Source organism: Thermosynechococcus sp. M98_K2018_005 (assembly GCF_015295825.1).
Classification (GTDB): Bacteria; Cyanobacteriota; Cyanobacteriia; order Thermosynechococcales; family Thermosynechococcaceae; genus Thermosynechococcus.
The window spans coordinates 1-44,424 of record NZ_DVEH01000059.1; the positions used below are offsets into that span (position 1 = coordinate 1).

At 53.7% G+C, this 44,424-nt stretch carries 43 protein-coding genes; 31 read left to right on the forward strand and 12 right to left on the reverse strand.

Going from position 1 to position 44,424, the window contains the following annotated elements; genetic code table 11:
* Positions 1 to 37: 37 nt before the first annotated feature.
* Positions 38 to 607, forward strand: coding sequence for a signal peptidase I (gene lepB, locus IGQ15_RS08090; RefSeq protein WP_297050605.1), 570 nt, complete (start codon positions 38 to 40; stop codon positions 605 to 607).
* Here lepB and IGQ15_RS08095 read toward each other — a convergent pair.
* Positions 604 to 909 (reverse strand): hypothetical protein, encoded by a 306-nt coding sequence (locus tag IGQ15_RS08095; protein WP_297050607.1) that lies wholly within the window; start codon positions 907 to 909, stop codon positions 604 to 606. The two genes, lepB and IGQ15_RS08095, sit on opposite strands and share 4 nt — an antisense overlap.
* Before the next feature lie 447 nt (positions 910 to 1,356).
* Between IGQ15_RS08095 and IGQ15_RS08100 the strand changes: the two genes are divergently transcribed.
* The 8 genes from IGQ15_RS08100 (at position 1,357) to cruF (ending at position 7,251) form a co-directional block, all read left to right on the forward strand.
* Entirely contained in the window at positions 1,357 to 2,190 is an 834-nt protein-coding gene (locus IGQ15_RS08100) for a DUF975 family protein (RefSeq protein ID WP_297050608.1), read from the forward strand.
* Between the two features lie 4 nt (positions 2,191 to 2,194).
* Complete coding sequence (locus tag IGQ15_RS08105; RefSeq protein ID WP_297050611.1) at positions 2,195 to 3,520, forward strand: aspartate aminotransferase family protein; 1,326 nt, start codon at positions 2,195 to 2,197, stop codon at positions 3,518 to 3,520.
* 48 nt (positions 3,521 to 3,568) lie between these two features.
* Positions 3,569 to 3,868 carry a hypothetical protein gene (locus IGQ15_RS08110; protein ID WP_297050613.1) on the forward strand — a complete coding sequence of 100 codons (300 nt, stop codon included), beginning with the start codon at positions 3,569 to 3,571 and terminating at the stop codon, positions 3,866 to 3,868.
* An 88-nt stretch (positions 3,869 to 3,956) separates the two neighbouring features.
* A complete protein-coding gene (locus IGQ15_RS08115) occupies positions 3,957 to 4,424 on the forward strand; it encodes a VOC family protein (RefSeq protein WP_297050616.1) in 468 nt (155 codons plus the stop codon).
* The gene (locus tag IGQ15_RS08120; protein WP_297050618.1) at positions 4,421 to 4,699 is read left to right on the forward strand and encodes a glutaredoxin family protein; all 279 of its coding nucleotides are present in this window, start codon (positions 4,421 to 4,423) and stop codon (positions 4,697 to 4,699) included. Before IGQ15_RS08115 ends, IGQ15_RS08120 begins: the two co-directional genes overlap by 4 nt.
* Before the next feature lie 147 nt (positions 4,700 to 4,846).
* Positions 4,847 to 5,560 (forward strand): TrkA family potassium uptake protein, encoded by a 714-nt coding sequence (locus tag IGQ15_RS08125; RefSeq protein WP_297050620.1) that lies wholly within the window; start codon positions 4,847 to 4,849, stop codon positions 5,558 to 5,560.
* Between the two features lie 10 nt (positions 5,561 to 5,570).
* On the forward strand, positions 5,571 to 6,257 hold the full coding sequence (locus IGQ15_RS08130) for an energy-coupling factor transporter transmembrane component T (protein WP_297050623.1): 687 nt from the start codon (positions 5,571 to 5,573) through the stop codon (positions 6,255 to 6,257).
* 79 nt (positions 6,258 to 6,336) lie between these two features.
* Positions 6,337 to 7,251, forward strand: a complete 915-nt coding sequence (cruF, locus tag IGQ15_RS08135; RefSeq protein WP_297050625.1) for a gamma-carotene 1'-hydroxylase CruF — start codon at positions 6,337 to 6,339, stop codon at positions 7,249 to 7,251.
* Here the strand turns inward: cruF and priA are convergent.
* Positions 7,207 to 9,633 (reverse strand): primosomal protein N', encoded by a 2,427-nt coding sequence (priA, locus tag IGQ15_RS08140; RefSeq protein ID WP_297050627.1) that lies wholly within the window; start codon positions 9,631 to 9,633, stop codon positions 7,207 to 7,209. The two genes, cruF and priA, sit on opposite strands and share 45 nt — an antisense overlap.
* A 242-nt stretch (positions 9,634 to 9,875) precedes the next feature.
* Here priA and IGQ15_RS08145 point away from each other — a divergent pair, with 242 nt between their 5' ends.
* The 3 genes from IGQ15_RS08145 (at position 9,876) to IGQ15_RS08155 (ending at position 14,497) form a co-directional block, all read left to right on the forward strand.
* Entirely contained in the window at positions 9,876 to 10,343 is a 468-nt protein-coding gene (locus IGQ15_RS08145; RefSeq protein WP_297050630.1) for a hypothetical protein, read from the forward strand.
* 63 nt (positions 10,344 to 10,406) lie between these two features.
* Complete coding sequence (gene pruA, locus IGQ15_RS08150; protein WP_297050632.1) at positions 10,407 to 13,349, forward strand: L-glutamate gamma-semialdehyde dehydrogenase; 2,943 nt, start codon at positions 10,407 to 10,409, stop codon at positions 13,347 to 13,349.
* Positions 13,349 to 14,497, forward strand: a complete 1,149-nt coding sequence (locus IGQ15_RS08155; RefSeq protein WP_297050636.1) for an SAM-dependent methyltransferase — start codon at positions 13,349 to 13,351, stop codon at positions 14,495 to 14,497. Before pruA ends, IGQ15_RS08155 begins: the two co-directional genes overlap by 1 nt.
* On the opposite strand, the gene IGQ15_RS08160 is transcribed toward IGQ15_RS08155, so the two are convergent.
* On the reverse strand, positions 14,494 to 15,633 hold the full coding sequence (locus tag IGQ15_RS08160; protein ID WP_297050638.1) for a glycosyltransferase family 1 protein: 1,140 nt from the start codon (positions 15,631 to 15,633) through the stop codon (positions 14,494 to 14,496). The genes IGQ15_RS08155 and IGQ15_RS08160 overlap by 4 nt on opposite strands.
* Positions 15,634 to 15,738: 105 nt before the next feature.
* On the opposite strand from IGQ15_RS08160, the gene IGQ15_RS08165 reads away from it, so the two are divergent.
* From IGQ15_RS08165 to IGQ15_RS08175, 3 genes are all read left to right on the forward strand, one after another.
* Entirely contained in the window at positions 15,739 to 16,320 is a 582-nt protein-coding gene (locus IGQ15_RS08165) for a PAP/fibrillin family protein (RefSeq protein ID WP_297050641.1), read from the forward strand.
* A gap of 104 nt (positions 16,321 to 16,424) precedes the next feature.
* Positions 16,425 to 17,420 (forward strand): hypothetical protein, encoded by a 996-nt coding sequence (locus IGQ15_RS08170; RefSeq protein ID WP_297050642.1) that lies wholly within the window; start codon positions 16,425 to 16,427, stop codon positions 17,418 to 17,420.
* A 61-nt stretch (positions 17,421 to 17,481) separates the two neighbouring features.
* On the forward strand, positions 17,482 to 18,030 hold the full coding sequence (locus IGQ15_RS08175; protein ID WP_297050644.1) for an NAD(P)H-dependent oxidoreductase: 549 nt from the start codon (positions 17,482 to 17,484) through the stop codon (positions 18,028 to 18,030).
* Here IGQ15_RS08175 and hemB read toward each other — a convergent pair.
* From hemB to IGQ15_RS08200, 5 genes are all read right to left on the reverse strand, one after another.
* Positions 18,027 to 19,013 (reverse strand): porphobilinogen synthase, encoded by a 987-nt coding sequence (hemB, locus tag IGQ15_RS08180; RefSeq protein ID WP_297050647.1) that lies wholly within the window; start codon positions 19,011 to 19,013, stop codon positions 18,027 to 18,029. The two genes, IGQ15_RS08175 and hemB, sit on opposite strands and share 4 nt — an antisense overlap.
* A 154-nt stretch (positions 19,014 to 19,167) precedes the next feature.
* Complete coding sequence (locus IGQ15_RS08185; RefSeq protein WP_297050649.1) at positions 19,168 to 19,716, reverse strand: NUDIX hydrolase; 549 nt, start codon at positions 19,714 to 19,716, stop codon at positions 19,168 to 19,170.
* Between the two features lie 5 nt (positions 19,717 to 19,721).
* Entirely contained in the window at positions 19,722 to 20,546 is an 825-nt protein-coding gene (map, locus tag IGQ15_RS08190) for a type I methionyl aminopeptidase (RefSeq protein WP_297050651.1), read from the reverse strand.
* A 72-nt stretch (positions 20,547 to 20,618) separates the two neighbouring features.
* On the reverse strand, positions 20,619 to 22,061 hold the full coding sequence (locus IGQ15_RS08195) for a deoxyribodipyrimidine photo-lyase, 8-HDF type (RefSeq protein WP_297050653.1): 1,443 nt from the start codon (positions 22,059 to 22,061) through the stop codon (positions 20,619 to 20,621).
* Positions 22,058 to 22,372 (reverse strand): hypothetical protein, encoded by a 315-nt coding sequence (locus tag IGQ15_RS08200; protein ID WP_297050656.1) that lies wholly within the window; start codon positions 22,370 to 22,372, stop codon positions 22,058 to 22,060. Before IGQ15_RS08200 ends, IGQ15_RS08195 begins: the two co-directional genes overlap by 4 nt.
* Positions 22,373 to 22,513: 141 nt before the next feature.
* Here IGQ15_RS08200 and IGQ15_RS08205 point away from each other — a divergent pair, with 141 nt between their 5' ends.
* From IGQ15_RS08205 to IGQ15_RS08260, 12 genes are all read left to right on the forward strand, one after another.
* On the forward strand, positions 22,514 to 22,924 hold the full coding sequence (locus IGQ15_RS08205; protein WP_363315823.1) for an STAS domain-containing protein: 411 nt from the start codon (positions 22,514 to 22,516) through the stop codon (positions 22,922 to 22,924).
* Positions 22,925 to 22,978: 54 nt separating this feature from the next.
* Complete coding sequence (locus tag IGQ15_RS08210; RefSeq protein WP_297050661.1) at positions 22,979 to 23,434, forward strand: ribonuclease III domain-containing protein; 456 nt, start codon at positions 22,979 to 22,981, stop codon at positions 23,432 to 23,434.
* A 138-nt stretch (positions 23,435 to 23,572) separates the two neighbouring features.
* A complete protein-coding gene (locus IGQ15_RS08215) occupies positions 23,573 to 23,920 on the forward strand; it encodes an ATP synthase subunit I (RefSeq protein ID WP_297050663.1) in 348 nt (115 codons plus the stop codon).
* A 41-nt stretch (positions 23,921 to 23,961) separates the two neighbouring features.
* Complete coding sequence (gene atpB, locus IGQ15_RS08220) at positions 23,962 to 24,720, forward strand: F0F1 ATP synthase subunit A (RefSeq protein ID WP_297050666.1); 759 nt, start codon at positions 23,962 to 23,964, stop codon at positions 24,718 to 24,720.
* A 73-nt stretch (positions 24,721 to 24,793) separates the two neighbouring features.
* Positions 24,794 to 25,042 (forward strand): ATP synthase F0 subunit C, encoded by a 249-nt coding sequence (gene atpE, locus IGQ15_RS08225; RefSeq protein ID WP_297050668.1) that lies wholly within the window; start codon positions 24,794 to 24,796, stop codon positions 25,040 to 25,042.
* A gap of 61 nt (positions 25,043 to 25,103) precedes the next feature.
* Positions 25,104 to 25,520 carry a F0F1 ATP synthase subunit B' gene (locus IGQ15_RS08230; RefSeq protein ID WP_297050669.1) on the forward strand — a complete coding sequence of 139 codons (417 nt, stop codon included), beginning with the start codon at positions 25,104 to 25,106 and terminating at the stop codon, positions 25,518 to 25,520.
* Positions 25,521 to 25,531: 11 nt separating this feature from the next.
* Positions 25,532 to 26,062 (forward strand): F0F1 ATP synthase subunit B, encoded by a 531-nt coding sequence (locus IGQ15_RS08235; RefSeq protein WP_297050672.1) that lies wholly within the window; start codon positions 25,532 to 25,534, stop codon positions 26,060 to 26,062.
* On the forward strand, positions 26,059 to 26,616 hold the full coding sequence (gene atpH / locus IGQ15_RS08240; protein ID WP_297050674.1) for an ATP synthase F1 subunit delta: 558 nt from the start codon (positions 26,059 to 26,061) through the stop codon (positions 26,614 to 26,616). The genes IGQ15_RS08235 and atpH overlap by 4 nt, the downstream gene beginning before the upstream one ends.
* 41 nt (positions 26,617 to 26,657) lie before the next feature.
* Positions 26,658 to 28,169: a F0F1 ATP synthase subunit alpha gene (atpA, locus tag IGQ15_RS08245; protein ID WP_297050677.1), complete on the forward strand. Its 1,512-nt coding sequence runs from the start codon at positions 26,658 to 26,660 to the stop codon at positions 28,167 to 28,169.
* A gap of 176 nt (positions 28,170 to 28,345) precedes the next feature.
* Positions 28,346 to 30,877, forward strand: a complete 2,532-nt coding sequence (locus IGQ15_RS08250) for a mannose-1-phosphate guanyltransferase (RefSeq protein ID WP_297050678.1) — start codon at positions 28,346 to 28,348, stop codon at positions 30,875 to 30,877.
* Between the two features lie 46 nt (positions 30,878 to 30,923).
* Positions 30,924 to 32,882: a two-component system sensor histidine kinase NblS gene (nblS, locus tag IGQ15_RS08255; protein ID WP_297050680.1), complete on the forward strand. Its 1,959-nt coding sequence runs from the start codon at positions 30,924 to 30,926 to the stop codon at positions 32,880 to 32,882.
* Positions 32,883 to 33,105: 223 nt separating this feature from the next.
* The gene (locus IGQ15_RS08260) at positions 33,106 to 34,830 is read left to right on the forward strand and encodes a ShlB/FhaC/HecB family hemolysin secretion/activation protein (RefSeq protein WP_297050682.1); all 1,725 of its coding nucleotides are present in this window, start codon (positions 33,106 to 33,108) and stop codon (positions 34,828 to 34,830) included.
* On the opposite strand, the gene trpA is transcribed toward IGQ15_RS08260, so the two are convergent.
* On the reverse strand, positions 34,827 to 35,621 hold the full coding sequence (gene trpA, locus IGQ15_RS08265; protein WP_363315824.1) for a tryptophan synthase subunit alpha: 795 nt from the start codon (positions 35,619 to 35,621) through the stop codon (positions 34,827 to 34,829). The two genes, IGQ15_RS08260 and trpA, sit on opposite strands and share 4 nt — an antisense overlap.
* A 176-nt stretch (positions 35,622 to 35,797) precedes the next feature.
* On the opposite strand from trpA, the gene IGQ15_RS08270 reads away from it, so the two are divergent.
* The gene (locus IGQ15_RS08270; RefSeq protein ID WP_363315825.1) at positions 35,798 to 37,009 is read left to right on the forward strand and encodes a putative peptidoglycan glycosyltransferase FtsW; all 1,212 of its coding nucleotides are present in this window, start codon (positions 35,798 to 35,800) and stop codon (positions 37,007 to 37,009) included.
* Here the strand turns inward: IGQ15_RS08270 and IGQ15_RS08275 are convergent.
* The 3 genes from IGQ15_RS08275 to IGQ15_RS08285 form a co-directional block, all read right to left on the reverse strand.
* Positions 37,006 to 38,892 carry a PhoX family phosphatase gene (locus IGQ15_RS08275; protein WP_297050689.1) on the reverse strand — a complete coding sequence of 629 codons (1,887 nt, stop codon included), beginning with the start codon at positions 38,890 to 38,892 and terminating at the stop codon, positions 37,006 to 37,008. The two genes, IGQ15_RS08270 and IGQ15_RS08275, sit on opposite strands and share 4 nt — an antisense overlap.
* Before the next feature lie 118 nt (positions 38,893 to 39,010).
* Positions 39,011 to 40,603, reverse strand: a complete 1,593-nt coding sequence (locus IGQ15_RS08280) for an ABC transporter ATP-binding protein (RefSeq protein WP_297050691.1) — start codon at positions 40,601 to 40,603, stop codon at positions 39,011 to 39,013.
* Positions 40,604 to 40,616: 13 nt separating this feature from the next.
* The gene (locus IGQ15_RS08285) at positions 40,617 to 41,435 is read right to left on the reverse strand and encodes a photosystem II manganese-stabilizing polypeptide (RefSeq protein ID WP_297050693.1); all 819 of its coding nucleotides are present in this window, start codon (positions 41,433 to 41,435) and stop codon (positions 40,617 to 40,619) included.
* Positions 41,436 to 41,681: 246 nt separating this feature from the next.
* Here IGQ15_RS08285 and IGQ15_RS08290 point away from each other — a divergent pair, with 246 nt between their 5' ends.
* From IGQ15_RS08290 to IGQ15_RS08300, 3 genes are all read left to right on the forward strand, one after another.
* Positions 41,682 to 42,200: a hypothetical protein gene (locus tag IGQ15_RS08290; RefSeq protein WP_297050695.1), complete on the forward strand. Its 519-nt coding sequence runs from the start codon at positions 41,682 to 41,684 to the stop codon at positions 42,198 to 42,200.
* Between the two features lie 134 nt (positions 42,201 to 42,334).
* Complete coding sequence (locus tag IGQ15_RS08295) at positions 42,335 to 43,861, forward strand: serine/threonine-protein kinase (protein ID WP_297050698.1); 1,527 nt, start codon at positions 42,335 to 42,337, stop codon at positions 43,859 to 43,861.
* 115 nt (positions 43,862 to 43,976) lie between these two features.
* Positions 43,977 to 44,147, forward strand: coding sequence for a chlorophyll a/b-binding protein (locus IGQ15_RS08300; RefSeq protein WP_297050700.1), 171 nt, complete (start codon positions 43,977 to 43,979; stop codon positions 44,145 to 44,147).
* Positions 44,148 to 44,424: the final 277 nt, after the last annotated feature.

Sequence of the window (44,424 nt, forward strand, 5' to 3'; positions counted from 1 at the left end):
ATAAAATAGGGAGGTTTCTCTAAATCTGCCCTTAATTATGTCTGCTTCGGCAACGAATTCCCCTTCCCACTGGCGATCGCTACGCAATAATGCCCTGTTGATTGGGGTAGCGGTGCTGATCACGCTACTGATTCGCGTTTTTGTCGCGGAGTCGCGCTTTATTCCCTCAGAGTCTATGGAGCCAACGCTTTGGCCGGGCGATCGCATTGTGGTCGAAAAGATGACCTATCGCCAGCGATCGCCCCAACCGGGGGATATTGTTGTTTTCTATACCCCGCCCCTCTTGCAAACCCTTGGTTATCGCGCCGATCAAGCCCTAATTAAACGAGTGATTGCCACCGCCGGGGATACAGTTGCCGTCCATGATGGCCGAGTTTGGGTCAACGATCGCCCCCTCGAAGAACCGTACATTGCTGAGCCACCCGTTTATACACTCTCCCCAGTCACAGTACCAGACAATATGCTCTTTGTCATGGGCGATAACCGCAACCACAGCAATGACTCCCATATCTGGGGATTTTTGCCCCTTGAGAATGTCATCGGTCGGGCGATCGCCTGCTATTGGCCCCTCAACCATGCAGGTAAAATTTCCTCCCCGTCTGCCTAATAGGTAACCAGCCGCATCATTGTGGGGTTGGCATTATCCACCAGTCCCCATTCAGCGGGTAACGGTAGCACTTGTCCCACAGGGGTTGTTTGCGTTGCTTGGACGCAATCGGTCTGCAAGCTGTAGTTCCCATTTCGCAGACTTGAAGCTTGGGCAGGGCGGCTGACTTGACAGGTTTTAATGACCGTTGCTCCCACCTGTAGCGTGCTATGGGTTTGGCTGTGAGCCAAGGGTGTCCAAGAAAACACCGCTACCAAACTCAAGGCGATCGTCGCGACAAGAGACTGCCGCCAAAACTGCATGCTGAACATAATTCCCCCGCCTTCCCTTTATCGGGAAGTCATTGACGAAATCACTTGTAACAATCCCTTAGATTCCTTCCCCCGCTTTTGGAAACGTGAGGCTTTGAGTCTTGAACGGTGAATACTAAGGTATTGACTGCAAAGAAAAAATGTGAGGAACTGTTTAGAGTTGTAGGTAACTCACTTACTTTCCCTACACTTTTATTGTAGTCTTTGTAACCAAATCTAGTACAATCCTGTATAAGCTAGTTACAATCCTTTACAAAAGTTCATGATTGAGTCTTAAATAGAAGCCTTGTCCCATGGATTGAACACACTTAACATTTTGAAAATGACTACAGAAAAGACGTATATCCGATGTTTTAGAACGTGAAGAAGTGACACATTGACAATTGGTGCAGCCCCAAGCAATCGCTAGGCTAAAGGCAAACCCTTGGAACCGCCAGTATGTACAGTGAGTCAGAACATACTCCCCAAGCGATCGCTAACCGACCCTATCAAGTACGGATTGGTCAATACCTCAATGAGGGCTGGCAAATTTTCAGCACTCAACCCGCTGCCTACATTGGTTTTCTCATTCTGACAACCATTATCAATGGTGTGCTCAACAATATTCCGGGGGCTGGCCCAGTTGTTAGTGCGATTTTGGCAGGCTTCTTTGCCGCAGGCTACTACTTTTTCAGCTTTCGCATTGCCCGCAACCAAAGACCCGAATTTAGCAACTTCTTTAATGCCTTCAAAAACAACTACTTTCTGCCCATTTTTTTGACGAACACACTCATTGGTTTGATTACGAATGTGTTTGTGATCAGTGCCAGCATTCTATTCCTGATTGCGGGCTTGCCCTTCTTTCAAAGCATACTCGAGCAGGCAGCGGCTGAAGCAACAGAACCCGATGCCGACTTAGAACAACTGCTAGCGTTACTGGAGCAGCTCCCCTCTGTGCCAGATGCCCTTACCCCCGTTTTAATCTTGGCGGGTGCCATCCTGCTGCTGCCGGGGGTTTACTTTGGGGTAGCCTATATGTTCGCTGTGCCTTTGGTGGTGGAACACCGGTTTGATGTGTGGCCAGCCCTAGAAACGAGTCGCCGCTTGGTCTCCCGTGATTGGTGGAGCTTCTTTTTCCTCAACGTATCAATTATTTTCTTCAATACTTTGGGCTTTTGCCTCTGCTGTGTAGGGCTGCTGGTGACTATTCCTTGGAGTAGTTGTGTCATTGTGGCGGCCTACCGCGATATTATTGGCCTCATGCCCACCACTGACAATACCAACCAGTTTTAGTGCAATGACACTGCCCACCCTTGTGGATCTCAACCTCGACCCCTTCTGGATGCCCTTTACGGCCAACCGCCAGTTCAAGCAAAGTCCCCGGCTCCTCGTCTCGGCGGCGGGCATGTACTACAGGAGTATTGATGGTCGTGAGATTCTCGATGGCACCGCCGGGTTGTGGTGTGTCAATGCTGGGCATTGCCGTGCGGAAATTGCCAGCGCGATCGCCCAACAGGCGGCAACCCTAGATTTTGCCCCCACCTTTCAGATGGGACATCCGGGACCGTTTCAGGTGGCCGATTGCCTGCGTGCCCTTACCCCTGACCCCCTTAACCATGTCTTTTTTGCCAACTCTGGCTCTGAGGCCGTGGATACAGCCTTAAAAATTGCCCTTGCCTACCATCGGCTGCGGGGAGAGGGGACACGGCAACGGCTCATTGGGCGTGAGCGGGGCTATCACGGAGTTGGGTTTGGTGGGATTTCAGTGGGGGGAATTGCTCCCAATCGCAAGTTCTTTGGTTCTCTCTTGGCAGGGGTAGATCATCTGCCCCACACCCACAACCTTGAGCACAATGCCTTCAGCAAGGGGCAACCCGCTTGGGGAGCACATTTAGCCGATGAGCTAGAACGCTTGGTGGCGCTGCATGATGCCTCAACGATCGCGGCGGTAATTGTCGAACCCCTCGCTGGCTCTACGGGGGTATTGATTCCGCCCCAAGGGTACTTGGAACGCCTGCGTGCCATTTGCGATCGCCACGGCATTTTGCTGATCTTTGATGAAGTCATCACAGGTTTTGGCCGTCTCGGTGCCCCCTTTGCCAGTCAGTACTTTGGTGTGACTCCAGATCTCATCACTGTTGCGAAGGGTCTAACCAATGCCGCTGTACCCATGGGAGCGGTGATTGTCCGCGATCAGATTTACGACACCTTCATGCAAGGACCAGCGGGGCAAATTGAGTTTTTCCATGGCTACACCTATTCGGGACATCCCCTTGCCTGTGCTGCCGCCTTGGCAACCCTAGAGATTTACGAGAAAGAAGCCCTATTTGAGCGGGCGGCTTCCCTTGCACCCTATTGGCAGGAGGCCATCCATAGCTTACGGGGTCTTCCCCATGTCATTGATATTCGCAACTTGGGTTTGGTGGCAGGGATTGAATTGGCTCCACGGGAGGGGCAAGGAGGGGCACGGGGCTATGATGCCCTCTGTCGTGCCTTTGAAGCGGGACTGCTGATTCGTGTCACGGGCGATATTATTGCCCTCTCGCCGCCACTGATTGTGGAGCGATCACACATTGATCAAATGGTGGACATTTTGAGTCGTGTTCTCCGGGAACTTCCCTAAGCACCGCAGCGTCAAAATCTGAGCATCACTCTCTCCTTGGAGGCTTTTATGTTACGCTTCCTGCCGTTGGCCATCAGTAGCTTAGTCACGCTGCTGGCGATCGCTCCCCCCAGTCGTGCCGCCTATCCCCTCTTTCCTAATCAGCCGGGTGTCGATGTCTTTTTCCCAGGGCTAGAGTCCTTTGGGCGGCGACGGACACCACAGTATGATCCCTACAATCCGATCATTTACCGTCCGCCAGGGCAATCTCAGACCTACATTATTGTGCCAGTGCCCTATCCACCTCGCCCAGTAATTTACCCACCCCCCTATTACCCCTACCCGTGCTACCCATTCCGTTGTAGATAGAAGAATCTATGCACTGGGGAGATGCCTGAGGTGGGATTTCCCTGTTACAATGGCAGCTAATTTAGCCATTTTTACTCAAGAGAGATCTATGGCGCAGTTGACGATCGCTCCTGTTTTATGTCACCTTGCCTTTCCCGTCAGTAATTTGGCGGACACCAAAGCTTACTACATTGATGGGTTGGGCTGTGAACCGGGGCGCGAAAATCCCCATTGCCTGATCATGAAGTTCTATGGCCATCAACTGGTGGCTCACGTCACCGATGAACCCTTAACCCCACCCAAGAGCATTTATCCACGCCACTTTGGCTTGATTTTCTTGGCACAGGCTGACTGGCAAAACCTCTGCGATCGCGTGATGACCAAGGGACTTGACTTTTACCAGCCACCGCGTACCCGCTTTGCCAATACCCCCCTAGAGCACCAAACGTTCTTTCTTGCAGACCCCTTCCACAACCTGATTGAAATTAAGCACTACCGCCATGTAGAAGCGATTTTTGGCCTGCGGGACCACCGTCATATTGGCGATACCCCCCTTGTTTCTGCGCCTCAACCGTGACCCATCTGATTCTCTATAGCAAGCCCGGCTGTCACCTCTGTGAAGGACTGCAAGAGAAGCTAGCCACCCTGAGGGAATTTACCCTTGAGGTACGTGACATCACCAGCCGCGATGATTGGTGGCAGGCCTATCAATACGAGATTCCTGTTCTCTACCTAGTGATTGGGGCGCAAGTGCTTCCCGTACCGCGCTTTTCTCCCCGTGCCAGTGCTGCACACATTCGTCAGCGACTGCAACAACTGGCTAATGCAGGCGGATCAGCGTCCCCTGATTAACGGCATCATCAATTGACGGGGTACCGCCTTTTTCACAGCAATCGAATACGGCCAAAAATTTAATAGCTAGATTGCATCCCCCCTATGTATCCCATATGTTAGAAAAGGGTCGTCATCGGCATCGCAAAGCCAATAGGAAACTTACGAATGGTGGATTTTGGAGCAATGCTCTTTCGCGGGCGGGGGGTCAAAATCTCGCAGCAGTATGCGGTGATTGGCCTAGGGCGGTTTGGCCGGGGGGTGTGCGAGACCCTGCACGGCATGGGCTATGAGGTGCTCGGCAGTGATAACCAAGAGCGATTGGTGAATCAAGTGCTGCAGGATCATATTGTGGATCATGCGATTCAACTGGATTCTACGGACCCCCAAGCCCTGAAGGAGGCGGGTCTTTTTGAGTTTGAAACGGTCATTGTGGCCATTGGCAATCATCTCGATGCCAGTATTATCACGACATTGAACCTGAAGGAGGCAGGCGTGCCCAATGTCGTTGCCAAGGCTTCCTCAGAGATTCATAAAAAACTCCTAGAGCGAGTCGGGGCAGATCGGGTGGTCTTTCCAGAGTATGAAGCAGGTTGTGAACTGGCGCGATCGCTCACTCGGCCAGCGATTCTCGATTGGTTTGACCTCGACCCCGAAAAAAGTATTGTGGAAGTCAAAGTGCCTGAGGCATTTCACAACCGTACGGTTGCCGAGGTGGAACTCCGTAGTCGCTATGGTCTCAACTTAATTGCCCTGCGCTTTGATGATAAGTTTGAGATCAATCCCAGTCCCAACCAGAAGCTCAATAAAGGGGACATCATGGTGGTGATTGGTGCCAATAACGATATTGATCGCTTTTTGCGTAGTCAACATATTAATTAGGGTATAACCCTTGAGCTTTCGCTGCTGGTCGCCGCCGGCACGGGTGATGGCGATTCTCCTGTGGATTTTTTGCATTAGTAGTTTGCGGCGGTTGGAAAGTCTGGCGATCGCGACCTTACTGGTGGCGCTCCTCTATCTCCTGAGCCATGTCCCTTGGCAGCGCTTTGGCAAACGTCTCCAGCAGATGTGGCTCTTCTTTCTGGGACTGTGGTTACTGTTGGCGGTTACCGCGTGGCCGATCGCGCTGCTCCTCACGTGGCGTTTGGTCTTGTGTCTTGCCCTTGGCGTGGTGTTGCTAGAAAGCTTGACGTTTAGTGAATGGGTGCAGGTCTGTCGCTGGTGGGGGCTACCCCCCTTGTTGGTGGATACACTGGCCTTGACCTATCGCTATCTTTTTGAGCTAGAGGGTCAGTTGGCACAAATGCAGCAGGCACTCTTTCTGCGCGGATTTCGTTTGAGTTGGCACCGCCTTCGCCCGTGGGCACAGGTGATTGGTATCTTTCTCCTTCGCGCCGAGGAACGGGCAGAGCAGATCTATCTAGCAATGCGGCTGCGGGGCTATGGCCAAGCGCTTCAGCGTCGTCCTCAATTTTCTGAGGGGGCGCCGTGGAGTTGGGGGCTAACACTGAGTGCTGGCTTGGGGGCGGGATTGTTGGCAATTTATGACGCTTTTGGGGAAATTCAACTACTTTTTTGAGGTTAGCGGAATACACCAAGAACGGTGATGCATTACTATATTAACATTTGTAAATGATTGCCCCTTTGAGATTGCCCCTATGAAACCCAAAAACGCCCTTTTCGTTGCGGAGCAGGTGTGCCTGGTTGGCCACATTGTGGCCATGGCCTTTGGCTTAGCGGGGTTGCTCCTCGTCGTGCCCCATCCCGAGTTTATTCTGGCGTTGCCCGCGTGGGGTCAGCAGCTTTTTCAATGGAGTATGGGAAGCGGGGGTGTCGTTTATATTGTCCTCGGTGCGCTGGCGATCGCCCTTCACACCTATCGCAACTTTGGCCTTGGCAAACTCTTTGGCTTTTTGCTGCCAGCGGTAGGCATTTCCCTTGCGAGTGAACTGTTGGGGACAAGTACCGGCTTTCCCTTTGGCCATTACGGTTACCTTAGTGGTTTGGGGTACAAAATTGCTGGACTGGTGCCCTTCACGATTCCCCTCTCTTGGTTTTATATGGGGCTAGTTACGTTTCTTTTGGCCTACAGTGGCTTCATCAGTCGTCCGCTGCGGGAAAGCAAAGGCGTGGGCTTGGGGGCAGCCTTGATCACGGTGGGCTTGGGAGCAATCTTTTTAACGGCTTGGGATTTTGTCCTTGATCCGGCCATGAGTCAAACCACTATTCCCTTCTGGCAATTTCAGGATGTCGGTGAATTCTTTGGTATGCCCTACCGCAACATTCTGGGATGGACGGGCACAGGGGCCGTGTTTATGGGGCTGGCGATGATCACGTGGTGGCCAAAACGAATGGTGGTGAACCGTGGGCAACTGATTACTCCTTGGGTGGTGTATCTGGTGAATTTTGCCTTTGGGGCGATGATTACGCTCACGTCCTTGGATCAACGTTTTTGGATTCCGACAACGCTGGGATTTGTTTTGGGGGTCGTGCCGGTCACAGCGCTGTGGTGGTTTGCCGAAGCACCCCTAGAGAAAGTTCAGGGGGTCAACATCAATACTGAGCCGGGTTGAGCGGGGACACTGCTCCTTGAGGTGCATCAGGGCTGGGCTGAGGTCAGAAACTCGTTCTAGTTTGCCCTTGAGTAAAATTTGCCAGCGGTAGCGGCCAGCAATTTTGGCGATCGCGGCCGGGGCGGGGCCAAGAACTTCCCATTCTCCCTGAGACACTGGGGCTAACGTCTGGAGCTGTTGGGCGATCGCCTGAGCCGTTGCGGCAACGTCTTCAGGATCGGGACTACTCAAGCGCAGAAGGATTAGTTGGGCATAGGGGGGATAGCCCAAGGGGGCACGGCTACTTAGCTCCTGTGTGGCAAAGGTGTCCCAGTCATAGGCCTTGACTGCTCTAATCACCGGATGCTCCGGCACATAGGTTTGGAGAATCACTTTACCCGGGTGCGCACCCCGGCCTGATCGCCCCGCCACTTGGGTGAGGATTTGAAACGTGCGTTCTGCCGCCTGATAATCCGGCAAGTGCAGGAGACTATCGGCAGCCAAAATTCCCACGAGGGCGACCTGCGGCAGATCAATCCCCTTCGTCAACATTTGGGTCCCCACCATGACATCGGCTGCGCCGGCGGCAAATTGAGTCAATAACTGGCGATGGGCACCCTTGCGTTGGGTCGTATCACTGTCAAAGCGCAGTACCCGCAACTGCGGTAAGAGGCGATTCAGTTCGCTCACCACCCGCTGCGTGCCGCCACCAAAGGGCTTGAGATAAGGGGAGGCACAACTGGGACAGCGCTGCGGTACGGCTTGGCTATAGTTGCAATAGTGACAGCGCAGCACTTCCATCTCCTCGCCAAAGAGATGTCCAGTGAGAGACACGCTGCAATGGGGACAGTAGATCGCCGTGCCACAACTGCGACAGGAGACAAAGGTACTGTGGCCCCGCCGAGGTACAAAGAGAATCGCCTGCTGTCCCTGAAGATTCCCCAGAGCGTCTTGCAGCGAAGGACTGAGCATGGAACGGTTGCCACGGTGTAATTCTTGGCGCATATCCACCAGGGTGATGGGGGGCAGGGGCGTGGCGTGGATACGCTGGGGGAGGGAAAGAATCTGAAGCTGTCCGGCTTGAGCAGCCTGCCAAGTGCTGAGGGCAGGGGTGGCGGTTCCTAGAATCAGGGGACACTGTTGTTGGCGCGATCGCCATTGGGCAACGGTACGGGCATGGTAGCAGGGCTGAGGTTGATCCTGTTTGTAACTGCTGTCGTGCTCTTCATCAAGAATGATCAAACCCAAGCCCACCAAGGGCAGCAGTACCGCCGATCGCGTGCCGATGATGACCCGTGGCTGCGGCATCAGCGTCAATCGCCAAGTATCGTACCGCTCTCCCTCACTGAGACCACTGTGGTACACCAGCAAGCGTTCACCAAAGCGTGCTCGCACTCGATCCGTTAGTTGGGGGGTCAAGCCAATCTCCGGTACCAGCAGCAAGGCTGATCGCCCTCGCCCTAGGCACTCAGCTATTGCTTGCAGATAGACTTCCGTTTTGCCCGACCCCGTGACCCCATGCAGTAGAAAGGTTTGGGCACAGTCTAGATGTTCGGAAATGGCTTGCAGGGCAGTGGCTTGGGCAGGGGTGAGGGTTTTGGGCCTATCCGGTGTCACTGCTACCCCCTGTTCAATGCGGCAGTGCTGCTGCTCGACAATGGCAACGTATCCCTTGGCAGCAAGGCGATGGAGGGTTTGGGCGGTTGTGCCCGTGGCCTCGAGCACCTCTTGTAGCCAGCAATCACGACCCTGTTGCTGCAAATAGCGGAGGATTTGGCGCTGCCGCTGTGTTAAGGTCTCCCCTTCACTATTGAGGAGGACTACGGCCTGTTGCTGTTTTGGCTGTTGACTGGCGGGTGCCGCTAAGTAGGTTTCCACCAAGCCAAGGCGTTCAAGTTCTGCGAGGGCACGCTGCACCTTGGGAAGCTGTTGCTGGAGGTAGCGTACACTGTAGTCCCCCCTGCCCTTCGTTTGGAGAAAGCGCAGCAGATGTTGCCCTTGTTCGGAAAGGGGGGGAGTCCCCTGTTGTGGCCGTAGCCGCACCCGCCGTTGCGATCGCCCCAAGACGCCCGGCGGCAGAGCAGTGCGTACCACTTGGATCAAGGGCGTGCAGTAGTACGTGGCAATCTCTTCTAACAGTGCCCAATAGTCTTTGGGGAAAAGGTGCTGATCGACAATCGCCAGGAGCGCTTTCACCCGCTGCGAATCCAGCGTCGGCGGTAATGCCGCCAGCACTTCTAGGACAATCCCCCGCACCACCTGAGAGCCAAAGGGCACTTCCACCACATCGCCCCCCCGCACACACCAACCCACAGGAACTTGGTAAGTGTAGGCCTCGCTTGCCCCCGGACAGTCGACAAGCACACTGGTGTAGATAGAGGGTTGTTGAGGTGCTAAGGTCATCGAATCGTTTAATTGCTTTTTAAGTTCCCCAACCACTCTACATATTTCTTTATTTCTTGAGAATTTCGCTATTCCACAGCGCGGATTTGATCGCTAGGCTATGAGGTGGCCGTCAAGCTGACGGGGACGTTGCGATGGCTTGATATTTTTCCTTGAGCTTTCCTATGCTTCTGGCAGTCACTCCCCTGATCCTACTGGCACAGGGATCCTTTCTACCACAGCCAGATAAGAATGGAAATTATATGCAGACAACCCATCCCTATTGGAAGGTTGTTGCTCCTAAACCAGTGAATTGTCGTTTGGCGCGATCGCTCAATGATGAGGTGCATTGCTGGATGAATCACAGTATTTGGGCTGCTTTACTACTGTGCCCAGTTCTTGCTCAAACGCCAAACCTACCCCCACCCAATCGCAATGGCGACTATATCAGCCGCACCAGTCATCGTACTTGGGTAGGGGTTGATCCCGATATCAATGGTCTCACCTGTCGCTGGTCAGACAAGGTGCCGCAGGAGTGGTACGCCCCCAAGGCCCGTTGGCCAGATCTGGAGATTATGCACTGGCCGCTAGTGCGCCGCTTTCCTAGAGGAACTGTTCTAACGGCCACACCCGCAGGCTTTGCCACGATTACCGATAGTCGCGGTTTGCCTTGGCTGAAGGTATCCATTGGTGAAGAGGAGCGCATTTGCTTGGTGCGAGCGAACCGCTGATTTATTCGTCCGCGCTAAGGACATGGGAAAATAGGAAAGACTGCTCCTCACCCAAGATTCTCCATGACTGGTCTTTACGAAGCACAAACGATCGCGATCGCCCGTCAACTTTGGACGGCTAGCCAAGAGTCCCGCAACTTTTTCAGCCAACTGCGGGAGCAAATGCGCATTGAAGATAAACTCCTCGGCTGGGCGATGGAACATCCGGGGCTACGGGTGCAACTCTTTCGCCTCATTGACTGCCTGCCGAGTCTGCGCAGTAAAGCCGAGGTGGCTCGCCACTTGCAGGAGTACCTCAGTGACCCCAGTGTGGAATTGCCGGAAGGCCTAAAAAAACTCTTGAACTTTGCCCAGCCGGATTCCCTGCCCGCCCAAGCAGCGGCAACCACCTTCACAACAGCAGTTCAAGCTCTTGCCCACAAGTACATTGCCGGTGAAACCACCGAGCAGGTGCTGAAAACCATTGGCCGTTTGCGCAAGCAGGGCATGCTGGTGACGATGGATATTCTTGGGGAGGCGGTGATTACGGAGGCAGAGGCGCAGCAGTATTGCGATCGCTACCTTGACTTGATGCAGCAACTCAGTCCCCTCGGGCAACGGGAGGGCGTGAATCCAGTCCAAGTCTCGGTTAAACTGACGGCCTTTTACTCCCAGTTTGATCCCCTAGATGTGTCTGGCTGCCGTGCCAAGGTGGGGGAACCGATTCGGCGGCTGTTGCATCGTGCCCAAGAATTGGGGGTGGCGGTGCACTTTGATATGGAGCAGTATGCCTACAAAGACATTACCCTAGCCATCCTCAAGGATATTTTGCTAGAGCCAGAGTTTCGCGATCGCGCCGATGTCGGGCTGACACTGCAAGCCTATTTGCGGGACAGCTACCAAGATGCCCAAGACCTGATTACTTGGGTGCAACAGCGGGGTACACCCATCACCGTGCGAGTGGTCAAGGGGGCCTACTGGGATCAAGAACTGATTAAGGCGGTGCAGCAGGATTGGCCATTACCCGTCTATCAATACAAGCAGGACACCGATGCCAACTTTGAGCGGCTGATTGAACTGCTCCTGAGTCACCATACGGTTTTGCGCACAGCGATCGCTAGCCATAATGTTCGTTCCCAAGCGCGGGCGATTGCGATCGCTCAACATCGGCACATTCCGCCCACAGCCATGGAATGCCAAGTTCTCTATGGTATGGCCGATAAACTTGCCAAAGCTCTCGTGGACGCAGGACAAACGGTGCGGGTCTATTGTCCCTATGGTGATCTCATTCCGGGGATGGCCTACCTGATTCGGCGACTCTTGGAAAATACCGCCAATAGCTCCTTTTTGCGCCAACAGTTGGGGGCTGTCGCGGTGGAGGAATTACTGGCACCACCGCAGCCAACGGCGGACTTTGAAGCTGTGAACGTTCATCTGACCACCGGCAAGACTTCAACCTTTGTCAATGCTGCCAATAGCGACTACGCCCGCGCCAGCCAGCGGGAAGCCATTCAAGCAGCCTTAATTCATGTCCATCGCCAACTGGGGCAAACCTATACCCCCATCATCAATGGCGATCGCGTCAATACCCTCGAATACAGCGAGTCCCTCAACCCCTCACAGCCCGAAGAAGTTGTCGGTCGCGTTGGCTTAGCCACCATTGAGGATGCCGAGCATGCGATCCGGGCTGCCAAAGCCGCTCAAGCGCAGTGGCAACAGACCCCCGTGGCCGAACGGGCAACCCTGCTGCGGCGGGCAGCGGATCTCCTAGAGGCACAACGCCATGAACTGGTGGCTTGGATGTGCTACGAAGTGGGCAAGGTGGTGGCGGAAGGGGATGCTGAAGTCTCCGAAGCTGTTGATTTTTGTCGCTACTACGCCGATGAAATGGAGCGCCTCAGCGGTGGCTATGACCGCAACTTTCCCGGCGAAACAAACCATTACCACTACCAAGGGCGCGGCATTGCGGTCGTCATTTCTCCTTGGAACTTTCCCCTGGCGATTCCCACCGGTATGACCGTGGCTGCCCTGGTCGCAGGCAACTGTACAATTCTCAAGCCTGCGGATCCGGCTGCTGTGATTGCTGCCAAACTAGCGGAGATTCTGATTGCCGCCGGTTTTCCGCCGGGGGTATTTCAGTTTCTCCCTGGACGTGGCTCCGTGATTGGCCCCTACCTAACCAAACATCCTGATGTGCATCTGATTGCCTTTACGGGCTCCCAAGAGGTGGGTTGCCGCATTATTGCTGAGGCAGCAGTGTTGCAGCGGGGACAAACCCACATCAAGCGGGTGATTGCCGAGATGGGGGGCAAAAACGCCATCATCATTGACGAAAGTGCCGACTTAGATCAGGCAGTGGCGGGGGTGGTGCAATCGGCCTTTGGCTACAGCGGCCAAAAATGCTCCGCCTGTTCGCGGGTGATTGTCTTGGAGTCCATCTATCAACCCTTTGTGCAGCGCTTAGTGGCGGCCACCCAGTCCCTGAATATTGGACCCGCCCATTTGCCCAGTACCCGTGTTGGACCGGTGGTGACGGCAGCCGCCCGCGATCGCATTCAGGAATACATTGCCAAGGGACAGCGGGAAGCGGAACTGGCCTTGAGTGTACCGGTGCCAGAAGTGGGGTATTTTGTCTCGCCTACAATCTTTACCAATGTGTCCCCCACCGCCACGATCGCCCAAGAGGAAATTTTTGGCCCGGTGCTAGCGGTATTACGGGCAGAAACCTTCAGCCAAGCCCTTGAAATTGCCAATGCCACTGCCTATGCCCTGACGGGGGGGCTGTATTCGCGGACGCCATCCCATATTCAGCAGGCCAAAGCCCAATTTGCCGTAGGGAACCTGTACATCAATCGTGGGATTACGGGGGCGATCGTGGATCGGCAGCCCTTTGGTGGCTTTAAGCTTTCGGGGATTGGTTCCAAAGCGGGTGGCCGCGACTACCTGCTGCAATTTCTGGAGCCGCGTGTTATTACCGAGAATGTGCAGCGCCAAGGGTTTGCCCCCATTGCTGGAGTGGATGAATAATGCCAAAAGGCACTCAGGCCGACCTTCAGGAGCGCATCAGGGCAGCGGGGGCCATTTCCTTCTGTGAGTTTATGGCCTTGGCTCTCTATGCACCGCAGTGGGGCTACTACAACCGTCCCCAAATACAGATTGGTCGGCACGGCGACTTTATCACGTCCAGTAGTCTGACGAGAGACTTTGCGGAACTGCTCACTGAGGCTTTTGTGCAGATGTGGCAGGCCTTGGAGCAACCGCAGCGGTTTACCCTCTTGGAGATGGGGGCGGGTGAAGGCCAATTTGCGGCTGGGGTCTTGGGCTATAGCCAAGCGACCTACCCTGATTTCTTTGCCGCCCTTGAGTACCAGATTCAAGAGCACTCCCCCACTTTACGGGAACACCAACGGCAACGCTTGGCCCCTTGGGGCGATCGCCTGTGCTGGCGAGGCTCTGACACTCCTGCTGAACCGATCACTGGCTGCATCTTTAGCAATGAACTCGTGGATGCTTTTCCCGTGCATCGGCTGCAATGGCAGGGGGACGATTGGCAAGAAATTTATGTCAGTCTCGATGCCCAAGGGGCATTGCAAGAGGTCTTGCGTCCCCTCAGCGACGATCGCATTCACCAGTACTTTGCCACCGTTGGTATCGATCCACAGCAGCAGGGCTACAGCAACGGCTACCGTACTGAGGTTAATTTGAACCTAATCCCGTGGCTCAAGGATCTGAGTCAGCACCTAGAGCGGGGCTTTGTTCTCACCATTGACTATGGTTATCCCGCCCAGCAATACTATCATCCCGCCCGGTGTGAGGGTACCTTGCAGTGCTACTATCAACACCGCTACCACAACAATCCCTACTGCTTTGTGGGCGAGCAGGACATTACGGCCCATGTGGATGTGACCGCCTTGACGCGCTATGGTGAGCACTTTGGCCTTGAAACCCTCTATGTCACCCGCCAGAGTTTATTTCTCATGGCCTTGGGTTTGGGCGATCGCCTACTGGCGCCACAGCAGAGTAATGGCAATCTTCTTCAAGCCCTGAACCGCCATCAATCACTCCACCAACTCATTGACCCCCTAGGCCTCGGTGGCTTTTACGTCGTTCTCCAAGGCAAGCAGGCCAACCTCGATCTACCGCAACTTAGGGAAGCAGATCCGAAATTGGGTTAATGACTAAGAGCCACATCCCGTTGGGGGACTGGCAAAACCGAGCGATAGTACTGCTCTAGTTGCTGGGTGGCCGCCGCCCAACTCCAGCGTTCGGCTTCTTGGCGGGCATTTTGGCGTAGGGTCTCGCGATCGCCCGGGGAGTCAAAAAGACGCTGACAAGCCGTAATCGCTCCTGTAGGATCCGCTGGATCAAACAAAAACCCATTCACCCCGTCAGTGACGATATCCGGAATCCCCCCACTGTTGGCAGCCACCACAGGACAGCCCGCCGCCATTGCTTCTAGGAGAACCAAGCCAAGAGTTTCCGTGCGCGAGGGAAAGACAAAGACATCAGCAGAGGCAAAGGCCGATGCCAAGCGTTCCCCCCGCAGATAACCGACAAAATGGGTGGGGGTACCCGCAAAGTGCTGCTCAAGAGCTTCCCGATGCGGGCCATTGCCCACGAGCGCCAGTCGTGCTTCGGGAATCTGCTCCAGAATGGGTTTAATTTGCTCAATTTCCTTTTCAGCAGAGAGGCGACCGACGTAAAGCAGCAGGGGCGCTTGCGGGTGCCCTTGGCTGAGAAAGTAACGCATTTCTTGACTTTGGCGGTGTGGATGAAACAACTCCACATCTACCCCCCGCTGCCAGAGATCGAGATAGCGAATGCCGTGCGCTTTCAGTTCTGCCACCATTGCCGTTGAGGTGCACAAGTTGAGTTGAGCACGGTTATGGGCCAACCGCAGCAGCGACCAGAGTACCTCTTCAAGAAACCCCAAGCCATAGTACTTCAGGTATTGCGGCAAATGGGTGTGGTAGGAAGCAACCAAAGGTAAGTGGAATTTCTGCGCATAGTACAGACCCGCTACCCCCAAGACTGCTGGGTTCGCCACATGGATCAGATCGGGTTCAAAGGCCTCTAGGGCTTTACCAATGGCGGGTCGCGGCAGGGCTAATTTGAGTTCAGGATACAATGGGAGGGGAAAACCGGAGACACCATAGATCTGCGCGCCTTCGTAATGGTCTAGCCCGCCCTCGGGAGCCACCACCAACACCTGATGGCCATTCCGTTGCAGATGGCGGACGGTTTGGCACAAGCGGGTAACAATGCCATCAATTTTGGGCAAAAATGTCTCGGTAAATAGCGCGATCCGCATTTCGCTAACCTGAATGGGAGGGGGATTTTTCCCATTCTCGAATTAGGGGGGTCTTGACGCAACCCATTGGGGCGAAAAAGTTCCTTGCACAAGGAGGGGTAAACTGTGGCAAAAGCAGAGTTATTGATGGCGATCGCTGGCCTGAATCGAGGTATTCTAGCCACACCGCGCGATCGCAAACAGGTGGCCGCCCTTGCCGCTTCCCTTGAAGCCATGAATCCCACCCCAGCTCCCCTCAATGCCCCTGAAAAATTGGCGGGGGATTGGCGACTGATCTACACCAGTAGTCAGGCTCTTCTCGCTTTAGATCGCTCTCCTGTCGTAAAGATGGGGCAAATTTATCAGTGCATTCGTCCACAACAGCAGCGCATCTACAATATCGCTGAACTCTATGGGTTGCCCTTCCTGGAGGGGATTATCAGTGTGTTGGCGCGCTTTGAACCCTTGACCCAACAGCGCGTACAAGTGTATTTTGAACGTTCCATTGTTGGCCTGCGTCGGTGGCTCAATTACTATTCTCCTTCCCAATTCATTCCCCAACTCCACAGCCGTCAGCCGCTGATTGCCCTAGATGTCCCCCTCAACAGCAATGATCAACAGGGCTGGCTCGACATTACCTACCTCGATGAGGATTTGCGAATTGCCCGAGGCAATGAAGGTAGCCTTTTTGTCTTGACCCGTGTGTAGCCTCGATGCCCTGTACCGTTAGACTAAGGAAGAGTGGCATCATTCTCACATCCTATCTAATGGAAACACAGCCCCCCAAGCAACTTAGTTTTCCATGGAATCCGATGATTTCTGAGCTTGCAGCGGAAAGTGCACTGGCCACTGATCTAGCCTCAGAGGGTGAGAATAGCCAACGGCGCATCCAGCATTTAGAGCAAGCCATTGATCAGTGCCAGCACTATATCAATGAATTAAAGCAACAACTGCGCAATCAGGCGTTCCTTGAGGATTTACTGGCTCGCACTGAGGAAACCGCTCAGATTCAACAACAGGCGATCGTTGCCCTCCAAGAACAATTGCGCTCCCAAGCCACCTGTGCCCACGAGTTGGCCGAAATGAGCCACCATCGCCAATCCTTGGAAACCATTCTTCAGCAATCGCAAACGGAAATTGAGCACCTGCATCAGGAGGTGGATCGGCTCCTCAAGGCTCAAGATGCCCTCGAGGCTAAATTGGTGAATAGCCATCGCCTCCTGCGGCAACGGGAACAGGACTGCCAACTCCTTGAATCCCAACTGCGCCAAGTCCAAGAGGAAAAAGCTCTCCTGCAAACTCGCCTTGAACAAGCCCGCTTAGAGTTGAGCGATCGCCAAACCCAAATGGAGGATCTCAACCGTCGCCTCACCCAAGCGAACCATTTGATTGAAACCCAAGAACGGATTATCACTGCGCTGCAACAGGCGCAAGGATCAGAGGCCAGCAAAAACAGTGTTATTCAGGGACTGAGTAAAACCCTGCTAAAAACCCAAACCAAGCTACAGGAATTGGAACGGGACTATCAGCAGCAGCGCTTGCAATATATGACCACCCAGCACTACAACCAAGAACTGGAGGCGCGCACTAGTCAACAACAGGAACGCCTACAACACCTAGAAGCCCAAATTGCTGAACTGCAAGAGCAAATTCTCCATCAGGCGCAGCAGGCACGGGAGCAGGAAACCGCTGTTCAACACTGGAAGGATCGCTACACCGAGGCCGAGCGATCGCTAGCGCAGTTACAACGAGTCATTGCCCAGATGGCTACGGGCGGCTCCATTTCCCTGAATGAGATTCCTTGTTAGGGAAGATGGTTGAACAAATCTAAGTTTTATATAATAAAACATAGTCATTACGAGTTTGTTTATGGTGAAATTCATTGGTTGGGCAGGGAGTCTGCGGGATGGCTCCTACTCTCAAAGCGCCCTAGATGTTGCCATTGCCAAAGCAGCCGCCCAAGGCGTTACCGTTGAACGTCTTGATTTGCGGCAGATGACACTTCCTTTTTGTACGGGTGCTGAGAGCTACCCTGACTACCCCGATGTGGACACCTTTCAAGCCAAGGTCAAAGAAGCCGATGGCATTTTGCTAGTGACCCCAGAGTACCACGGCAGCGTTAGCGGTGTGCTCAAGAACTCCCTTGATCTCCTCAGCTTTGAACATCTCAGCGGCAAAGTCGTGGCCATGATGAGTGTCCTTGGTGGCCAAACCAACAGCAATGCCCTCAACGATCTACGGGTGATTCTGCGCTGGGTGCATGCTTGGGTGATTCCAGAACAGGTGGCCATTGGTCAGGCGTGGCAAGCCTTCACACCAGAAGGGCAATTGAGTGATCCCAAGCTCGAGGAGCGAGTGGACAAAATGATTGCCAGTTGGATTCAGACCACCCGTCAACTACGAGAAACAAGCGCCTAGTTCAATCCCTCTTGCAGCCACTGCGCCACTTGCTTGGCATGGTAGGTGAGAATGACATCGGCACCTGCCCGCTTAAAGCCAAGCAAGGTTTCTAGCACCACTTTTTTCTCATCAATCCAGCCATTGCGGGCGGCGGCTTTCACCATCGCGTACTCCCCAGAAACGTTGTAGGCGGCCACAGGAACATCGCTCACCTGCTTGAGTTGGGCAATGACATCCATGTAGGCAAGGGCAGGTTTCACCATCACCAGATCGGCGCCCTCCTCAATATCCAAGCTGACCTCCCGCACTGCTTCGCGGACATTGGCGGGATCCATTTGGTAGGTTTTTTTATCACCAAACTTCGGTGCCGAATCTAAAGCATCGCGAAAAGGGCCATAGTAGGCAGAGGCGTATTTCGCAGAGTAGGCGAGAATCCCCACGTGGGTATAGCCTGCAGCATCCAGACCGGCTCGAATGGCACCGACACGGCCATCCATCATATCCGACGGGGCAACAAAATCGGCCCCCGCAGCCGCTTGACTCACTGCCTGTTTGACCAGCACCTCTACAGTTTCGTCATTGAGAATTTCGCCATTTTTGACAATGCCATCGTGGCCTTCACTGCTGTAGGGATCAAGGGCGACATCGGTAAAGATTAGCAGGTCGGGTAAAACGGCCTTAATGGCACGTACCGATCGCTGGACAAGCCCCTCAGGATTGTAGCTTTCGGTGCCTGCATTGTCCTTGAGGTGCTCAGGAACGAGGGGAAACAGCGCGATCGCCCCAATTCCCAAGGCATAGGCCTCCTTCAGCTCTAAAATCAGGCGATCCAGCGTATAGCGATAGCAGTCGGGCATTGAGGGGACTTCCTGCACCTGATCTTCCCCCTCCATGACAAAGACTGGATAAATCAAATCCCCTGTGGTTAGGGCATGCTCGCGCACCAAGCGACGAATTTGAGCCGTGCGGCGTAAACGGCGAGGCCGATAGGTTAGCTCCATAATTCAACAATCAAAAACTGACTAATGTCCCAGTTCAAACGGCTGTGAATCAGCACGTACAACCTTTGGATTATTTCCGCATTATCTCACCTTGAGGGATCAAGACTGTGGGCGGTGCAGGATGCTTACAAACATTTACGAAGAACTTCAGTGCTCAAGCGGGTTGAAGATAGGGCAAGGCCAGATAGAAACTGGTGACGGTTTTGGCATCTTTCACTTCACCCCTATGAATCGCGGCGGCCAAGTCAGATAGAGAAAACTCCACAACTTCAATGTGCTCGTCGGTGTCCTGAGGCGGGGGTGTCTCTAGTTTCTCCAGCTCAGTGGCCAAGTAAGCATAGATCACTTCATCAGAATAGCCGGGGGCAATGTAAAACTCCCCCAGTTTTTGCCAATGGTGGGCGCGGTAGCCCGTTTCCTCTTCAATTTCCCGCTCAATTGTAGCAAAGGGCTTTTCGTGATCCTCAACGGTGCCCGCTGGGAACTCCAGCAGATATTCCTCAGTGGCAAAGCGGTATTGTTTGACAAGGATCAGGTTGCCCTCTGGGGTCACAGGGACAGCTAATGCCCCCCCCGGATGCCGCACCGTTCCCAAGATCGAGACAGACCCATGGGGCAGGCGATATTGATTGACCTCAAATGTAAACTTACGACTGCGGCAAAAGCAGTGGCGCTCGAGGACTTCGGGGGAGATTTTAGTCATAGGGGTTAGACAGAGGTGCGATCGGTGAGGATTTCATAACCCGTTTTGGTGACCAAGACCGTGTGCTCAAATTGGGCAGAGAGGGAATTATCAACCGTAACCGCTGTCCAGCGATCGCGCAAAATCCGCACCTGTTTTGACCCCGCATTCACAATGGGTTCAATGGCCAAGGTCATCCCCGCCCGCAGTCGCACATTCTTGAGTTCATTGGTGCGGAAGTTAAATACCGAAGGTTCTTCGTGGAGATTGCGCCCCACGCCGTGGCCAGTAAAGTCCTCGACTACGACAAAGCCATTGGCTTCGACATAATCTTGAATAGCACCCGCCAAATCCATGAGGTAGTTGCCTTCTTTCACCTGCTCAATGCCTCGGTAGAGCGCTTCTTCAGCAACTTTGACAAGCTTGGCCGCTTCTTCGGAGATTTCCCCCACTGGAATCGTAATGCAAGAGTCGCCATGGAAGCCATTGTAGTAGGCACCGGTGTCAATCTTAACGATGTCGCCACTGCGAATCACTTTGCGGGGGCTGGGAATCCCATGAACCACCTCGTTGTTGATGCAAGCGCAAATGGAGGACGGAAAACCCTGATAGCCTTTGAAGCTCGGTGTTGCCCCCATTTCGCGGATGCGTCGCTCGGCATAGGCATCGAGATCCGCCGTCGTCATGCCCGGCTCAATCATCTGGGAGATTTCCTTAAGCACCGTCGCCACAATGCGCGAGGCCTGCCGCATAATCTCAATTTCGCGCTTGGACTTAATTTCAATGCCACGGCGGGGACGGGTTTGGACGGGGGTGGGGGAGGGAGTGAGCAGACTACCAAGGATATTCATGGGCGCGATGCAACCGCAAAAATCGTTCTTTTTCAGGATAACGCTGTTACCCTGATCAGGGGAACGTTAATTTTATCCTTGAGGGATTGGTGAACGAAAATGCGTTTGATAGAGTTGCTTAAATCGCTGCTGTTGCTGCCTGTGATCCACAATCGGCAAAGGATAGCCGTAGCGACGGCGCTCTTGGGGAGAAATAGTTCCCGTCACCAAATCTGCCGTGTCTAGGGATTTCAATTCCGGCAGCCAACGGCGAATATACTCCGCCTCAGGATCAAATTTTTGCGCTTGACTGGCTGGGTTAAAAATCCGCAGCGGCTTTGGATCCATCCCACTGGAGGCACTCCACTGCCAACCGCCATTATTGGCTGCTAAGTCGCCATCAATCAGCTTTTGCATAAAGTACTGCTCACCCCACTGGGGATTGATGATCAAGTCCTTGGTGAGGAAACTGGCCACAATCATGCGGCAGCGGTTGTGCATCCAACCCGTTTCATTGAGTTGGCGCATGGCGGCATCCACAATTGGGTAACCGGTGCGACCCTCACACCAAGCGGCAAAGTGTTCTGCGTTATTCAGCCAAGGAAAAGTGGCAAATCCTTCACGATGGGGGCGCTCCACCAAGTGGGGAAACCAGTAGAGGGCGTGCTGATAAAACTCCCGCCAAGCCAATTCCTGCTGCCACGTGCGAATACTCGTTTGTGCCTCTTCACTACGGGCTGCGGCCATAGCGGCCTGACTGGCTGCCCAGACACGGCGAATACCAATGACACCGAACTTGAGCGCAGGGCTTAAGAGGGAGGTTCCGGGCTGCGCCGGATAGTTGCGCTGCTCACCATAGTCTTGAATGTGCTGGTCAATAAATGTCTCTAGTTGTGCTTGGGCAGCGGCTTCACCGGGAGCAAGGATCAGTTCTCCTGACCAATGAAATCCCAAATCCTTGGCCGTGGGGAGAGAAATCGCTCCCAAGGTTCGCGCAGTTGCTTGTTCTATTTCGCTGAGGGGTTCGAGGTGTCTGGGGCTGGGGAGAGGCTCTGGTTTAACTAAGCTTGACCAGTTACGCCAAAAGGGGGAATAGACGGTGTAGGGCTGTCCCTGTTTTGTTTGTACGGCCTCTGGGGAATGCAGAAGTTGATCCCAAGCGGTTTCCACGGCAATTCCCTTTTCTTTGAGGGCAGCGGCTACTGTGCGATCGCGATCGCGACCGTAGGGTTCCACATCCTCGTGCCAATGCACCGTCACCGCCCCCAAGCCATTGGCCACTTGGGGCAGAATTTGACGCGGGTCACCGTAGAAAATCAAAAAGCTCCCCCCCAGCCGCTGATAGGATTCCTGCAGAGCCTGTAGGCAACCCACGAGGTATGTCACCCGCACCGCCGCAATGTCCGAGGCACGGAGAATCGCTGGATCAAAGCAAAAAATGCCAACTACTTTGGGAGTTTGGGTATAGGCAGCCGCCAACCCCACACTGTCACTCAGGCGCAAATCGCGACGATGCCAAAATAAGCGTAGGCTCATCGCCCGTTCATCCTAGGCGTACTAGAAAAGAGCACCAATACATTTGTTGTTGCGGCTTTAACTTCCGGGGGTTCATTGTCGGCAGTAATTTTCTGAAATTCCTCATAGCTCATTTTTTCTTGGAGGCGGTTTATCAGGCAAGTGCAATAGCGATCGCCAAAGCCGGGAGGCGCTGGCGCCGCAAATTTGGTTTGACACTCCCGCATAAAGACCGCGATCGCCGCCGGCGTTTCTTGAGCCATAGTGGATAAACTCAGCAATCCCAGACCGCCACTGCTGAGAAGGCTCATCACGAGTTTGGATAATTTCATTAGGGCGACTCCTAGGCGCGATACCTGATCCGATTCTGGCAAAGAGCTTCCTGCGGTTGCTGCACTTCCAAACTTTTGTTGAGTTGCCGATCAAGTCATAGACAAGAATGCCACGTTTATCTATACTTGTCTTCTATCGTTTTGTGTGTCCAGTTATCAGCAAAGGAGGCTCTCATTTCTGAACCACTTGCCCTCACCCAAAGCCTAAGGGGTACCCGTGAGATTCGCGATAACTATCAAGTGTTTCGCCTGACGGGTCTCATCGATGCGTTTTCCGAGTCGGCCTTTCGCAAGGTCATTAGTAAGTGTTTTGACGACGGACCTGCCAACATCATCTTAGATCTTTCAAAAATTGAGTTTATTGACAGCTCTGGCCTCGGCATTTTAGTACAACTGGCCAAAAAAGCCCAAGAGCATCAGGGTCAACTGCAAATTGTCACCAACCCCCGCGTCACCCAAACCGTCAAACTTGTGCGTTTAGAAAACTTTTTGCGCCTTCAGCCGGATCTGGCGACGGCGATCGCCCAAATTAGCGGGGAAACCCATTCTTAACCATTCTGTTCCTGTGGCAGTAAAACTAAGGGGGGTCTCTTTAGCTAAAACGTCATGCTGGACTCTGCTGGATTATTGCCCCTTGTCCCCCCCAAAATTCCCGCCCATCAACTACCGCCGGCGGCTTTGGCCTACTTTGGTGACGCCGTGTATGAACTCTTTATCCGCTGGCTTTTTCTAACCCCGCCCCAACGCATCAATACCTACCACCGCCAAGTGGTGGCGCATGTCCGTGCCGAAAGTCAAGCCCGCTACATGGACTTCCTTTGGCAGCATTGCACCGAAACCGAACGCTCGATTTTTCGTCAGGGTCGCAATGCGGCTGCCGATGGCCCAAAGCGAGTTGCTGCAAAAATCTACCGCCAAGCCACCGGCTTTGAAGCCCTACTGGGATACCTTTACCTCACCAACCCTCAACGCCTACAGGAGATTTTTCAACTGCTTGAGCGGCACATTCGCAATGAAATAAACAGCAATATCGACGAAGCAGAATCCCGTAATGAAATGTAACCACTGCATGATAGGATGCTTAGTGGCCAGTTCAAGGCATCCTCGGATGCTCCCTATTCTGCTGTGACCGTTCCCGATTCTGCTTCAGCACCCTCTGCGCCATCAACCGTTGCCAATTCCCCAAAGAGGGGCGGCTCGATGGCCGGGTTTTATCAACTCTGTCGCGAATTATTCACGACAAGCCTCGTGCTGATGGCAATCGCCTTTGGAGCGGTTTGGCTCATTTACGGCCTGAACACAGCATTGAATTACCTTTTGGGGGCAAGTGCAAGCCTCATTTATCTGCGGCTCCTCGCCCGGAGTGTGGAGCGCCTAGGAAATGACCAGAAAAAGCTGGGGAAAACGCAGCTGATTGTCGTCGTGGTTGTGATTATTTTGGCAGCCCGTTGGCAAGAGCTACATATTATTCCGGTGTTCTTGGGGTTCTTAACCTACAAAGCCGCCATTCTGGTCTATATGTTTCGTACGGTTTTGCCGTCCCCTTAACGCTGGCTCACTGTAGTGCTTAGACAACCGAGCGCGGAGGCATGATGCCTTTGATACACCTTTGGACAGCTCTTCCCCTTGCCAAGTTGGAGGTGGGGCACCATTTCTACTGGCATATTGGCAACCTAAGAGTTCACGGTCAAGTCTTCATCACCACTTGGTTTGTGATGGCCATTCTGATTGCAGCAGCCTTTGCAGCCTCGCGGAATATCCAACGGGTGCCCAGTGGTATTCAAAACCTGATGGAATACGCGCTGGAATTCATCCGCGATTTGACCAAGAGCCAAATGGGTGAGCACGAGTACCGAGCTTGGGTTCCCTTCGTGGGGACACTGTTCCTGTTCATTTTTGTTTGTAACTGGTCAGGGGCACTGGTACCGTGGAAACTCATTGAACTGCCAGAAGGGGAGCTAGCAGCACCCACCAATGACATCAATACCACCGTGGCCTTGGCTTTGCTGGTCTCCTTGGCCTATTTCTATGCCGGGCTACGCAAGCGGGGGCTGAAGTATTTCACCAAGTACATCGAGCCAACGCCCGTCTTACTTCCCATTGCCATCTTGGAAGATTTCACAAAACCGCTTTCCCTGAGCTTCCGTCTTTTTGGCAACATCTTGGCGGATGAATTGGTGGTGGGGGTCTTGGTGTTGCTGGTGCCCCTGTTTGTGCCCTTGCCTGTGATGGCTTTGGGACTCTTCACCAGCGCCATTCAAGCCCTTGTGTTTGCCACCCTGGCAGCCACCTATATTGGGGAGGCCATGGAGGGGCATGGCGGCGAGCACGAAGGGGCTCACTCCTAAAAGGGGTACATACCCTGCTATTGTTATCTCTGGAAATTTTGTTTCGTTCTACTACGTCTCGAGGAAATCAATTATGGATCCGTTAGTCGCTTCTGCTTCTGTTTTGGCTGCTGCTCTGGCTGTTGGCTTGGCTTCTTTAGGACCCGGCTTAGCCCAAGGGAATGCTTCTGGTCAGGCTCTAGAAGGGATTGCGCGGCAACCGGAAGCGGAAGGTAAAATTCGGGGTACACTGCTGCTGACCTTGGCATTCATGGAGTCCCTGACCATCTATGGTCTGGTAATTGCGCTGGTACTCCTGTTTGCCAACCCCTTTGCATCCTAATTAACCCCAGTGGGGGAGGCTTGGATGAGCTTTCCCCCGATCCCCCATTCTGGAGAGGCTGATGTTTGATTTTGATGCCACCCTACCCCTGATGGCTGTGCAATTCTTAATCTTGACCGTCATTTTGAATGCGCTGCTGTACAAGCCCTTGGGTCAGGCGCTGGACAATCGGGATGAATATATCCGAACCAACTTGCAGCAGGCCAAGGAGCGGTTGCAACAGGCCACTGAACTGGCTCAGCAGTACGAGCAGGAATTGGTCAGTACCCGTCGCCAAGCCCAAGCCTTGATTGAAGAGGCCAGAGCCGAGGCACAAAAAATTGCCACCGCCGAAATTGCCGAAGCACAGCAGGCCGTGCAGGCAGAGTTACTCAAGATTCAAGCAGAAATTGATCAGCAAAAGCAGGCGACACTGCAAGCGCTTGAGGGTCAAGTTGCCAGCTTGAGTGAACAGTTATTAGCGAAGTTACTGGCCTAGGAGTGTGGGTCATGGACGCAGTATTTCTATTGGCAACGGAAGAAGTGGGGCAGTTTGGCATTAACACCAATTTGCTCGAAACCAATGTGATCAACCTTGCCATCATTATTGGGGTATTGGTGTATTTTGGGCGAGGCGTACTGGGCAAAGCCTTGGGCGATCGCCAGCAAAAAATTGCCGCTGCCCTTGCGGAAGCCGAAGAACGCCAGAAAGTGGCTGCTGCCCGCCTCGTTGAAGAGCAGCAAAAACTGGCTCAGGCCAAGCAGGAAGCACAACGCATTCGTGAAGACGCCCTTGCCCGTGCCAAGGCTGCCAAGGAAGAACTCATTGCCCAAGCCAAGCGGGAAATTGAGCGCTTGAAGGAAACCGCTTCCCAAGACACCACTGCCGCCACTGAGCGGGCGATCGCCGAAATTCGTGAGCGGATTGCCGCTATGGCACTTGCAGAGGCCGAAAAACAACTCAAAGCGCGTTTGAGCCAAAATCCAGACCTTCAGCGCACCCTTGTTGATCGCAGTATTGCCCTACTAGGAGGCAAATGATGCAGACCACTGTCCGTGGTGAACTTGTTGAACCCTATGCCGAGGCACTGCTGTCGTTGGCACAAACCCACAACCTCATTGATCGGTTTCAGCAGGATACGCAGTTGATTTTGGAACTCCTTGCCAGCTCCAGTGAACTGCAACAGTTTGTCGCCAATCCCCTGATCAAGCCTGAGGCTAAAAAGAATGTCCTGCGGCAGTTGACAGTGGATAAGGTGCACGGCTACTTCCTCAACTTCTTAATGTTGCTCGTGGATCGGCGGCGAATTAACTTTCTTGGCCCTATTTGTGAGCAGTATCGTGCCCTTGTCCGCAAACTCCGCAATGTGGTCTTGGCGGAAGTCACCAGTGCCGTCGAACTCAACGACGATCAACGCCGTGCAGTGGTCGAAAAGGTCAAAGCCATGACCGGTGCTGCCGATGTGGAGCTTGTCACTGCCTGCGATCCCGAACTGATTGGTGGCGTGGTGATTAGAGTGGGTTCCCAAATCTTTGATGCTAGTCTGCGGGGTCAACTCCGCCGCCTCAGTCTCACCTTGGTGCAAGCCGCCTAACGTCCCCTTTGTAAACTGTTCAACCCTTGAGAGTGACTTCTATGGTAAGTATCCGACCCGACGAAATCAGTAGCATTATTCGCCAGCAAATCGAGCAGTACGAACAGTCGATCAAAGTCGATAATGTCGGTACTGTCTTGCAGGTGGGCGATGGCATTGCCCGTGTCTATGGCCTCGACAAAGTGATGGCCTCAGAATTGGTGGAATTTGAAGACGGCACCGTGGGGATTGCCCTCAACCTCGAAGAGGATAACGTGGGGGTGGTGCTGATGGGCGATGGCCTCGGCATCGAAGAAGGCAGTACGGTGCGTGCCACTGGCAAAATTGCCTCGATCCCCGTGGGTGAAGCGGCGATTGGTCGGGTTGTGGACGCCCTAATGCGCCCCATTGATGGCAAAGGGGAGATCCACACGACGGAAACCCGCCTGATTGAATCCCCGGCTCCCGGTATTGTCCAGCGCAAATCGGTGTGTGAGCCGTTGCAAACGGGGATTACCGCTATTGACGCCATGATTCCCATTGGTCGGGGTCAGCGGGAACTGATCATTGGCGATCGCCAGACGGGGAAAACGGCTGTTGCCATTGACACGATTCTGAACCAAAAAGGCCAAGATGTGATTTGCGTCTATGTGGCCATTGGTCAAAAAGCGTCCAGTGTGGCTCAAGTGGTGAACGTGCTGCGGGAGCGGGGGGCGCTGGAGTACACGATTGTGATTGCCGCTAACGCCAGTGATCCAGCCGCCTTGCAGTATCTTGCCCCCTACACCGGTGCCACGATTGCTGAGTACTTCATGTACCAAGGCAAGCACACCCTCGTCATCTACGATGACCTCTCCAAACAAGCCCAAGCCTATCGGCAAATGTCGCTGCTGCTGCGTCGTCCCCCCGGTCGTGAAGCCTATCCAGGGGATGTGTTTTATCTCCACTCCCGCCTCCTGGAGCGTGCCGCCAAACTCAACGATGCCCTCGGTGGTGGCAGCATGACGGCGCTTCCTGTGGTTGAAACTCAAGCCGGTGACGTGTCTGCCTACATTCCCACCAACGTCATTTCCATTACCGACGGTCAAATCTTCCTCTCCTCTGACCTCTTCAACGCTGGCTTGCGGCCTGCCATCAACGCGGGGATTTCCGTGTCGCGGGTGGGTTCTGCTGCTCAAATCAAGGCCATGAAGCAGGTGGCTGGCAAACTGAAGCTGGAATTGGCGCAATTTGATGAACTGCAAGCCTTCGCCCAGTTTGCCTCCGACTTGGATAAAGCCACCCAAAACCAACTGGCGCGGGGTCAGCGGCTGCGGGAAATTCTCAAGCAGCCCCAGTACTCACCCATTCCGGTGGAATACCAAGTGGCAACCATTTACGCCGGTACCAATGGCTATCTTGATGATATTCCCGTTGAGGCAGTGGCTAAGTTTGTTGCCGGTCTGCGGGACTACCTGCACACAAGCAAGCCCGAATACGGCGAAATCATCCGCACCACCCAAAAACTGGATGAAAAAGCTGAAGCGCTCCTGAAAGAAGCGATCGCCGAATACAAAGCTGGCTTTACCGCCTAGGCGCGATCGCGCCCTATCGTCAGTCTGAACCTGCCCTCTACCAAGGGTAGGTTTTTTTATGCCCCGCCTACTCTGGAGTATCAAAAATCATTGCAGTTTCCTTCAACTATCCCCCTGAGCCTTCCGTCCTCTCCTACACTGGGATCCTAGGGCGAGGTTTGACAAAGGAGAAAACAGTGCGTGTCGTCCTCATGGCTGGGGGAAGTGGTACTCGGTTGCGTCCCCTCACCTGTGATCTACCTAAGCCAATGGTGCCGGTAGTCAATCGTCCCATTGCCGAGCATATTCTCAATCTCCTGCGCCGCCATAGCCTTGATGACGTGGTCATGACATTGCACTATCTCCCCGATGTCGTGCGCGACTATTTTGGCGATGGGAATGAGTTTGGGGTGCACCTGAGCTATGTCGTTGAGGAAGAGCAGCCCCTTGGCACAGCAGGCTCAGTAAAAAACATTGCCAATTTGCTAACGGATCCCTTTTTGGTAGTCAGCGGCGATAGCATTACCGATGTCGATTTAACCGATGCCCTACGTTTTCACCAGCAGCACGGTGCTCCCGTAACCCTCATCCTTGCCCGTGTGCCTCAACCGAAGGAGTTTGGCATTGTCTTTACCGATAGCGATGGCCGCGTGCGGCGGTTTCTCGAGAAGCCCTCAGCGGGGGAAATCTTTACGGATACGGTAAATACGGGCATCTACATCCTCAGCCCTGCTGTCATGGACTACCTCAATAGCGGCACTGAGCGGGATTTTTCGCGGGATTTGTTCCCATTGCTGTTGCAGGCGGATGTGCCGATGTATGGCTATATCACCGATGCCTACTGGTGCGATGTCGGTAGTCTGCAAACCTATCAACAGGTGCAACAGGATGCCCTCTATGGCCGCGTGCACTTGGAAATTCAGGGGCACGAAGTTCAGCCGCAAATTTGGATAGGGCACAACACCACATTACCGCAAACGGTTCAGCTAGAGGCGCCGCTAGTCTTGGGCAATAACTGCCGCTTAGGTGCGGGGGCCACCCTTGGGGCGGGGACGGTCTTGGGGGATCACGTGATTGTTGGCAATGGCAGTCAGTTGCGCTCAGTGGTGGCTTGGAGTGGCTGTTTTATTGGGGATGACAGTGAATTGGAGCATTGCATTTTAGCTCGCCATATCCATGTCGATCGCCATGTAAGGCTGCATGAAGGGGTGGTTATTGGCAGTCGCTGCGTGGTCGGTGAGGAAGCCAGCCTGAGTCAGGGGGTGCGCCTTTGGCCGGGAAAACGCATTGAAGCGGGCGCCATTGTGAATGAAAGCCTGATCTGGGGCACAACGGGGCAGCGCTATCTCTTTGGGCAGCGGGGTGTGGCCGGTGTGGCCAATGTGGACATTACACCGGAGTTTGCTGTGCGGCTGGCGGCAGCCTATGCCTCAATCCTTGAGCCGGGAACTAGTGTGCTAGTGTCGCGGGATCAGCGCAATGTGTCGCGGATGGTGGCCCATGCCCTGATGTCGGGGCTGATGTCAGTGGGGATTCATGTCCTCAATTTGGAGGCGATCGCCCTGCCGATTGCCCGCTTTGCTGCCCAAACCCTTTCAGTCAGCGGCGGAATTCATGTGCGTGCTCATCCCGATCGCGCCGATCAACTGTTGATTGAGTTTTTTGACCATAAAGGCATCAACCTGAGTAAAGCCAAAGAGCGGCAAATTGAAACCGCCTACTTCCGCGAAGATACTCGCCGTGCCTTACTTACGGATGTTGGTGTCATGACCCATCCCAACAACTGCGTGGCCGCCTATGCCCAAGGCTTTGAAAAGTGGCTAAATACCCAACTGTTTTATGGTAGCCCCGCCAAAATTGTCATTGACTATGCCTATGCCGTTTCTGGGGTTGTCTTGCCCCAGATCCTCAGTAAGTTTGGCTGTGATGCCGTTGTTCTCAATGCCACCCTGCACCCAACCCCCGTGAACATTCTCGAGCGACAGCGACTCCTGCGGGAACTGGGACAGGTGGTGACAGCGCTGTCTGCCAGTTTGGGGGTGCAAGTCTCCGCCAATGGCGAGCGGTTCACCTTGGTGGACAATGCCGGTCAGGTGTTCAGTGATCAAGAACTCACGGCTCTAATGACCTACTTGACCCTCTTGACCCATGCGGGGGGCACCGTCGTGGTGCCGGTCACAACCTCTAGTGCCGTGGAGGCGATCGCTCACCAGCAGGGAGGACAAATTATCCGCAGTCGCACCAACCCGACTGATCTCATGGAAGCCTGCCAACACCACAGTGGCGTTGTCCTAGGGGGTTCTGCAGAAACCGGTTTTATCTTCCCGAAACTGCATCCGGGGTTTGATGCCATGTTTACGATCGCCACCCTGATCGAATTGCTGGCATTAATTGGCAAACCCCTCACCGTCATGCGCCAAGAACTGCCCCGCGTCCACTACTATCACCGCCCAATTCGCTGTCCTTGGATTGCCAAAGGGTCACTGATGCGCCACTTGGTGGAAACCCATCCCCGCAACCACTTAAGTCTCATTGATGGCGTCAAAATTGGTGAACCCAATACGGACCATTGGGTACTGATTCTGCCCGATGCCAGTGAGCCATTGGTACACCTCTACGTCAATAGTCCCGATGCCACTTGGAGTGAGCAGATGCTGCAACGCTATAGCCGCCGCATTGAAGAGTTTGCCCGCTTGGAACCCCTCTCAGGTGCCACAATAAAGATGTGAGCAAAATCCCGTAGGATCAGGGAAAAATTTTCGCACGTTAGGCGTAATGGTGGTGTTGAAAACCGAGAAAACCCAAGGGAACTTGAGCGATAAATTGCGGGGAATTGCCCGTTGGTGGTCGGAATTCAAGATTCAAACCCGCCTCATGGCCACAGCAACCCTCGTGGTCTCGATCATCATGAGTGGCCTCACCTTCTGGGCGGTGAACACCATTCAAACCAATGCCCACCTCAATGACACCCGCTATGGCCGCGATTTAGGGTTACTCCTAGCCGCTGACGTGGCGCCCCTTGTGGCCAAAGGGGATACCGCCGCTGTAGCTGAATTTTCCCGTAAGTTCTATGAGCGCAGTGCCAGTATTCGCTACATTCTTTATGCGGATCCTGAAGGGGAAATTTACTATGGCCTGCCCTACTCTGCCCCCCAAGTAGAAAGTGCCCTGACGTTGCGCCGTCGTATTCAACTGCCAGAGACCTACCGTGCCAGTCAAGAACCCCTCGTGCGCCAACACCAAACCCCCAATGGCTTGGTTGCCGATGTCTTTGTCCCCCTGACCTTCAACGGCGAAAACTTAGGGGTTGTTGCCTTGGGGATTAACCCCAACCCAACATTTATTGCCTCTGCCAATCTCACGCGGGATCTCACGATCGCCGTCTTTGTCTCCCTCTGGATCATGGTGATCTTGGGGGGGGTCTTCAATGCCCTCACCATTACCCAGCCCATTAAAGAATTGGTGCAGGGGGTAAAAAACATTGCAGCGGGGAATTTTAAGCAACGCATTAACCTGCCCTTTGGCGGTGAACTGGGGGAGTTGATCACCAGCTTTAATGACATGGCCGAGCGCCTTGCTTCCTACGAAGCCCAAAACATTGAAGAACTCCAAGCCGAGAAAGCAAAACTAGATACCTTGGTGTCCACCATTGCTGATGGGGCGATTCTCTTAGATACCGACATGCGAATTATTCTTGTCAACCCCACGGCTCAGCGCCTCTTCAACTGGGAAGGGATGAACGTCATTGGCCAAAATGCCCTCAACTGCTTTCCAGCGCCGGTGTGCGAAAGGCTGACCTGTCCCCTTTACAAAGCCTCTCGCGGCGAGTCAGAGGGGGGAGAATTTCGGGTGACGCTGCAAGAACCTAGCTCGCGATCAGTCCGGATTCTGCTGACAACGGTTATGGATGTGCAGCGGGAAAAACCCAAGGGCATTGCGATTACGATTCAGGACATTACCCGTGAGGTGGAACTCAACGAAGCCAAAGCGCAATTGATTAGTAATGTCTCCCACGAATTGCGCACACCCCTATTCAATATCAAATCGATCATCGAAACCATTCAAGAGTACGGCAGCAGCCTCAGTGAAAAAGAGCAACAGGAATTCCTCGAAACCGCTAACCACGAGACCGATCGCCTGACTCGTCTTGTGAATGATTTCCTCGATATTTCCCGCCTCGAATCGGGTCGCCCCTATCAATTTGGCTCGGTACAGATGGCGCAGGTGATTGATCAGATCATGCGCACCTACCAACTCAATGCTGCCAATAAATCTATTACCCTAACTGCTGAAGTGGAAAATCCCCTGCCACCGGTTTGGGGCAACTACGATCTGCTCATTGGTGCGCTCACTAACTTGGTGGGCAATGCCTTGAAGTTTACCCCCGAAAATGGACGGGTGACGATTCGTGCCTATGTCTGGCATCCCCCTAGCGATCCAGAGCAGGAACGAGTGCGCATTGAGGTCGCCGACACGGGTATGGGGATTGCCCCAGAGGATCAACCCCGTGTCTTTGAACGCTTTTTCCGCGTTGAGAATCGCGTGCATACCCTAGAGGGGACAGGGCTGGGGTTGGCCATTGTCCAAGATATTATCCACAAGCACAATACACAAATTCATTTAATTAGTGAACTGGGGGTCGGCAGTACCTTTTGGTTTGATTTGGCCATTGATGAATCTGCCCTCGTTGATCATCCTGATGGCACTGCTGAAACAGCGCTGCCCCCCACTTGAAACACATTGATAGGGGGATGAGGGCGATCGCCTCGCCTTGCCAACAACCACACGTGCTCTGCTAAAATCTGAGGGCAAGAATCAATAACTCCTCACGCCAATGGTTGCTTAGGCTTGGCCCTTAGGAAGAAAAATACAGATTTCTGTATTGATTTTGACAGATTTCTGTATTGATTTTGCTGCTCTATCTAAAACCGAATAACTAAGCATTGAGGCTGAGGACGTGAAAACAAACTTATTTACACCCGTTGCCCTTCTCTCTATTCTCGGCAGTACGGGAACGGTGTTACCTGCTTTAGGGATTCCGATTATCACTCCCACCCAACAGGATATTCAGCCCCCCCTACCGGATCCGCCGCCCCTACCCCCCACCTCGCCGCCTGTTCTTGAACCACCCCCTTCACCCCCTAGCCCGCCCCCCGAGTCGGAAAGTGTTTTAATACCTGTACAAAAAATTGTTGTTGCAGGTAGTACTCTCTTTGGGCCTGCGGAATTTGATCCAATTATCAAGCCCCTCGAAGGACGACAGGTGACGCTTGCAGAGCTACAGGGTGCTGCTGATGCAATTACAAAACTCTATCTCGAGGGGGGCTATTTGACCTCTCGCGCCGTTTTAGGCGAGCAGGTGGCACGGGATGGGGTGATCACGATTCAAGTGCTTGAAGGCCGCCTAGAGAACATTCGTATTGAAGGGAATAAAGGGATTATCCAGCGCTATATTCGCAGCCGTATTGCCCTCGGTGCCGGCGTGCCTCTCAACTCCAATCGTCTGGAAGAGCAGTTGCGGCTGTTGCGAACGGATCCTCTCTTTGCCAATCTTTCTGCTAGTCTGCGACCCAGCACGACGCCCCAGGACAGTATCTTGGTGGTACGGGTGGTACCTGCCCGCTGGTTTAATGCCGCTTTTGGTCTGGATAACAATACGCCGCCAGCGATCGCCCCGGATCGGGCCACGGCCTTTTTGGGATACAACAACCTCAGTGGTCGCGGCGATAGTGTCTATGGCTCCTACGCCATCGGTAATAACCTAGGCACGTTTGACTGGGGAGCGTCCAACACTGTGGAGTTTGGCTACAGCCTGCCCCTCAATGCGATGAATGGCACACTTACCATTCGCACCGTACAAGCAGACAGCGAAATTACCCGCCCCCCTGCCCTTGCTGCTTTTAATATTCGCAGTGAGTCTTCTATTTACCAAGCCAGTTTTCGCCAGCCGGTGATGCGCAATATCCGCGAGGAACTGGCTTTTGGCATTGGCTTCTTGATGCAGTCGGCACAGACCTTTGTTTTGGGAGTGCCAGCCCCCATTTCCATTGGTTCTGATCCATCGGGCTATAGTGCGACCCGTGTTCTAGAAGTGAGTCAAGAATATATCCGCCGTGATCCCCAAGGGGCATGGGTCTTTCGCTCGCAGTTCAACTTTGGCCTGCCCATCTTTGGCGCCACGGAAAACCCCAGTCCGACCCCTGATGGTACTTTTTTTAGCTGGCTGGGACAGGGACAGCGGCTGCAACGCCTTTGGGCAGACCACTTCTTGATTTTGCGCACCGATGTGCAACTGAGTCCCAATAGTCTGCTCCCCTTTCACCAATTTGTGATTGGGGGTCCCCTGTCGGTGCGGGGTTACTCGACCAATACTCTCTCTGGGGATAATGGCCTGCGGTTCTCTGGGGAAGCCCGTTTTCCCGTGCTGCGCACTGCCAATCGTCGCCCAATTATTTCCATTGGGCCGCTGTTTGATCTGGGGGTGGTCTGGAACAATAGCCGTAACCCTGGGGGTGCAGTGCCCGATAATGTGATTGCCGGCCTAGGCATGGGACTCTTGGTGCAACCGACGCCCAACTTAGACATTCAGTTCCAGTACGCGACACCATTGATTGATCTGCCCGGTCAAACCCGTAGTTTGCAGTCCGATGGCATTTACTTTTCGTTGACGGTGCGTCCCTAGGGTCTATCGAGGGCGGCGCGGAGTGATTGACAAAATTCGGTGACGGCAGCAACCCCCTGATCTGGTTCCGCTAGACGTTTGACAAAGGCACTGCCGACAATGGCAGCATCGGCGCCCCAATCGCGCACTTGGCGGGCATGCTCTGGACTGGCAATGCCAAACCCGACACCAATGGGCTTGGGCGTGATTTGGCGTAGGGTATGTAACAGTTCCTGAACCCGAGTGGCCATTTCTTGGCGCATGCCAGTGACACCCGTGGTGCTGACAAGGTAAATAAATCCTTGGGAAGCGGTGGCGATCGCCTGCATCCGTTCGGTCGATGTGGTGGGTGCAATCAGCAGTGTCAATTCCAAGCCTAAATTCGCTGTCTGTGCGAGAACTGGTTCCGCTTCCTCAAGGGGCAAATCAGGAATCACTAATCCCTTGATCCCGGCTTGGGCAACCGCTTTCAGAAATGAAGAGACCCCCCGATGGTAGATGGGATTGTAGTAGGTAAATAAAATGAGCGGCGCCCCCAGTTGGCGGTGCAAGTCCGTTGTCATTTCTAAGACCGCCTCGAGGCGAGTTCCCCGTTGCAGGGCGCGGGTGGCGGCTGCCTGAATCACGGGACCATCGGCCAAGGGATCAGAATAGGGCATTCCCAGTTCAATCATATCTGCGCCATGGGCATCCAAGGCTTTGAGGGCAGCAACCGTGGTCTCTAAATCAGGATCGCCGGCGGTCAAAAAGGGAATCAGGGCACAGCGTTGACGGGCACGACATTGCTCAAAGCGTTCAGAAATTGTAGGCACAGTCACGGGCAGTCGCTCTCAAAGATGCATAACAATTGTGCCAGATTGGAGACAGCCCTTTTCTAGAATATGAGATACGGATAGTGGCCGATGCCAGTGAGGGTCATCTAAGCGTGAGTTGGTGGCGTTTTCTCCCCTTTGGCGATCGCCGGCGGCGCAGCAAAGCGGTTGGCGACCTGCGGCAGTGGACCCTAGAAGCGCGATTGCTCCACTGGTTGACCCTAGTGTGGATTGGTCTTGGGTTGGTCGTTCTCTTTTCCGCTAGTTTTCCCGTGGGCTTGGCCGAAACAGGGGATGGGCTGTACTACTTTACGCGCCAGTTGCTGTGGCTTGCCCTTGGCTGGGCAGGGTTTCAACTGTTTCTACGGCTCCCGCTGCGGCGATCGCTCCAGATGGCCATTCCAGGCTTCTTTTTGTTTTTGCTGCTGATCTGGGCAACACGTCTACCGGGGGTTGGGACAACGGTAATGGGCGCCACCCGCTGGATTAGTATTGGCCCTTTTCAACTCCAGCCCTCGGAGATGATGAAGCCTTTTTTAGTCCTGCAAGCGTCTTGGGTGTTTAGTTCTTGGCAGCGGCTGCACCTGAAGGCACGTTGTTTTTGGTTAACGGCCTTTGCCCTGACGCTGCTGGGGATTTTGATTCAACCGAACCTCAGTACCACGGCCCTCTGTGGCATGACGTTATGGCTGATGGCTCTTGGTGCGGGTTTCCCCTTGGCACCCCTGCTGTTAACAGCCATGAGTGGTTTGGGCTTGGCAGGCCTCAGCATCAGCATTAACGAGTATCAACGGCGGCGGGTCATGTCCTTCCTCAATCCTTGGGCAGATGCGATGGGGGATGGCTACCAACTGGTGCAGAGTCTCTTGGCCGTTGCCTCGGGGGGAGGGTTGGGCACCGGCTATGGCTTTTCACAGCAAAAGCTCTCCTATTTACCCATCCAGCACACGGATTTCATTTTTGCGGTCTATGCCGAGGAAATGGGGCTATTGGGGTGCCTCTTGCTCCTAGGACTGCTGGCGGCCTACGGTTGGCTGGGAATGCGGGTGGTCAATCAGGGGCGGGATCCCCTGATCCAGCTCATTGCCTTGGGGGCAACGGTGATCATGCTCCTACAAGCCCTAATCAATATAGGTGTCGCCATTGGTATCTTGCCAACAACGGGATTACCCTTTCCCCTCTTTAGCTATGGCGGTAGCTCAATTATGGCCAGTATGGCAATCGCTGGACTGTTGATTCGCTGTGCCCGTGAAGGACAGCAGGCAGAGGTGATTGCCTTCCCCGGTGCTACTCGCCCCACAATTTCCAGAACCAGTCGCCGCCGTGCTGCTCCCGTGGTTCCCCTGCGTCCCGAAGGGATCAATCGCTATTCTTCACGCAAACCCTAGGCTGACACTTCCCGGCCATCTGAGCGCCACACGGCAATGACGGCAGGTCGAGGCACGACCACTTCTTCTCCATAGGGCCAGCGTGTTGGTAGATCAGCCGTGGATTTTGCCCCTTCCCCCGGATGCTGAATGGCACAGAAGAAGGTTTGATAGTCACTGCTAAATTCAGGGCCACAAATTTCACAGCCGGGCACACCAGAGAGGAACATCTTCAGTTCGCGGCGCTGCGGATTGAGGACATAAACGCCGTCATTTTTGCCGAGGCGGGTTGACCCGCCATTGCCATCCGTGGCAATCCAGACATTACCGGCGCGATCAAAGGTCAAGTTATCGGGTGCTGAGATTGGCGGTACCTCTGCGTTGGTGGGTTCACCATAAAGCACTAACTGGCGGTTCTGTTCTGGGGCGGTGGGATTTCCACAAAGCAAAGGCAGACGCCACTGAAACTGCAAGGCGGTTGGGTTATTGCCCTGCTCAATCATTTCAATCACATGCCCCATCACATTTTCAGGACGCGGATTGGCGCCATCTGTGGCCCTAGCCTTGCGTTTCTCGTTATAGGTCAACGCCAGCCAAACACTTTTGGTGACAGGATTCCACTCGAAGTCCTCTGGCCGATCCATTTTTGTTGCCCCTAGGGCATCGGCAGCGGCGCGGGTGTAAATAAAACAGAGGGCAGGATCCTCTTGGAAGGCCGTCGGCAGATTGGGGTTGGGGATAATTGTACTGCCCTCAACGCGGGCGATCGCCCGCCATTCACCCGTCAGATCGTCATTAAAGCGAGCAACGTACAGTTCCCCTTCATCCAACAGGTTCAAGTTAGCGGCGCGATCGTTGGCTTGGTACTTGCCCTTGGTAATGAATTTATAGGCATATTCAAAGCGTTCATCATCCCCCATGTACACCACAACTCGACCATCGGGGGCAATCACCGTTGTCGCCGCCTCATGGCGAAATCGTCCTAGGGCTGTGCGTTTAATGGGGGCGCGATCCGGGGAGAGGGGATCCACTTCCACAACCCAGCCAAAGCGAAAGGCCTCTTGGGGTTCCTTCGCGATGTTGAAGCGATCTTCATAGAGATAGAAGCCATAGCGATCGGCCCGCTCATTGGGAATGTCATAGCGCTTATGCAGCTCCTTCACCATGCCCGTCAGGTTGCTATCACTGCCGCCAAAATAGCTATGGAAGTTTTCCTCGCAAGTGAGTACCGTGCCCCAAGGGGTTTTGCCCGCTGAGCAGTTATTGAGCGTGCCATTCACCCGTGTCCCCGTGGGATCCGCAGCCGTTTTCAAAAGGGCGTGGCCTTTAGCAGGTCCAGAAATCTCACAGGGCGTTGAACCCGTGATTCGGCGGTTGTAGGGCGAGGCTTTCTCATATTGCCAGCCACCATTGGGGTTTTTGGCAATCTCAACAATGGAGAGTCCATGGGCTTCCCGCTGAAGGGCTGCTTGCCATTGATTGGGGCGATCGCCCACGGTTTCAAACATCAGTTCAGGATTGGTGTATTCATGATTCACGACGAGCAAATGCTTGCCATCGGGCGTGGTCTGATAGCCAACAAAGTCACAGTTGTAGCCAAAGCACTGCTGCTGCCGCTGGACATCCGCTTCGGTGACTGTTTGGTGAATGCGATTCCAATTCAAGTTTTCACCGCCATCGAGGGCATCCCCCCAGCGAATCACGACGCCATGCTCAAAGCCTTCAGGCAGTGTAATTTTATCGTCGGTGTTGGGATAGATCGTTGGAAAACCTAAAGCTGGTGCAGTGGCACACCCTTTGGTCAGGGTTGCAAGGGCTAAACCCGCCGCGCCAAAAAGGGCAGTTTTCAGTACGGTGCGGCGGCTCAGGACACGGGGTAACAGATCGCCAAAATATTCAGCCATGAAGTGTATCTCGTTCCAAATTGATCCACTGTGGGCAACCAACTCATAATTTAGGGAAGACTTAGGGAAGTTGGGTTAGGGTTTGCCTAAGAAATGGGGGAAAAATGGTTAAAATCAGCTACAGAGCAGCGGCCAGCAATTTTTGAGTGTAGGGATGCTGCGGCTGGGCAAACAATTGCGCGGTAGGAGCCAGTTCAACAATCTTGCCAGCATACATTACGGCAATGCGATCGCAAAAACTGCGGGCGACTGCCAGATCGTGGGTAATAAAGAGATACGTGAGTTGCAATTGCTCTTTTAACTGCTGCATCAGCGCCAGCACCTGCCGTTGAATATGGGCATCGAGCATACTCACTGGTTCATCACAGACCACGAGTTGCGGATGGGTAATCAGGGCGCGGGCGATCGCCACCCGTTGGCGTTGTCCCCCCGATAGGGCATGGGGATAGCGATGAACATAGGCTTCACTGGGGGTCAATTCCACCTGCGCCAACATCTCACATACCCGTTCTTGGGCAGCCTCTTTTTCCATCAGCCGATGAATTAGCAGGGGCTCCAGCAAATTTTGCCCCACGGTCATTTTCGGATTGAGGCAGGCATGGGGGTCTTGGAAAATCATTTGCAGATCGCGGCGGGCGGTGCGCAGTTGTGCCGCTGGTAATTGAGTTAAATTGCGCCCCAAAAAGACCACTTCACCGGCATTGGCGGGAATCAGTTGCAGAATCAAGCGGGAAAGGGTACTTTTGCCACAGCCGGATTCGCCCACGAGGCCAAGGGTTTCTCCCCGGCGCAACGTCAGATCGACGCCATCCACTGCGCGAATCGTGGTTTGCGGTTGTAGCCATCCCCCCAAGCGGTAGTGCCGGTGTAAATTGTGAACCCGCAGCAGTTCGGGGGCAGTGTCCAGTCGCGGGGTTTCTTTAGAGGTGAGTTGGCTGGCTGCAAGTAGGGATTGGCTATAGGGGTGCTGTGGCTGTTGCAGGACTTGGCGAGCCGCTCCCAGTTCAACAATCTTGCCTTGGTGCATCACCCCAAGGCGATCGCAATACTTAGCCATTAGTGCCAGATCATGGGAAATGAGCAACAGTCCTCGCTGCTCCTCTTGGCAGAGACGCGTGAGTTCATCCAGAATTTCTGCCGCGACGGTCACATCTAGCGCCGTTGTCGGTTCATCGGCAATGATCAGGGGTGGGTTCAAGAGCAAGGCAAGGGCAATCGCCACCCGTTGGCGCATCCCGCCACTAAACTCATGGGGATACTGATGCAGGCGATTGGCGGGAATTTTCACCCGATCCAATACCTCAATAATGCGCTGACGCCGTTGGGAGCGATTCCAAGAAGACCAATGACTCCGCAATAGCTCATCACAGTGGTCATAGACGCTCATGAGGGGGTTGAGGCGCGTCATCGGATCCTGAAAGACCAAACCAATTTGCTCGCCCCGCAATCGCCGCAATTGAGAAGCGGTCAGCCCCAAAAGGGATTGCCCCTGAAGGGCGATCGCTCCAGCCACCTGTGACCCCGGCGGCAATAACTGCAAAATGGCCTTACCAATCGTGGATTTGCCACAACCTGACTCCCCCACCAAACCGAACCGCTCCCCTGCGGCCACGTCAAAAGAAACACCATCCACCACAAATGTTGCAGCAGATGATGTCTCCGTTGTAGGGTAGGCGACCCGCAGTTCCCTGAGTTCTAAAAGAGTCGCCATGGGCTTGTCGATCCTAGGCAGGTTCGATGCGGGCGTAAAAGACCCCTTGAATTTTCACTTCGTGAGGTTCGTGGGCACCCATATCATCATCGGAGAGTTGCTCACTTTCAAAGGTGCCCGCAATTTCACCCGTGCGGCCATCCACTTTCGCCACATTCAGAGAAATTTTACCCTTGGTTAGGGAGAAGCGTTTGACATTAGCGCGAGCCACCTCTTCTTCTTTACCTTGGGGAAGGGCGATCGCCGAGTCATAACCAGAGGCCAAGCCCCGTCCTTTGGGATCGAGGAAGTTGGCGGTGCGGTAGGAAGGAACGTTAAATTGGCCCTTGAAATCCGTTGAAGTGGTGATGCTGCTAATGTTGGGCTGAGTGCTTGCCACCAGGTTTTTCACCGTAAACAGCAGTGGGATGCGCTCGCCACCGGGCATTTGTACTGTTACAGGCTGAAAATCAATCCCATCCTCTTCCACAAACGTGAGGCTGCCATCGCTGTTGACCTTGAGTTCCCCTTGAATTTGATCCAAGCTCGTGGTTTCGCGAGTCACCAGTTTTGTGGGAACAAATTCGGCCTCTTGGCGTTTGTTCCTAGGCTCTTCCTTGACCAAAAATGTCGTCGGCTGCAAGCACAGTTGAGCAATGCGATAGGTTTGGGAGCTATCAATGGGGTAGGCACCACGCGCCGTATCATCAAGGGTGGGGCACTTGTTGGCCAGACCTGTACCGACAATATCGTCATAGGTTAAAGTCTGTTTTGCGGCAAAGGCGGGGGCGCTCAAGGAAAAAATCCCTAAACATACCGCCAGCAGAGTCGCCATTAAAATGCGATATTTCATGGTTAACCTCAGAAGTCAAAGCATCTCAAAGCAGTTAGAGTGTGGGAGATACCCCTGCGTCAGAGTCCAGTGAAGGCAGCCATGCAACTACCTTATCAATCCATGATTATACGGAGCTTTGCGATCGCCTCAGAACGGAAATTTTCGCAGATATTTTAATTTCGCAAGAGCAAAACCGCTGACCAACCTCCCTCCAACTGGAGCGGCAAAGTAAACTAGTAAAAAAGCAGGATCGGGAGTGAGTTCATGGATGACAGCGAGTTGTTTGCTGTTTTTGTTGCCGATGTTGTCAATGGTACTGAGAGCCTTGCCTCAAATCCCAACTATCGCATTGAATCGGTTTTAGGGACTTTGCAACTGGTGGACAACAAAGCGGGCGTCATTGCTACGGGCAAAAGTGAAAATGGTCAACCGCAGATCATGGTCAAGCGCTACTGCGATGCGTGGGAATCTTTGCGACAAGCATTGACCCATGGCTCATTCTTCCCTGATGTCGCTCAAAATAAGGCACAACTGGTGCCTTTTACCCGTGCCACCATTCCCGAAGGCTATCAACTCTATGATTGTGCTGCCAGTGAAATGTGGCGCAGTTGGCGTCGGGGCGCCGTTGATCATGTGCATATCTATACCGCGAATCACTGGCGATCGGTGGGGGAGATTTCCTGTAGCGGTGGCGTGGTCTTTATCCCCGTTCCGGATTTGGAGAAAGAGATTCAGATGACCAGTTCCTCACTGATGTCTTGGTTAGGCGTTCCCAATGTTTAGAGGAAGATTCTACTACGGGGGAGCGATCCAACCTAAAGACTCTAGAGATAATAGACGTATAACCATAGCGACTTAGCAACACAATGCTTGCCTGTTTGCGACCTCGCCAGCCGATTTCCCCTTGAGGCAAATTTATGTCAGAACCGCACTGCGATACCAACATTGGCCAAATTCTGATGAATCGGTACCGGCTGACGGAGCTGATTGGCAAAGGCTCAATGGGGCGGGTGTATCGCGCAGAGGACATTCTCCTTGGTGGCGTGCCGGTTGCCGTTAAATTCCTGTCGCAAACCCTGCTCAACGATCGCATGAAAACCCGCTTTGCCCAAGAAGCGCGGGCGGGTGCTCTCCTCGGCCAGAAGAGTATGCACGTGGTGCGGGTGCTCGACTACGGCATGAACAATGAGGAAATCCCCTTCTATGTCATGGAATTTTTAGAAGGCGAAAACCTCAGTGATTTGCTCCTAGAAGAACCCCTGCCTTTAAGCCGATTTCTGCGCATTGCACGCCATGTGTGCCTTGGTCTTCAGGTAGCCCATGAAGGCATTCTCATCGAAGGCCAAAAATGCCCGATTATTCACCGTGACATCAAACCCAGTAATGTCCTTGTGATTCAGGATAGCACGATGGGGGAACTCGCCAAGGTATTAGATTTTGGAATTGCCAAATTTTTGGGGGATGTGTCGGAAAAGGGTCAAACCTCGTCGTTTATGGGCACTTTAGCCTACTGTTCCCCAGAGCAAATTGAAGGGCGAGAGTTGGATCACCGCTCCGATATCTATAGTCTTGGCATCACCATGTATGAACTAATCACCGGCAAGATGCCCATTCAGGCAGAAACCCACTCTATTGGCAGTTGGTTTAAGGCACATCACTTCCAAAAGCCTGTCCCCTTCAATGTGGCGAGTCCGGGGCTGCATCTTCCCCCTGCCCTTGAGGAACTGATCATGGCCTGTATGGCCAAATCCCCCAGCGATCGCCCCCAAAACGTGGGTGAAATTATTAACGTTCTCACCGCCCTTGAGGAACAGTTTAGTAGTAGTCGAGTCACCCAGCCGGGGGTAGAGGTTCCCGCAAAAGTCTCTCAACCCCCTGTTGCCCTTGCAACCGTTGAAGAAGTCTGTTGGCAAAGTGTTTGGCCTGCCGATAAACCCGTAGCGGAAATTGTCTTTCCCATGCCCTTATATGCTCAACGGGAATCAGCAGCCTCGCTGTGGGTGATGTTGCCTCGGGTAGAGATCGATCGCCGCATGCTCAATATCCGCTACAACCAGTTTCTCTTTACCCCTAGTCCCCACCCGATGATTCTCTGGATTACCGCCATCTACGATCCTAAGCAAGGTCCCCGCTGGTTGCCCTGTTATTTGGATATGAAACTGCCACGCAACCAAGAGCTTTGCGTTTTGCTCTCGGAGACCGGCTACTATCCGCTGCTCTTTTTCTCCCTTGAGGATCCGCAACACTGCATCAATGTCCGCATGTTTACGATCGCCACCTTCCAGCGGCAACTCCTACGGGACTGGCTGCAAACCAGTAAAAGCTTGCCCAGTTCTGCCCCAGCGGTTGTGAGCCGCAATTTGCTCAAGGCGGAGTTTGAAAACTACAAGCCGCAAATCCTCGCCAAGCTGGAGAATGTGAAGATGGCCACAGTCATTGATTAGGGATACCGCGATCGCCCTCTAGGGCAGCAATAGAGAAAAATATATTAAGAGATGTTGCGCGATTGGTAAAGAATTGTTACAGTGAGGGTACAGGGTTCGATCAGGAGTCAAAACCATGGAAGATACCAAAACCGTCAAAGCTGAAGATCGCAACGCATGGGTGTTTGGATTTACCCCCCAAGCTGAAATTTGGAATGGTCGCCTCGCCATGATCGGCTTTGTGGCGGCGCTACTCACAGAACTGATCACCAAACAAGGCGTGCTTCACTTCTGGGGTCTCCTCTAGACCTTAACTCTCTCCCAATTTTCAGCGGTCAAAGTGTCATTTTGAGGTCAGTAATGGCCTCTTTTTTTTGGCCAATTGACGGTTAAACACAGCGCTTTTCCCAAAGAGAGCACACACGCAAAACTACGAAAAAGCTTGGGAGCGAGGATGGCACTCTCCCTATAGATTCAAACTTAATAGAAGAAGTGTAGCGGGAAATGCCGCTGTCAAAGTACCTGTTAAATAATCCGCGATTGAGGATCAATGAATCTAGGAGTGATTCACACGGGGAATCCCC

What these genes read in the sequence shown, in the direction of transcription:
- IGQ15_RS08095 (WP_297050607.1), bottom strand. Translation starts at nt 909, where the DNA reads ATGCAGTTTTGGCGGCAGTCTCTTGTCGCGACGATCGCCTTGAGTTTG.
- IGQ15_RS08200 (WP_297050656.1), bottom strand. Translation starts at nt 22,372, where the DNA reads ATGAAATTATCCAAACTCGTGATGAGCCTTCTCAGCAGTGGCGGTCTG.
- priA (WP_297050627.1), bottom strand. Translation starts at nt 9,633, where the DNA reads ATGACCTTAGCACCTCAACAACCCTCTATCTACACCAGTGTGCTTGTC.
- IGQ15_RS08110 (WP_297050613.1), top strand. Translation starts at nt 3,569, where the DNA reads ATGTTACGCTTCCTGCCGTTGGCCATCAGTAGCTTAGTCACGCTGCTG.
- atpE (WP_297050668.1), top strand. Translation starts at nt 24,794, where the DNA reads ATGGATCCGTTAGTCGCTTCTGCTTCTGTTTTGGCTGCTGCTCTGGCT.
- IGQ15_RS08115 (WP_297050616.1), top strand. Translation starts at nt 3,957, where the DNA reads ATGGCGCAGTTGACGATCGCTCCTGTTTTATGTCACCTTGCCTTTCCC.
- IGQ15_RS08125 (WP_297050620.1), top strand. Translation starts at nt 4,847, where the DNA reads ATGGTGGATTTTGGAGCAATGCTCTTTCGCGGGCGGGGGGTCAAAATC.
- IGQ15_RS08175 (WP_297050644.1), top strand. Translation starts at nt 17,482, where the DNA reads ATGGTGAAATTCATTGGTTGGGCAGGGAGTCTGCGGGATGGCTCCTAC.
- atpB (WP_297050666.1), top strand. Translation starts at nt 23,962, where the DNA reads ATGATGCCTTTGATACACCTTTGGACAGCTCTTCCCCTTGCCAAGTTG.
- cruF (WP_297050625.1), top strand. Translation starts at nt 6,337, where the DNA reads ATGAAACCCAAAAACGCCCTTTTCGTTGCGGAGCAGGTGTGCCTGGTT.
- IGQ15_RS08195 (WP_297050653.1), bottom strand. Translation starts at nt 22,061, where the DNA reads ATGAGCCTACGCTTATTTTGGCATCGTCGCGATTTGCGCCTGAGTGAC.
- IGQ15_RS08210 (WP_297050661.1), top strand. Translation starts at nt 22,979, where the DNA reads ATGCTGGACTCTGCTGGATTATTGCCCCTTGTCCCCCCCAAAATTCCC.
- IGQ15_RS08300 (WP_297050700.1), top strand. Translation starts at nt 43,977, where the DNA reads ATGGAAGATACCAAAACCGTCAAAGCTGAAGATCGCAACGCATGGGTG.
- IGQ15_RS08170 (WP_297050642.1), top strand. Translation starts at nt 16,425, where the DNA reads ATGATTTCTGAGCTTGCAGCGGAAAGTGCACTGGCCACTGATCTAGCC.
- IGQ15_RS08155 (WP_297050636.1), top strand. Translation starts at nt 13,349, where the DNA reads ATGCCAAAAGGCACTCAGGCCGACCTTCAGGAGCGCATCAGGGCAGCG.
- IGQ15_RS08285 (WP_297050693.1), bottom strand. Translation starts at nt 41,435, where the DNA reads ATGAAATATCGCATTTTAATGGCGACTCTGCTGGCGGTATGTTTAGGG.
- IGQ15_RS08145 (WP_297050630.1), top strand. Translation starts at nt 9,876, where the DNA reads ATGCAGACAACCCATCCCTATTGGAAGGTTGTTGCTCCTAAACCAGTG.
- lepB (WP_297050605.1), top strand. Translation starts at nt 38, where the DNA reads ATGTCTGCTTCGGCAACGAATTCCCCTTCCCACTGGCGATCGCTACGC.
- nblS (WP_297050680.1), top strand. Translation starts at nt 30,924, where the DNA reads ATGGTGGTGTTGAAAACCGAGAAAACCCAAGGGAACTTGAGCGATAAA.
- IGQ15_RS08185 (WP_297050649.1), bottom strand. Translation starts at nt 19,716, where the DNA reads ATGACTAAAATCTCCCCCGAAGTCCTCGAGCGCCACTGCTTTTGCCGC.
- IGQ15_RS08230 (WP_297050669.1), top strand. Translation starts at nt 25,104, where the DNA reads ATGTTTGATTTTGATGCCACCCTACCCCTGATGGCTGTGCAATTCTTA.
- IGQ15_RS08290 (WP_297050695.1), top strand. Translation starts at nt 41,682, where the DNA reads ATGGATGACAGCGAGTTGTTTGCTGTTTTTGTTGCCGATGTTGTCAAT.
- IGQ15_RS08105 (WP_297050611.1), top strand. Translation starts at nt 2,195, where the DNA reads ATGACACTGCCCACCCTTGTGGATCTCAACCTCGACCCCTTCTGGATG.
- map (WP_297050651.1), bottom strand. Translation starts at nt 20,546, where the DNA reads ATGAATATCCTTGGTAGTCTGCTCACTCCCTCCCCCACCCCCGTCCAA.
- IGQ15_RS08160 (WP_297050638.1), bottom strand. Translation starts at nt 15,633, where the DNA reads ATGCGGATCGCGCTATTTACCGAGACATTTTTGCCCAAAATTGATGGC.
- hemB (WP_297050647.1), bottom strand. Translation starts at nt 19,013, where the DNA reads ATGGAGCTAACCTATCGGCCTCGCCGTTTACGCCGCACGGCTCAAATT.
- atpH (WP_297050674.1), top strand. Translation starts at nt 26,059, where the DNA reads ATGATGCAGACCACTGTCCGTGGTGAACTTGTTGAACCCTATGCCGAG.
- IGQ15_RS08275 (WP_297050689.1), bottom strand. Translation starts at nt 38,892, where the DNA reads ATGGCTGAATATTTTGGCGATCTGTTACCCCGTGTCCTGAGCCGCCGC.
- IGQ15_RS08215 (WP_297050663.1), top strand. Translation starts at nt 23,573, where the DNA reads ATGGCCGGGTTTTATCAACTCTGTCGCGAATTATTCACGACAAGCCTC.
- IGQ15_RS08295 (WP_297050698.1), top strand. Translation starts at nt 42,335, where the DNA reads ATGTCAGAACCGCACTGCGATACCAACATTGGCCAAATTCTGATGAAT.
- pruA (WP_297050632.1), top strand. Translation starts at nt 10,407, where the DNA reads ATGACTGGTCTTTACGAAGCACAAACGATCGCGATCGCCCGTCAACTT.
- IGQ15_RS08100 (WP_297050608.1), top strand. Translation starts at nt 1,357, where the DNA reads ATGTACAGTGAGTCAGAACATACTCCCCAAGCGATCGCTAACCGACCC.
- IGQ15_RS08280 (WP_297050691.1), bottom strand. Translation starts at nt 40,603, where the DNA reads ATGGCGACTCTTTTAGAACTCAGGGAACTGCGGGTCGCCTACCCTACA.
- atpA (WP_297050677.1), top strand. Translation starts at nt 26,658, where the DNA reads ATGGTAAGTATCCGACCCGACGAAATCAGTAGCATTATTCGCCAGCAA.
- IGQ15_RS08235 (WP_297050672.1), top strand. Translation starts at nt 25,532, where the DNA reads ATGGACGCAGTATTTCTATTGGCAACGGAAGAAGTGGGGCAGTTTGGC.